The organism is Moraxella macacae 0408225 (assembly GCF_000320365.1).
Lineage (GTDB): Bacteria > Pseudomonadota > Gammaproteobacteria > Pseudomonadales > Moraxellaceae > Faucicola > Faucicola macacae.
The window spans coordinates 749728-807398 of record NZ_ANIN01000002.1; the positions used below are offsets into that span (position 1 = coordinate 749728).

General features: G+C 39.8%; 52 protein-coding genes, 1 tRNA gene and 1 pseudogene (2 of these 54 only partly in view). 9 read left to right on the forward strand and 45 right to left on the reverse strand.

The features are described from left to right. Nucleotides 1-892: the 3' portion of a 3-deoxy-7-phosphoheptulonate synthase gene (locus MOMA_RS08870; protein WP_009502194.1), read on the forward strand. Its footprint begins 206 nt before the window's first position; only the last 892 of its 1098 coding nucleotides appear in the window; the start codon falls outside the window, past its left edge; the stop codon is at nt 890-892. A 140-nt stretch (nt 893-1032) separates the two neighbouring features. Here MOMA_RS08870 and MOMA_RS08875 read toward each other — a convergent pair whose 3' ends face one another. From MOMA_RS08875 to MOMA_RS08910, 8 genes are all read right to left on the reverse strand, one after another. Further along, on the reverse strand, nt 1033-2331 hold the full coding sequence (locus MOMA_RS08875) for an NCS2 family permease (protein ID WP_009502195.1): 1299 nt from the start codon (nt 2329-2331) through the stop codon (nt 1033-1035). A gap of 168 nt (nt 2332-2499) precedes the next feature. After that, a complete protein-coding gene (gspK, locus tag MOMA_RS08880) occupies nt 2500-3597 on the reverse strand; it encodes a type II secretion system minor pseudopilin GspK (protein WP_009502196.1) in 1098 nt (365 codons plus the stop codon). 11 nt (nt 3598-3608) lie between these two features. Continuing rightward, nucleotides 3609-4415, reverse strand: coding sequence for a type II secretion system minor pseudopilin GspJ (gspJ, locus tag MOMA_RS08885; protein ID WP_009502197.1), 807 nt, complete (start codon nt 4413-4415; stop codon nt 3609-3611). A 56-nt stretch (nt 4416-4471) separates the two neighbouring features. Then, nucleotides 4472-4855: a type II secretion system minor pseudopilin GspI gene (gene gspI, locus MOMA_RS08890; RefSeq protein ID WP_009502198.1), complete on the reverse strand. Its 384-nt coding sequence runs from the start codon at nt 4853-4855 to the stop codon at nt 4472-4474. Between the two features lie 3 nt (nt 4856-4858). Next, nucleotides 4859-5461 (reverse strand): prepilin-type N-terminal cleavage/methylation domain-containing protein, encoded by a 603-nt coding sequence (locus MOMA_RS09625; RefSeq protein WP_009502199.1) that lies wholly within the window; start codon nt 5459-5461, stop codon nt 4859-4861. 21 nt (nt 5462-5482) lie between these two features. Beyond that, nucleotides 5483-6124: a TetR/AcrR family transcriptional regulator gene (locus MOMA_RS08900; protein ID WP_009502200.1), complete on the reverse strand. Its 642-nt coding sequence runs from the start codon at nt 6122-6124 to the stop codon at nt 5483-5485. A 141-nt stretch (nt 6125-6265) separates the two neighbouring features. Further along, nucleotides 6266-7087: a TatD family hydrolase gene (locus tag MOMA_RS08905; RefSeq protein ID WP_009502201.1), complete on the reverse strand. Its 822-nt coding sequence runs from the start codon at nt 7085-7087 to the stop codon at nt 6266-6268. 87 nt (nt 7088-7174) lie between these two features. Beyond that, nucleotides 7175-7339: a rubredoxin gene (locus MOMA_RS08910; protein WP_009502202.1), complete on the reverse strand. Its 165-nt coding sequence runs from the start codon at nt 7337-7339 to the stop codon at nt 7175-7177. Nucleotides 7340-7498: 159 nt separating this feature from the next. On the opposite strand from MOMA_RS08910, the gene MOMA_RS08915 reads away from it, so the two are divergent. Further along, nucleotides 7499-8053: an adenine phosphoribosyltransferase gene (locus MOMA_RS08915; protein ID WP_009502203.1), complete on the forward strand. Its 555-nt coding sequence runs from the start codon at nt 7499-7501 to the stop codon at nt 8051-8053. A 7-nt stretch (nt 8054-8060) separates the two neighbouring features. Here the strand turns inward: MOMA_RS08915 and MOMA_RS08920 are convergent, their stop codons facing one another. The 5 genes from MOMA_RS08920 to zapE form a co-directional block, all read right to left on the reverse strand. After that, nucleotides 8061-8867 (reverse strand): TrmH family RNA methyltransferase, encoded by an 807-nt coding sequence (locus tag MOMA_RS08920; RefSeq protein WP_009502204.1) that lies wholly within the window; start codon nt 8865-8867, stop codon nt 8061-8063. A gap of 54 nt (nt 8868-8921) precedes the next feature. Further along, the gene (locus MOMA_RS08925) at nt 8922-9911 is read right to left on the reverse strand and encodes a class 1 fructose-bisphosphatase (RefSeq protein WP_009502205.1); all 990 of its coding nucleotides are present in this window, start codon (nt 9909-9911) and stop codon (nt 8922-8924) included. A gap of 57 nt (nt 9912-9968) precedes the next feature. Further along, a complete protein-coding gene (locus MOMA_RS08930) occupies nt 9969-10334 on the reverse strand; it encodes a DUF3144 domain-containing protein (protein WP_009502206.1) in 366 nt (121 codons plus the stop codon). A 165-nt stretch (nt 10335-10499) separates the two neighbouring features. Next, nucleotides 10500-11666: a methionine adenosyltransferase gene (metK, locus tag MOMA_RS08935; RefSeq protein ID WP_009502207.1), complete on the reverse strand. Its 1167-nt coding sequence runs from the start codon at nt 11664-11666 to the stop codon at nt 10500-10502. Between the two features lie 384 nt (nt 11667-12050). Then, nucleotides 12051-13172 (reverse strand): cell division protein ZapE, encoded by a 1122-nt coding sequence (gene zapE / locus MOMA_RS08940; protein ID WP_009502208.1) that lies wholly within the window; start codon nt 13170-13172, stop codon nt 12051-12053. Between the two features lie 186 nt (nt 13173-13358). Here zapE and MOMA_RS08945 point away from each other — a divergent pair. Continuing rightward, nucleotides 13359-13444, forward strand: a tRNA-Leu gene (locus MOMA_RS08945). A 286-nt stretch (nt 13445-13730) separates the two neighbouring features. On the opposite strand, the gene thrS is transcribed toward MOMA_RS08945, so the two are convergent. The 5 genes and pseudogenes from thrS to pheA form a co-directional block, all read right to left on the reverse strand. Next, nucleotides 13731-15662, reverse strand: coding sequence for a threonine--tRNA ligase (gene thrS, locus MOMA_RS08950; RefSeq protein ID WP_009502209.1), 1932 nt, complete (start codon nt 15660-15662; stop codon nt 13731-13733). 146 nt (nt 15663-15808) lie between these two features. Further along, nucleotides 15809-20569 carry a translocation/assembly module TamB domain-containing protein gene (locus MOMA_RS08955; RefSeq protein ID WP_009502210.1) on the reverse strand — a complete coding sequence of 1587 codons (4761 nt, stop codon included), beginning with the start codon at nt 20567-20569 and terminating at the stop codon, nt 15809-15811. A 103-nt stretch (nt 20570-20672) separates the two neighbouring features. Next, complete coding sequence (gene rarD / locus MOMA_RS08960) at nt 20673-21557, reverse strand: EamA family transporter RarD (protein WP_040625210.1); 885 nt, start codon at nt 21555-21557, stop codon at nt 20673-20675. A 59-nt stretch (nt 21558-21616) separates the two neighbouring features. After that, nucleotides 21617-23936: pseudogene (locus MOMA_RS10100) on the reverse strand (bifunctional prephenate dehydrogenase/3-phosphoshikimate 1-carboxyvinyltransferase). Between the two features lie 6 nt (nt 23937-23942). Then, nucleotides 23943-25082 (reverse strand): prephenate dehydratase, encoded by a 1140-nt coding sequence (gene pheA, locus MOMA_RS08970; RefSeq protein ID WP_009502212.1) that lies wholly within the window; start codon nt 25080-25082, stop codon nt 23943-23945. A gap of 298 nt (nt 25083-25380) precedes the next feature. Here pheA and MOMA_RS08975 point away from each other — a divergent pair, with 298 nt between their 5' ends. Both MOMA_RS08975 and MOMA_RS08980 read left to right on the forward strand, forming a co-directional pair. After that, entirely contained in the window at nt 25381-26331 is a 951-nt protein-coding gene (locus tag MOMA_RS08975) for a transaldolase (RefSeq protein ID WP_009502213.1), read from the forward strand. Nucleotides 26332-26378: 47 nt separating this feature from the next. Then, nucleotides 26379-27035 carry a GDSL-type esterase/lipase family protein gene (locus MOMA_RS08980; protein WP_009502214.1) on the forward strand — a complete coding sequence of 219 codons (657 nt, stop codon included), beginning with the start codon at nt 26379-26381 and terminating at the stop codon, nt 27033-27035. A 29-nt stretch (nt 27036-27064) separates the two neighbouring features. On the opposite strand, the gene MOMA_RS08985 is transcribed toward MOMA_RS08980, so the two are convergent. From MOMA_RS08985 to MOMA_RS09040, 12 genes are all read right to left on the reverse strand, one after another. After that, a complete protein-coding gene (locus MOMA_RS08985; protein ID WP_009502215.1) occupies nt 27065-28921 on the reverse strand; it encodes a sensor histidine kinase in 1857 nt (618 codons plus the stop codon). Between the two features lie 94 nt (nt 28922-29015). Then, entirely contained in the window at nt 29016-30425 is a 1410-nt protein-coding gene (der, locus tag MOMA_RS08990) for a ribosome biogenesis GTPase Der (protein ID WP_040625212.1), read from the reverse strand. An 85-nt stretch (nt 30426-30510) separates the two neighbouring features. Next, entirely contained in the window at nt 30511-31773 is a 1263-nt protein-coding gene (gene bamB, locus MOMA_RS08995; RefSeq protein ID WP_152411824.1) for an outer membrane protein assembly factor BamB, read from the reverse strand. Nucleotides 31774-31848: 75 nt separating this feature from the next. Beyond that, complete coding sequence (locus MOMA_RS09000; protein WP_009502218.1) at nt 31849-32688, reverse strand: YfgM family protein; 840 nt, start codon at nt 32686-32688, stop codon at nt 31849-31851. A 114-nt stretch (nt 32689-32802) separates the two neighbouring features. Then, a complete protein-coding gene (gene hisS / locus MOMA_RS09005; RefSeq protein ID WP_009502219.1) occupies nt 32803-34173 on the reverse strand; it encodes a histidine--tRNA ligase in 1371 nt (456 codons plus the stop codon). Nucleotides 34174-34234: 61 nt separating this feature from the next. After that, nucleotides 34235-35041, reverse strand: a complete 807-nt coding sequence (locus tag MOMA_RS09010; protein ID WP_009502220.1) for a substrate-binding periplasmic protein — start codon at nt 35039-35041, stop codon at nt 34235-34237. 72 nt (nt 35042-35113) lie between these two features. Next, nucleotides 35114-35782 (reverse strand): YceI family protein, encoded by a 669-nt coding sequence (locus tag MOMA_RS09015; RefSeq protein WP_009502221.1) that lies wholly within the window; start codon nt 35780-35782, stop codon nt 35114-35116. A gap of 120 nt (nt 35783-35902) precedes the next feature. Then, nucleotides 35903-37027 (reverse strand): flavodoxin-dependent (E)-4-hydroxy-3-methylbut-2-enyl-diphosphate synthase, encoded by a 1125-nt coding sequence (gene ispG / locus MOMA_RS09020; RefSeq protein ID WP_009502222.1) that lies wholly within the window; start codon nt 37025-37027, stop codon nt 35903-35905. 86 nt (nt 37028-37113) lie between these two features. Further along, complete coding sequence (locus MOMA_RS09025) at nt 37114-37929, reverse strand: RodZ domain-containing protein (protein WP_009502223.1); 816 nt, start codon at nt 37927-37929, stop codon at nt 37114-37116. Nucleotides 37930-38065: 136 nt separating this feature from the next. After that, a complete protein-coding gene (gene pilW, locus MOMA_RS09030; protein WP_009502224.1) occupies nt 38066-38956 on the reverse strand; it encodes a type IV pilus biogenesis/stability protein PilW in 891 nt (296 codons plus the stop codon). A gap of 207 nt (nt 38957-39163) precedes the next feature. Continuing rightward, on the reverse strand, nt 39164-40372 hold the full coding sequence (rlmN, locus tag MOMA_RS09035) for a 23S rRNA (adenine(2503)-C(2))-methyltransferase RlmN (RefSeq protein WP_009502225.1): 1209 nt from the start codon (nt 40370-40372) through the stop codon (nt 39164-39166). Nucleotides 40373-40474: 102 nt separating this feature from the next. Then, complete coding sequence (locus MOMA_RS09040) at nt 40475-41656, reverse strand: enoyl-CoA hydratase/isomerase family protein (protein ID WP_152411825.1); 1182 nt, start codon at nt 41654-41656, stop codon at nt 40475-40477. A gap of 269 nt (nt 41657-41925) precedes the next feature. Here MOMA_RS09040 and MOMA_RS09045 point away from each other — a divergent pair, with 269 nt between their 5' ends. After that, nucleotides 41926-43425 carry an alanine/glycine:cation symporter family protein gene (locus MOMA_RS09045; protein ID WP_040625421.1) on the forward strand — a complete coding sequence of 500 codons (1500 nt, stop codon included), beginning with the start codon at nt 41926-41928 and terminating at the stop codon, nt 43423-43425. A gap of 503 nt (nt 43426-43928) precedes the next feature. Here the strand turns inward: MOMA_RS09045 and MOMA_RS09050 are convergent. Then, entirely contained in the window at nt 43929-45629 is a 1701-nt protein-coding gene (locus tag MOMA_RS09050; RefSeq protein WP_009502228.1) for a cation acetate symporter, read from the reverse strand. A 70-nt stretch (nt 45630-45699) separates the two neighbouring features. Next, nucleotides 45700-46047, reverse strand: coding sequence for a DUF485 domain-containing protein (locus tag MOMA_RS09055; RefSeq protein WP_009502229.1), 348 nt, complete (start codon nt 46045-46047; stop codon nt 45700-45702). 212 nt (nt 46048-46259) lie between these two features. Between MOMA_RS09055 and MOMA_RS09060 the strand changes: the two genes are divergently transcribed. Continuing rightward, nucleotides 46260-47030, forward strand: coding sequence for a radical SAM protein (locus MOMA_RS09060; protein ID WP_009502230.1), 771 nt, complete (start codon nt 46260-46262; stop codon nt 47028-47030). A gap of 99 nt (nt 47031-47129) precedes the next feature. Here MOMA_RS09060 and MOMA_RS09065 read toward each other — a convergent pair whose 3' ends face one another. The 3 genes from MOMA_RS09065 to MOMA_RS09075 all read right to left on the reverse strand — a co-directional run bounded on the left by MOMA_RS09065 (nt 47130) and on the right by MOMA_RS09075 (nt 48958). Further along, nucleotides 47130-47684 carry a superoxide dismutase family protein gene (locus MOMA_RS09065; RefSeq protein WP_009502231.1) on the reverse strand — a complete coding sequence of 185 codons (555 nt, stop codon included), beginning with the start codon at nt 47682-47684 and terminating at the stop codon, nt 47130-47132. Nucleotides 47685-47765: 81 nt separating this feature from the next. Further along, nucleotides 47766-48047, reverse strand: a complete 282-nt coding sequence (locus MOMA_RS09070; protein ID WP_009502232.1) for a hypothetical protein — start codon at nt 48045-48047, stop codon at nt 47766-47768. 74 nt (nt 48048-48121) lie between these two features. Continuing rightward, nucleotides 48122-48958, reverse strand: a complete 837-nt coding sequence (locus MOMA_RS09075; RefSeq protein WP_009502233.1) for a DNA/RNA non-specific endonuclease — start codon at nt 48956-48958, stop codon at nt 48122-48124. Nucleotides 48959-49094: 136 nt separating this feature from the next. Here MOMA_RS09075 and MOMA_RS09080 point away from each other — a divergent pair, with 136 nt between their 5' ends. Next, complete coding sequence (locus MOMA_RS09080; RefSeq protein WP_009502234.1) at nt 49095-49778, forward strand: YoaK family protein; 684 nt, start codon at nt 49095-49097, stop codon at nt 49776-49778. A gap of 214 nt (nt 49779-49992) precedes the next feature. Here the strand turns inward: MOMA_RS09080 and rpsT are convergent, their stop codons facing one another. Then, nucleotides 49993-50259 carry a 30S ribosomal protein S20 gene (gene rpsT / locus MOMA_RS09085; RefSeq protein ID WP_009502235.1) on the reverse strand — a complete coding sequence of 89 codons (267 nt, stop codon included), beginning with the start codon at nt 50257-50259 and terminating at the stop codon, nt 49993-49995. Between the two features lie 218 nt (nt 50260-50477). Next, nucleotides 50478-51149 (reverse strand): alpha/beta hydrolase, encoded by a 672-nt coding sequence (locus MOMA_RS09090; RefSeq protein WP_009502236.1) that lies wholly within the window; start codon nt 51147-51149, stop codon nt 50478-50480. Between the two features lie 224 nt (nt 51150-51373). On the opposite strand from MOMA_RS09090, the gene MOMA_RS09095 reads away from it, so the two are divergent. Further along, complete coding sequence (locus MOMA_RS09095) at nt 51374-51745, forward strand: hypothetical protein (protein ID WP_009502237.1); 372 nt, start codon at nt 51374-51376, stop codon at nt 51743-51745. Nucleotides 51746-51759: 14 nt separating this feature from the next. Here the strand turns inward: MOMA_RS09095 and MOMA_RS09100 are convergent, their stop codons facing one another. From MOMA_RS09100 to glnA, 8 genes are all read right to left on the reverse strand, one after another. Next, nucleotides 51760-52248 carry a hypothetical protein gene (locus MOMA_RS09100; RefSeq protein ID WP_009502238.1) on the reverse strand — a complete coding sequence of 163 codons (489 nt, stop codon included), beginning with the start codon at nt 52246-52248 and terminating at the stop codon, nt 51760-51762. Nucleotides 52249-52313: 65 nt separating this feature from the next. Further along, nucleotides 52314-52502, reverse strand: a complete 189-nt coding sequence (locus MOMA_RS09105) for an NF038104 family lipoprotein (protein ID WP_009502239.1) — start codon at nt 52500-52502, stop codon at nt 52314-52316. A gap of 167 nt (nt 52503-52669) precedes the next feature. After that, nucleotides 52670-53710, reverse strand: coding sequence for a 4-hydroxythreonine-4-phosphate dehydrogenase PdxA (gene pdxA, locus MOMA_RS09110; RefSeq protein ID WP_009502240.1), 1041 nt, complete (start codon nt 53708-53710; stop codon nt 52670-52672). A gap of 126 nt (nt 53711-53836) precedes the next feature. Further along, a complete protein-coding gene (gene bfr, locus MOMA_RS09115; RefSeq protein ID WP_009502241.1) occupies nt 53837-54310 on the reverse strand; it encodes a bacterioferritin in 474 nt (157 codons plus the stop codon). 12 nt (nt 54311-54322) lie between these two features. After that, complete coding sequence (gene bfr / locus MOMA_RS09120; protein WP_009502242.1) at nt 54323-54799, reverse strand: bacterioferritin; 477 nt, start codon at nt 54797-54799, stop codon at nt 54323-54325. 366 nt (nt 54800-55165) lie between these two features. Then, a complete protein-coding gene (locus tag MOMA_RS09125; RefSeq protein ID WP_009502243.1) occupies nt 55166-55372 on the reverse strand; it encodes a (2Fe-2S)-binding protein in 207 nt (68 codons plus the stop codon). Nucleotides 55373-55505: 133 nt separating this feature from the next. Next, nucleotides 55506-56165, reverse strand: coding sequence for a DUF4124 domain-containing protein (locus tag MOMA_RS09130; RefSeq protein ID WP_009502244.1), 660 nt, complete (start codon nt 56163-56165; stop codon nt 55506-55508). 235 nt (nt 56166-56400) lie between these two features. Then, nucleotides 56401-57671: the 3' portion of a type I glutamate--ammonia ligase gene (gene glnA / locus MOMA_RS09135; RefSeq protein ID WP_454786180.1), read on the reverse strand. 145 nt of this gene lie beyond the right edge of the window; only the last 1271 of its 1416 coding nucleotides appear in the window; its start codon lies off the right edge, out of view; the stop codon is at nt 56401-56403.

The following is a 57671-nucleotide window of genomic DNA, read 5'->3' on the forward strand; positions in this document are numbered from 1 at the left end:
CATTCATGACATCAAGGCTGCCCATGAATATGCCGATAAACTAGCCGTACTTGCCAAGGAAGTTGAAGATACGATTTACATTGTGATGCGCGTGTATTTTGAAAAACCCAGAACCACGGTAGGGTGGAAAGGCCTTATCAACGATCCGGATATGAACGACAGTTTTGATATCAATAAAGGTTTGCACATTGCCAGACAATTGTTGATCGATTTAAACGAAAAAGGCTTGCCTTGTGCCACAGAAGCCCTTGATCCCAATACACCTCAATATATCCAAGATTTAATCAGTTGGTCAGCGATCGGAGCCAGAACCACAGAAAGCCAAACGCACCGCGAAATGTCATCGGGTTTATCCTGCCCTGTTGGTTTTAAAAACGGCACGGACGGCGGTATGACGGTTGCTGTCAATGCGATGCAAGCGGTAAAATACGGACACAGTTTTTTAGGATTATCCTCGGACGGAAAAGTATCTATCATCAAATCCAAGGGCAACCCTTGCTCGCATGTGGTATTGCGTGGCGGTAACGGCAAACCAAACTACGACGCCGCCGCTATTGCCAAAGCTGAAAACGAACTGGCAAAAGGCAAAGTATCGGGCAAAATTATGGTAGACTCAAGTCATGCCAATTCCAACAAAGATCCTTATTTGCAACCAATGGTTATCCACAATATCGGTGAACAAATCGTCAATGGCAACCTCTCTATCATTGGCATGATGGTCGAGAGTCATTTAAAAGGTGGCCGTCAGGATTTGACTGCAGATTTATCACAATTGGAATACGGTAAATCCATTACCGATGGTTGTTTGGACTGGGAAAGCACGGTTACATCGTTGCATCAGTTGCGTGAGATGATAAAAGATGTATTGCCAACCCGCCAATTAAATGCTTGATTGTTTTTGATCGTTGTTAAAAAATGATCGTTTTAAAAAATGATCGTTGTTAAAAAATTAAACCAACAAATAACTTTTGTTGGTTTTTTATTTGATTGTCGTTTTAACCACCGTAAACGCTAACCAACTCAAAAAGTCAATTAGCTTAAAAAAATAAATTTTGCCAATAAAATCACCGTCAACACCCATACCGCGACGCTAATTTCACCATGCCTGCCACTTACCAATTTGCCAATCGTATAAGTAATAAAGCCCAGTGCAATGCCATCTGCAATTGAAAACGTTAACGGCGTTAACAACAACACCACAGCCACAGGCGATGCTTCGGTCAAATCCTCCCAATCAACCTCACGCAAGGTAAACAACATCAAAACCGACACATAAAAAATCGCCCCTGATGTTGCATACGCAGGTATCATACCAGCCAGCGGTGCAAAAAATAACGCAAGCAAAAACAACGCCCCAACCACAATCGCCGTAAGCCCAGTACGTCCGCCTGCTGCCACACCCGCCGTACTTTCTACATAACTTGTAACCGATGATGTACCAAGCAATGAACCTGCCACAGCCGCCACTGAATCAGCAAACAATGCCTTGCCCAGATTTGGAATATTGCCGTCATCTTTCATTAAACCTGCTTTTTTGGTAACGCCAATCAGTGTCCCTGATGTGTCAAATAGCACCACAAACAAAAACGCAAAAATCACACTCACCATACCCACGTCTAACGCCCCTGCAATATCCAATTGCATAAATGTCGGTGCAATAGACGGCGGTGCTGACACCAAACCTTGATATTGAGCATGTCCGGTCATTAAACTAATCACAGTAACAATCAAAATCGACAACATCACCGCCGCAGAAATTTTGCGTTGCACAAACACCACAATCAAAAAGAAACTCAAAATTGCCATCGCAGGTGCAAAATCGGTAATTTTACCCATACTGACAAAAGTTGCAGGATTTGCCACGATAATTCCTGCGTTTTTTAGTGCAATAAATGCCAAAAACGCACCAATTCCCGCCACAATGCCTTGTTTTAAGGTATACGGAATGCTATTAATCACCCATTCGCGCAGTTTAAACGCACTGATTAACACAAACAAAAGCCCAGAAACAAACACCGCTCCCAATGCCACTTGCCAACTTTTGCCCATACCCAACACAACACTAAAGGTAAAAAACGCATTTAATCCCATACCAGGAGCAAGCGCCACAGGCAAACGAGCTATCATTCCCATTAAAAAACAGCCAATTGCCGATGCCAAACAAGTGGCGACAAAAACCGCCCCTTTGTCCATGCCTGTTTCAGCAAGCATAGATGGATTGACAAAAATAATGTAAACCATCGTCAAAAACGTGGTGAATCCTGCCAAAATTTCGGTTTTTATCGTGGTGTTCGTACCATCAATGCCAAAATAGCGTTGTATTGCGTTCATAATCAACTCGGTAATGTTGGGAATGGTAAAAATAGGTCAATATTGTGTTAACCAATGGTTAAAAAAATGTAATGGATTGTAAAAATTGCCTATTTTAGCGAAATTTGACAAAATTCACAATGTTTTTATTCACAATGCTTTTATTTCACAATGTTTTTGCCAAAAACGCTATTTAGAAAATGGCAACACTTGGCGGTTAAATATCACGATTTGGTTTTGTTGGCTATTTGGCAGGTTTGGCTTGTCCGGTTGTGGTGGCAATTGAACTTTGGCAAGTTGACTGCGAAAAACACGCTGCTTGTCGTCAATGGTTACCACGGTTGTTAGCACAAACATTCGGCTTTGAACGTCTAATAACGCGGCCATGGTCTGTTTTTGGTGGCTTGCCACACCGAGCATAGCGGGAATTTGCCACAAATTTTCCACGGTATCAAGTGGCATGGCTGTATCGCGACGATTTGCCCAATTGGTTAATGCCAATAAATCAAGGCCTCCTTGCTTGGTTGGCATTGGCGTGTTTTGTGTAGATGCGTTAGGAGGCGTTGGTTGGTTTTTTGCACCGTTTTGAGGATCTTTGATAAAACCAATTGCCGCCAAAAGTTCTGGCTTTAACGTATTGACATTCATTGGCAAAAAAAACGGCGCAGCGGTCAATAAAGGCTGAATTTTTTGCAATTTTTCTTTGTCCATACCGCGCACATACAACAGTTCATTCACAGTAGTAAACGGCTGATTGGCAATGGGTATTGACATGGTTTTGCCTAAACTTTGATAATAATCGGCTTCTGCACCGCCCTCGGTCATATCACTATCAGGATCTTGCCAATCCAACACTGCATAAGCCACTGACGGATCGATGCCGTATGCGGTCAATAATGCCTGAAAATATGCCACGGCTGCTTGATCTGTTGCACCATCGTGGTATAAGTTATTGATATTAAACAAACTGCTTTCGTCGCTTAGCTTGATTTGTAAATTTGCACCGTTATGGGTTTGCTGTGCAATTGGTTTTGTCCAAACATCTTGTAGGCTGTCTGTTTGGTTAATTTCGCTGTCTTTTGCCAACATTTGGATAATCTTAGCTTCGGCAAATTGGCCTGCTTGTTGCATTTGACGCTGTGATTGGGTCAATTGATATTCGCGCAACATAACCTGCTGACTTGCCAACATACTGCCTGCCACTACCACAATTGCCACTACCAACAATAAAATGGTTAACAATGCCACGCCAGATTGACGATAAGATGACTGCGGTGTTGTTTTCATCATGTAACCTTTCACTGTTTGGGTTTTGGGTTTTGGTTGATTGGTTTTACATGACTGGGTGGTTTTGGTGTTAAGGCAAATTGCCACACAATCGGTTCATCATGATACGTAAAACTTAACACAACACCTGCTGGCAATTGCTGATAAGCGGTTAAATCTTGCAAATTGTCATTGGCTTTTTGGGCGGTATTGGATTGGCTGTTGTTTTGATTTTGTGCGTTGCTTTGATGGTTTTTATAAAGATTTGTTCTGTTTTGGGCAAATTCAATGCTCTGATTGTCGGGAAATTGATTGACAATTTCTGGTGTGTCGGTTGCACTCCATGCTGTCCATTTGATGTCTTTAACTTCGGTTAACAGTACGCTTTGGCTGGCATGGTTATTTGCTGTATTTTGGTGAAGATCGTAACTGCGCTGTTTAACCAGTGCGTTATTTTGACTAACATAACGAATTTTTGTCAAGGCTTGTGATACATTAAAACGCGGATCAGGGTTTGCAAAACGGATAAAACTTACCTCTTGGGCGTTTAGGCTAAAAGTCGGTGTGATGGTTTGTGCTTGATTGGCTAAATTTTGGTTGCTCGGTATAGCCACATAGCTTGTAACTTGGGAAAAATCTTGGAAAAGCTGTAAATAAGCATACTGTAATTGGCTTAATTGGTCAACTTGTATTTTGGTGCGTTGCTGAGTTTTGCTTAAGCTATCCATAATCTGCCAACCTGACAAGGCAAGCATTGCAAAAATCAACATTGCCACCAACAACTCAATCAAGGTAAAACCCTGCATCGCTTGATAATTTGGTGTTGGTGAATGTTGCATGTTATTGCCTGCGTTTGGTTGCTTTATTGCTTGGTTGTTTTATTACTTGGTTTGCTTTATTGCTTGGTTGTTGGTTTTAACAACACGCCGTCTACAGTAACGATACTATTTTTTACCACACCATCTGCAACTGGGGCAACACTGATCGTAATTTGACGAAAGGCATTGTCGGTAGTAGATTCAACAGGACTAATCGTTACTTGCCACTCTCGCCCTTGTGCTTGGATTGTTTCGGTTTTTGCGTTGGTTAACCATTGTTGTTTGATTTTAAGTTCAGCCAATGTATTTTGGGCAACAAAATTTGCCAAAGTGCGCGTTTTCATATTGCCAACTGAATTCACATAACTACGCCCAGCGTTGCTTGCTGCAATTGCCACTACCGCCAAAATCGTCAAGGCAACCATCACCTCTAAAAGCGTAAAACCAAGTTGTTTGTTCATGATTTATTCTGCCTGCTTCTCTATCGCCCCTGAAGCATTGATGATAATTGGATTGGCAACGGGATAAATTTTATCGTCATTGGTATTTTGTTTTTGCAATTGAATTTGTACCGCTGTTGCCTCACCTGTGCCAAACCACACAACCGGAGGTGCGTCATTGCCTTGCAAATAAGTTGGCAATTGACCGTCTGTTGCCCTATCTAAAGGCAAAATATCCACACGCACGTCATTTGGTATATCAAGCGGACTGATTGTTTGATCCAACACCCAAGTTGGTGGATTTTTCTCCAAGTTTTTGGTAAAAGCATTTTGTAACTTTACCACAACCAGTTGTGTCGGCTGATCGTCTTTTGCCAAGCGAATTGCCAAACCATACGGCTGCATCTGTTCGGCGGATAATAAACGCACATAACGAACGTTGCTTTGCAAATGTTCATAAAACGCCAAATTTTTACGATTATCACCACTGCCTACCGACAACGTCATCATGCCTGCAAACACTGATAAAATCACAATCACCACCATCACCTCAACCAAGGTAAAACCCATTTGTTTTGTCAAAAGCTGTGTTGTAAGGTTTTGTGTTTTTAAACGGTTGTTTGCCATGTTAAATCATTGTGTTTTCAATCATTGTGTTAAGTCATTGTGTTTTAAAGTATCGTGCTTTAAGTCATACGCTGGATATTGTTTGGGCAAATCCAAAACTTGTTGCACCAAAGTCAAGCGTAAAGTATCACGCCTGCCTAAATAACGCTGATAAAAACTGGAATTTAACAAACCTGCCCCACCCTGTCCTATAACCCAAATCGTCGCCAAATAATCACGCGTCGTCATTAAGCTGTTTTGTGCCTGCAAATACGCACTGGTAATATTAATCAGTTGTTTCATGCGTTCACGCCGAATCGCATACAATTCACCAAACAAGCGGTTAAGCCCTGTGGCTGAATTTGCCAAACGCTGTTCAATTTGGCTTAACAACATCGTCTGCTGTGGATTTAACAAATAATACAAAATCATGCGTGCCACACCTGCCGATGCATCATCACCAATTTGGCTATTGGCAAGCAACAGCTCTTCATTGCGAATGATGATCCTAAGAAACAATTCATCTTTGCTCACAAAATGCTTGTACAGCGTTCCTTTGGCAAGATCCAATTGATCCGCCAAACTGTCTAGCGTAATATCACCTTCGCCTGACTCCAGCAATAACTGTTCAGCGGTGGCTAAAATACGCTCTTCGCGGTGTTTAAATTGTTGTTGACGGTTCATTGATGACATTGATGACACTAATCCACACAAAATTTCAAAAATAACGTCTGTATAATACCTGACTGATAAGTCATTTTCCAGTTATTTTTTGCAAATTTATGGTTATTAATTGGTTGGTTGTTTAATTGGTTTGTTTAATTGTTATGTATATTGATTTAATAAATTGTCAAAATTATCATTGGTGATTTTGGCAAATTTTTCTAATGGAATATCGTATAATTTGGCTAAAAACTCCGCCACATATGGCACAAACGCCGGTTCGTTCGGCTTGCCACGCTTTGGTATGGGAGCAAGATAAGGGCTATCGGTTTCTATCAAAATCCGATCAAGCGGTAATTTTTTGGCAACTTCTTGTAAATTGGTGGCGTTTTTAAAGGTAACAATGCCTGACAATGAAATGTAAAATCCCAAATCCAACGCTTTTTTGGCGGTGGCATAATCTTCGGTAAAACAATGAATAATGCCATGCTCTGCTTTTTCAGCAGCCAACACATCAAGGGTATCACAGCGAGCATCGCGCGTATGCACGATAATGGGTTTTTTTAGGGCTTGACTGACATGAATGTGCGTGGAAAAACTGGATTTTTGTTCGTTAATATGCTCTTTTGACCAATAATAATCAAGCCCTGTTTCACCAATCGCCCAAACATCGCAATCTTTTGCCAAATCCAATAACCGCTCAAAGGTAACTTCATGCAACGTGTCTTGACAAGGGTGAATCCCCACACTCATGCCAAGGGTTAAACCGTCAATGGGCGTTTTAACGATCGATCGGATATCCTCGTATTCATCAAAATCGCACATAATTGCCATAATGCGATGCACCTTAGCGATTTTGGCTGCTTGTAAGGCGTTTTGAGTTGTGGCATGTTTTGCCAAATCCAAACGGTTTAAATGGGCGTGAGTGTCGGTAAACCAAGTGTCGGTAAACCAAGTGTCGGTAAGCATAGTATCAGTAAGCATAGTACTTAATCAATAAATTATGTTAATAAACATAAAATTTTAGCACACATGCAACACACTTGCCACCAATTATCCGCTACATTTTCGCTAAATTTCCATCATTTCAAAATCCGCCTTGCCCACGCCGCAGTCAGGGCACAGCCAATCGTCAGGAATATCCTCCCATTTTGTTCCTGCCACAATGCCATGTTCAGGACTGCCCACCGCTTCATCATAAATCCAACCGCACACGATACACTGGTATTTTTTCATCAAAAACTGCCTACTTTTTTGCCAAAAATAAAAAACAAAGTTTACATTCATTCACTATTTTTAGCAAGAGAAAATATTTAAATTTTATTAAAAAAACCGTATAATAAGCCCTTACTTTTGTATTTTTGTAACAATTTACCAAACCCAATGGGCAACTTCATGATCAAACACAACACCATTAAGCACAACACGCAAAACACAAAAAACCACCCTTTTTGGCAAATTATCCGCACCATAGACAACTTTCCAAAACCTGGCATTGAATTTTATGACATCACCCCCTTACTACAACATCATGTAACCGACGTTACCGATGCGTTATTAACATGCCTACCAAATGGTTTGTTTCATGATATTGACTGCCTTATTGGCGTTGAATCGCGCGGTTTTTTGTTTGCCAGTTTGCTATCGGGGCGTACTGGTAAAGGCATGACTGTTGCACGCAAAGCAGGCAAATTACCGCCGCCTGTGGTGCGTGAAGATTATGCGTTGGAATACGGTACAGACAGCCTAGAAATACTAAAAAACACCGATCCTGCTATCCGTAAGGTATTGATTGTAGATGATATTTTGGCAACAGGTGGCACACTAAAAGCCACTGCAAAACTTTGTCAATCTGCAGGCTATGACGTTGTTGGTGCGTTGGTATTGATTGATTTGGTGGATTTGCACAAAGATTTAGGTCTGCCTGTGTTTAGTGTCTTACAAGCCTAATTCGCCGTTAAGCATAGCTTCGTTGTCTTAAAATCTCATACAAACACACCGATCCTGCCACGCCAACATTTAAACTTTCTTGACCGTTTGGTTGTGGTAGGGCAAGTTTGTGCGACTTATCCAATAAAACCTTATCCACGCCTTGACCTTCATGACCCATTAATAACGCTAAAGACTGCGTTAAATCAGTATGATAAATCACGCTATCACTGTGGCTGCTGGTGGCAAATAGCGGTATTTTAACATGCTGTAAAATCTGTTCAATGCTTGTATTTTCATAAATGGTTAAGCTAAAATTTGCCCCCATACTCGCTCGCAAAGTCTTAGGACTGTATGCTTGAGCTGTCCCTTGGGTACAAATTACCACACTAAATCCTACTGCCGATGCCGTTCGAAACAGCGTACCAAGATTGCCATTATCCTGCACACCATTAACAATCAAGCAATCTGTGTCTATTTTTTGGTTTAGCTTAAGATTTGGCGTATCAATCATTGCCATAATCGGTAAACACTCGCCAAGCGTGCGGATTTGTTTGTACAACCCATCACTGATGGTTAAAATTTTCACCGCATGAACGCATGCCATCTGATGAATACGTCCAATCAATGTATCAATTTCAGCATTGTTTAAACCGCTTTCACTCACAATCACAGTGTTTGGCAATAACTTGGCATTTAAATAAGCGTCCAATAAATGCACCCCTTCAATCACCGTCTGATTTAATTTTTTACGCATTCTGGCTTGAGTCAAAAGTGCGTTGGCGGTTTTGATGCTAGGATTGTCTTTGGAACTGATGATAGGATAAGCGGTCATTGATTTTCTAAATACCTTGATATTTTTTAATACTTTTGTTTAATTTTTGCAAAATTATCCCATTTCTACATGCAATTTTTTTATATATTCAACTTCATTTTTTGCCCCCAATACCACAGGCACGCGCTGATGAATACTGGTGGGTTTAATGTCCAAGATACGGTTTAGCGCATCGCTGCTGGCACCGCCTGCTTGTTCAATGATAAAACTCATCGGATTAGCCTCGTACATAAGGCGCAATTTGCCCGCTTTATTGGCAAATTTGGTATCAAATGGATAACTAAACAGTCCTCCGCGCGTTAAAATACGATGCACATCACCTACCATCGCCGCTATCCATCGCATATTAAAATCTTTGCCACGCACGCCCGCCTCGCCTGCGTTGCACTCATCAATATAGCGCTGCATTGGTGGCAACCAATAACGATAATTAGAAGCATTAATGGCATATTCTTTGGTATCAACTGGCACATTGACACGGTCTTTGATTAGGATAAACTGGCGTAAGTTTGGGTCATAGCTAAACATCACAACCCCATCACCTGTGGTTAAAGCCAATATGGTACTGGTACCATATAAGACATAACCTGCCGCCAATTGCTCTGTGCCTTTTTGTAAAAAATCGTCATCTGTGGCTGTTTGTCCTTGATTGTTGTAGGGCAAAACAGAAAAAATCGTACCTACAGCCATGTTAATGTCAATATTGCTCGAACCATCTAAGGGGTCAAATAGCACCAACACTTCGCCCCCACAATTAGCCGCGGTTGCATGATCAAGCTCTTCACTTGCCACGCCAGCACAGTATTTGTTATTAGCAAGGGCATTTAGCAACAATTCATTGGCAATGACATCGAGTTTTTTTTGTTCTTCACCTTGCACGTTTTGGTTGCCAGCTTCGCCTAAAATATCCGCCAATGCTCCACGTTTAAGCAGTTCGCTAATCTCTTCACAAGTGTGTGTAAGTGTAGCAATGACAGATTTAACCGCAGGTGTGGCATTGTGTTTGGCAAGATAATCACCAAGCGTGGTAACATGAATCAACATGATTTTTCCTTATAGACTGATTAATTTTTTGAAATTTTCATTGAAAGCCAACAATGATTAATCGGGTTTTTTACCAATTTGCAGGTATTGTTGAAAATTTTTTGCATAATCTTCAATATTATCGGATAACATTCGCTCAAAATTTTTGGTAAAATGCTCAATAATATCGTCTTTTTCTTTTAGATAATCACTACCCTTGACAAAACCCATAGCCGCCACCCATGCACTAAAACGCGCGGTTGCATACAGCATCGATGCGTTGATCTTTCCTGCATGTCCGGTCTTATCACGCAGATCGTTTGCCAAATTAATAAACGCATCGGCACGTTCATAAAAAGCGTGCATTTCGTCATCTAACTTATTATCTAACTTATTGTTATCATTGATTTTTTCGGTATTTTTACTGGGTGATTGTTGACTCATAGAGGTACTTTTATTTTGACAATGTTTAATTTTGACAATTGGTTGCTTAAATTAAGTTTTTTAACGCTATGGGCTGACAAACAACCCATGATACATTGATTTAACAACAATAATAATTTAGCAACAATAATTTAACAACAATAATAATGCAGCAAAGCTAAAAAATTATAAACCTGCACAGGCTTTTAACAAATCGGCTTTGTCGGTTTTCTCCCATGTAAAAGCAATGTCTGAACCTGTGCGTCCAAAATGTCCGTAACTTGCGGTTTGTTGGTACATCGGTTGCAACAAGTTTAGCATGCGCGTGATACCATATGGACGCAAATCAAAATGAGTGCGAATAAGCTCAATGATCTTATCATCACTAATTTTGCCTGTACCAAAAGTATTAATCGAAATAGATGTTGGTTTGGCAACACCAATTGCATAGCTCACTTGAATTTCACAACGATCTGCAAGCCCTGATGCCACAATATTTTTTGCCACATAACGCCCTGCATAAGCCGCTGAACGATCGACTTTTGATGGATCTTTTCCTGAAAACGCACCACCGCCATGACGTGCCATACCGCCGTAAGTATCTACGATAATCTTGCGTCCTGTTAATCCTGCATCACCAACAGGCCCTCCAATCACAAACAAACCTGTTGGATTAATGTGAAATTGAGTGTCTTTATGCAACATTTTGGCAGGAATAACCGCTTTAACAATTTCTTCTATGACCGCTTCGTGCAAATCCGCTTGTGAAATATCAGGATCGTGTTGAGTTGACAACACAAGTGCATCAATAAACGCAGGTTTTACACCATCATAACGCACAGTAACTTGGGCTTTGGCATCAGGACGCAACCACGGCAATTTGCCATTTTTACGCAATGTAGCTTGTTTTTCCATTAAACGATGTGATAATTGAATGGGTGCAGGCATTAACACATCGGTTTCATGACTGGCATAACCAAACATTAAACCTTGATCGCCTGCACCTTGTTCTTCAGGTTTGGCACGATCAACACCTTGGGCAATTTCAGGCGATTGTTTGCCAATCATATTAATCACTGCACAAGTTGCCCCATCAAAACCCAAATCCGTGTGATTATAACCTACTTTAAGCACAGTATCACGCACGATTTTTTCAAAATCCACGTTGGCCGTTGTGGTAATTTCACCAGCCAACACAACCGCCCCAGTTTTCACAAGGGTTTCGCACGCCACACGCGCATGCAAGTCTTCTGCCAAAATTGCATCTAAGATCGCATCTGAAATTTGATCAGCAAGTTTATCCGGGTGGCCCTCGCTTACCGATTCAGAAGTAAAAAGTGAATATTCACGCATAATTTTTCCTATTGCCAAAATGATTAATTAACACCGCTTAATCACTTTGCAAACCTATCTCCAATATTAATCGTATTATAAAATAAAGGAAAGTCACTTTTTTGGTTTTTAAACAGATTTGATCAAAAAAGAGCAAGTTTGCAAAATGATTAACAAAATGATTAACAAAATTAGTGATTGGTGATTAATTTGACAAATTTGTTAACTTTTTAAATCACTTAAAAATTAAACCACTTAAAAATTAAACCACTTAAAAATTAAATCACTTAAAAATTAAATCACTTAAAAATTTTAACACTTGTCAAACTTAACCGTTTATTATAAGCCAAATTTCATATATACGCCATTAAATTTATTTCAAGTCGCCTAAAAATTTTTTTAGGTTTAAATTTGTGCATTTGGATTGGCCGTTTGGCAATTTTCATCAAGGCGGTGCGCCTGTGCCAAGTAGTCCTGTGATTGCATTTCTAACAGGCGCGATCGCGTGCGTTCAATCTCAAACGCAAGTTTTTCACCTTGATACAGATCCAAAATAGACTGCTCGGCACGCATTAATAATTTGACGCGGCGGTCATAAAACTCATCTACCAAATAAATTAAACGCCGGGTTGGATCGGAGATGACATCATTTAGAGCAGGCACATTATCCACAAGCACCGTACTAAAATTATTGGCAATTTCAATAAAATCACTGGCGGAACGTGGCTGCATGCACAAAGCTCGAAATTCACAGTATAAAACGGTTTTGGTGGCAGCTTTTATGGCAATTTCACGGCCATTAATCACAATCGGATCATAACTTATCTTCTGATTTTGACTCAAGGCCAAAAAACGCTCCTGCAACCAATCTGCATTATCGACCGTCAAGGGTGAAACGTACAATTGTGCTTGTTGTAATACTCGCAACCGATAATCAACCCCGGTGTCAATATTCATCACAGTGGTGTTTTTTTTCACCTCTTCAATCGCAGGTAAAAATCGGTCGCGGTGAATGCCGTTTTTGTATAAACCATCAGGGGCAATATTGGAAGTTGCTACCAAAGTAATGCCTTTATTAAACAGCATGGTAAACAAATCACCCAAAATCATTGCATCTGACACATTAGAAACAAAAAACTCATCAAAACATATCACATCTGCTTCATCATAAATAATTTTGGCAACCTGCTGCAATGGATCGGCCTTGCCTTTTAGCTGATTTAATTCATGGTGGACTCGCTTCATAAAATGGTGAAAATGTTGGCGCATTTTGCGTTCATTTGGCAAACTGTCAAAAAACATATCCATCATCCATGTTTTACCACGTCCAACACCGCCCCACATATACAAGCCTTTTGGCGCTTGATAACTTTTTAAAAAGCCAAAAAATCCTTTTTGGGCGGTACGGTTTTTGATAATTTGATGATACACATTGTCAAGATAAGTCATTGCTTGGCGCTGCTGATTATCTTCGCTAAAACTGCCTGATTGTAATGCTTGCTCATAACGTTGTAAGGGGCTTGTCATGACAAATCCTATGCTAAAATTGTGCTAAATTGCTAAAAAATAGCCTATAATAACAAAAAACCGTCATTGTTTGGAAAAAATCATACAAAAAATAAAAATCATTTTTTTAAAATCTTTTTTAAAAAAACACTTGCAAAAACCAAAAAATCTGCTAAAATAGCCAACCATAAGCAACAATGCTTTTATGCCAGTGTGGTGAAATTGGTAGACACGTCGGATTCAAAATCCGATGCCTAATAAGCGTGTCGGTTCGAGTCCGACCACTGGTACCAAAAATCCAAAACAAAAAATCCAAAATTTTGGAAGTCTAAAACTTTTGGTTAAGAACATTTGATTAGAAACCCTTGACAAACCTAGCTGTCAAGGGTTTTTTTATTGCTTATCAACAGCCAACCATTAAAAAGACAAACAAGCACACCGCCACCCTAACCGCCTAACCGTTAGCATTAACTTAACATTAACTTAACGGTGCAATTGTTTGTCTTAGATTTATAAAAATATTTGTTAAAAATAGTAAAATATTTGTTAAAAATAACCATAAATCAGTTAAGTTAAACTTCACTCACTGTCTTTTTTTGCCACTCGCCCTTTGAGTGCCACAGCGGTATTCACCAGTTTAATCAACTCATCTACACGCATCACACCCAAGTTTTCTCCCTCACGCGTACGCACATTGACTTGATTGCTCTCAACCTCTTTATCGCCCATAACCACCATAAACGGAATGCGTTGTAGCGTATGTTCACGGATTTTAAAGCCGATTTTTTCGTTACGCAAATCGGTAATTGCACGCAAACCTGCACCATTTAATTGTTTGGCAATGCTATCACAGGCAACAGCTTGCTTATCGGTAATGTTCATCACAACAATTTGAGTCGGAGCAAGCCACGCAGGAAACCAACCGGCGTAATTTTCAATCAAAATACCGATAAAGCGTTCAAACGAACCCAAAATCGCACGGTGAAGCATAACAGGACGTTCACGATCACCCGTCTCATTAATAAACTCAGCGTCCAAACGTTCAGGTAAGTTAAAATCAAGCTGTAGCGTACCACATTGCCATACTCTACCTAAACAATCTTTTAAGCTAAATTCAATTTTTGGCCCATAAAACGCACCCTCGCCTGCTTGCAATTCCCACTCTAAACCAGCATTGTCAAGTGCATCGGCCAAATCTTTTTCAGCCAAATCCCACAACGCATCCGCTCCAACACGTTTTTCTGGGCGGGTTGAAAGTTTCATCTGTACATCGTCAAAACCAAAATCTTTATACACATCAAGGGTGAGTTTGATAAAATCTTGGGCTTCTTTACGGATTTGGGCATTGGAACAAAAAATATGGGCATCGTCTTGCACAAAACCGCGCACACGCATGATACCATGCAATGAACCCGATGGTTCGTTGCGATGACACGAACCAAATTCAGCCAAACGCAAGGGCAAATCACGATACGATTTTAAGCCTTGATTAAACACTTGTACATGACAGGGACAATTCATAGGTTTAATGGCATAATCGCGTTTTTCCGATGCGGTGGTAAACATCATATCGCCATAGTTCTCCCAATGGCCTGATTTTTCCCACAGACTTCTATCAACCACTTGTGGCGTTTTAATCTCTAAATAACCGTTGTTTTTTTGTACATTGCGCATGTATTGTTCAAGCACTTGCCACACTGTCCAACCATTTGGATGCCAAAACACCATGCCCGGAGCTTCTTCTTGCAAATGAAACAAATCCAACGCCTTGCCAATTTTGCGGTGATCACGTTTTTCGGCTTCTTCTATGCGTTTAATGTAGGCTTGTAGCTCTTTTTTGTCCGCCCACGCTGTGCCATAGATGCGCTGCAATTGTTCGTTTTTGGCATCGCCACGCCAATACGCACCACTCATTTTTGTCAAGCGAAATGCTTTTAAAAAACGCGTGTTTGGTACGTGCGGCCCACGACACATATCGATGTATTCTTGATGATAATACAAGCCCATGTGTGTTTCGTCAGGCATATCCTCAATTAAGCGTAATTTATAATCCTCGCCACGATTTTTAAAAATTTCAATCACTTGTGCTCTGGGAGTTATTTTTTTAATCACATCGTAATCTTGATTGATTAATTGCACCATGCGTTCTTCGATTTTTGTCATGTCGTCTTGTGTGAATGGTTTTTCGCTATAAATGTCGTAATAAAAACCCTCTTCAATCACAGGCCCTATGACCATTTTTACCTCGGGGAATAACTGCTTGACAGCATGACCCAATAAGTGGGCACATGAATGACGGATAATTTCAACCCCCTCTGGATCTTTTGCAGTGATGATTTGCACCGTGGCATCGGTTGTAATAACATCGCACGCATCGACCAATTTGCCATTAACGCGACCTGCTATGGTTGCTTTGGCAAGCCCTGCACCGATGGATTGGGCGACTTGCATAACCGTGGTTTCACCGTCAAATTCTTTAATATCACCACTGGGTAAAGTAATTGTTATCATTGGGTTGCTCCTAAAATAGGCGTTGGCAGTGATGTTCGCTACGAGTGAACATTTATCCGCTACCGTTTGGATTAAAAAAATTAAAAAAATAAGTCGTTCATTATAGCAAAATTTATTGATAAAGCATACATTGACAAACTTAAAGATCAATACCGCCAACTATAAATTAAATCCACTGTGTTATTCACCGCCGATTTGCCCTCAATGTACAAGCGTTTTGTCAATTGATAACGCATACTAAGTTCAGGCTGTGCGGTAAATACCCCAACACCATAACGTATCAATAAATCCGGGGTAATGTAACCTGTGATACTAACAAGCGTATCGCTCCCCATACCACTTGCATCTAAAGTTAAACTTTGTAAGCCAAATGCCCGTCCAATCTCATTGGTTAGCTCGCGTGTTGTGCTTAAACCAAAACTTAAACCTGCGGTTGCCAATGTGTTATTTACCTTGGCTCTAAAATCTTGTTCACTGGTATTTTGTCCACTGTTGTTGTTTAGGCTGCCTGTTACCAGTGCGTTCATTGCTTGTTGTTCGGTCAATCCGCCATTGTTAAATACCATGATGTTTGGTTTGCTTACGGTATTGGTAACTTTAACCCCAACTTGTGTGCCTTGAATTTCTTTGGTGGCTTGCATATTTAGTATGGGATTGCTCACTGCACCATTAAAGCGAATTTGAGCAAAATTCAGATCCAAATTTTGTCCAAAAACCTCCACTTTGGAACGTTTGGCAACTTGTACCACGCCACGAGCTTGTAAACTGCCTTGTCCACGCTGCGTTAAATGCAACGCACCTGCCAAAGGCAACCTTGCTCCAAAACCTTGAAACTCCACATCTTTACCCAAATCCACGCCAATATCTGCATCAATTGCCCACGGTGTCGTTACGCGCAGCACTTCGTCAATTTGCCCTGCCAAACGCCGGTCAATAACGTTTACATCGGCTGATTCTGTTACCACATCTTCACTGGCAGCCGGCGGTCGAATCGTCGCTTGTGCAATATCCACAGCACCAACAACCTTAACATAACGGCGGTTTGGACGTACAATCACATCAAAAATCGGATTGACTTTTGCGATCACCAATGGCGGCTGGCTGATTTGTAAATTTTCACCGATGAGTTTTAATTTGGCTTGCATTTCATGCGCCCAATCCAGTGTGCCTGTGATTTTGCCAACCCCATTACCTGCAGTGCTAAAACCCCCATCTATGGTTGCTTGATTGCCCTTAACCGATCCCAACAGGTTCAAATTATCCATACGCATCGGTAAACCTGTAATTGCCAATGAAGCATTTTGAATCTCAATATCACCGACAAATTTTGGCTGATCTAACGTACCGTTGACTTTACCCGCCACCAAACCAATGCCTGTTAAACGTTCAAATGCAGGAAAAAAGGGTTTTAACACTGCCAAATTCACCTGTTGAAACACCAGTGTACCGTCAATTGGTTTTTGATCTTTATACGGATTAATCAGTGCATCAAAATAGCCGTCACCTGCGTTATTGGCGGTTTTTAAATCTGCACGCAATTTTAATCCGTCCGCGGTAGAACGTGCAATTACACTGATACGCTGATACGCCAAAGTCGTTGCCACTTCGTCCGCTGACTGAGGCGCTGTGCCAAATGTACCATTGTCTGAATAAAAACTGGCATTAACACTGGGTTTGTGATTTTTTTGCCAATTTACCAATGCCGATCCGTTTAATTTACCCGTCCAAGCAATGTCGTTTGGCAAAATCACAGTAAAAATTTGGCTGTCAACCTCTTTTAAACTCAAATCAACCTTGCCTTGTTGCTTTGATACGCTTAAATTGTCATTTAAGCATAGCTGTCCTGGTTGGTTTGCCATTTGCCAACAATGCGATGCCAGTTGTAGCTGTGGATTTTGCCAATTTAGGTGCATTTGCGTAGGTTGCACTTGTTGCAATTTGGCATATTTTGTGCCAATTTGTCCATTGCCAAGCACGCCTTTCCAAGTATTTTTTTGCAAATCTACACCGCCTTTTAGCGTGGCTTGCACATTGCTGCGAGTGCTTTCGGTTTTGATGTCAAGGCGATGTTTGGCTTGTGTGCCCTCAAACTGTAACTGTAGTGCTTTTAGTGGCTGATTGGCAATATTTAAACCCGTTGCCTTAAGTTGTAATTGGCTTGGCGTGTGAGCAAGATTGATTAAATTGCCTTTGACACTCATATCCAGCACCTGAAAATCTGTCATGCTGATATTACGCCCGGCCAAATCCACCATAATGTTTGGCAAAGGTTGGTTTGACGGTTGCTTAAGCACAATACCGCCACGCACCATGCCTTGAAATTGCGGTATCAACTGATGTAAAGTACTCATATCCACACTGGCAACCAGTTGTTGTTCGTTGCCTGTTGCACTGATTTTGTTATCGCCCCATTGCACCAATAAATTATCGGCTTTTAAACGCTCAACAACCTGCTTAATCGAATTAACCGATTGATTTTTCACGCTTTTATTAAAAATTTGTTGTAGATTTTCTAAATTCTTTGGTAAATTTAATTGTGCCAATAAAGTTCCTGAGGCGATCAAGGGTTGGTTTTTTAACTTACCTTTAATATTCATATTATTGATATTAATCAATTGTTTGGTATCATGCCAAAAACCATCGCTATCCACTGTGCCTGTTAATTGGCTTGGTAAATTTGGAGCAAAATAACTGGCGTCAAAATTTTGTAATTTGGCGGTAACTTGCCAACCAACACCTTGAGTCAAATCCAATTTACCCATAGCATCAATCCCGCCTGCATTGCCTTGATGAATGAATTTGTTGATCGATAATTGTTTGGTATTGCCCTCAATGTCTAATTGAAGTTTGCCTTTTGGCATATTTGGCATATCCAGTCCGCCGTCAAATTTGGCAACCAAATGGTGCAATTGTGTGTTGCCCTTATCATCGGTTTTTATATCGACCTGTGCATTGCCAAATCCTGTTAGATTTAGGCGTTTTTTGGTAGTGCTGTTGGTAGATTTTGACTGACTGTTTGGTTGGCCGTTTGATGCCAACATATCACCGAGCATATTGACATCGCCAATTTCAATGGTATGCCGTGCGGTATTTTTTGCCAAATTTTGTAAACTGCCCTTGGCGGTTAGTGCGCCTGTCAAACCTGCAAATGGTATGCTATCGATCACGCTGTTGGCATTAAAATCTTTGGTATTGGCCTGAATTTGCCACGTTAATGGCTGTTTGTTTTTGGCAAGATTTAGCCCTCCTTTGGCACTTAATTGCCCAGCTATTCCTTGATAATTTAGCTGATTAAAGGTAATTTTTTCGCCAATTTTATCCAGATTAATTTTATAATCACCTTTTGGTGCAAGGTTTAATTTAACAATATTTGCACTGGCATTGACTTGTAATTTGTCGCTGCTTTGAGTGTTGCTTGTGCCTTGATACGTGATTTTTGCATGGCCACTTGGACTGTCAAGGTCGCCAATATCAGGTAAGTTATGACGCACAAGGTTTTGCCAATTCAGATCAAGGTGATACGGTAAATTTTCACCTTTGGCTTGGTGCACCGCTGCATTGATTATCTCGCCGTTTTTTTGGCGTAGATTGGCACGCACTTGCATCGGATCGCTATCGGTTGCCGCGTTATATACCAATGCCAGTTTACCGCTTAAACTTGTCGGAGCATACGAGGCAATATCCGTTGGCAAAAGTTTACGAATGGCAAACGCATCAGCGGTATTCATGAGTGAAATATTCAGCCTATTTTCCCAATCAATCACACCGCGACTCACAAGCCTACCCTCGGGCAAGGTTGCAATTAATTCATGGATATTTAAACGATTGCCATCGGTATTGGCATGCCCTTGATAATGTCCATTTGGTATGTCCTTGCCGGTCAAATCTGTGTTCAACGCAATATTAATGCTATCGGTTACCCCTTTGGCAACAAGCTCGCCGTTTTTTAGATGAATGCCTTGCTCGGTTGCATAGGGCAACAACATATCTTTCCATGTCAATTTGGCATCAAACGGGGCTTTATCTTCTAAAGGCTTGGCGTTAATCACCCCAGAAATATCCGAATGGTTATAACGGCTTTGCACTTTGGCGGTCAATGACTGTAAACTGCCAGACAACTGTCCATCAATTTTGTCAAAATAAGCATCGGTTAGTGCATGAATGGTAACTGTGGTATTGGCATCGATCGGATAGTTGTTTTGTAAGTCAATCTTACCTGATAATTTATCAATAGTTAATAATTCATTGTAAGCCAATTTGGCAGATTTCACCTTAATCAAACTGTCAAACCAAGTAAAATCTTGGATATTGGCTTGTTTAAAATCGATATTTAAAAAATCTTTTTGGTGTTCTTGTGTGTGTTGTTGATAACGCACCAAATCCGCTTTAACCTCATCTAAGGTTAAATTAATCGGTAAGGCAATGCGTTCGTATTGAAAGGGCTGATCGTCGTTGTCCGGGGCTTTGTGATTGGTGATAATCATTTTGCCAATATTGGCCTGTCTTAAATGCACCTCTTTACTCAATAAAGCACGCCAACCCACTTTGACAAATGCCTTATCCACCTTCACCTCAATTTGACTGGCATTGGCATCAGATGTGTTTTCGTTAGGAATATGAATGTCATGCAACCACAAGCCATCACGCAGGTTGCCCTCACCGACTTTTAGCCGAACCCCCGTCTGCTCGATCGCCGTATTGATTAAAAATTGCGTGCCTTTTGGCGTGCCAACTGCATAATAAATCAACAGCAACATCACCAAAAATCCCACAACCAAAAAGAATATCGTCTTACTCACCAATGACAACCGATACCAACGCGAAAACCAATTGGTCTTATGCTTGGTAGAATCTAAACGGTCTGTGCTGTTGGTATTGTCAGAATTTTGGGAGGTAGGATCGGTCATGTTGATAAATCATCATAAAGAAATCAAAAAAAGTAAAGTACCATTTTAACAAATTTTAGCAACTTTATTTAGGATTTTTTAAAATTTTTTTGCGTGTAACCGGTTAATTTTTGCGATTTTTGAATAAATCATAACTAAAAAACACAAGCCCTGTCCAAATAAACGCAAACGTAATCAATTTACTGACATCAAACGGTTCATGATACAAAAAAATTGCCATAAAAAAGATGATACTCGGCGTTAAATAATTTAGAAAACTTAACAGATTAAACGCCACCATTTTTGTTGCCTTGTTATACATCAGTAGCGGAATAAGGGTAATTGGGCCTGCAAACATGAGTAACAAAATATCACTTGACACCCAAAAATTTGCCTTACTGCTTGCCACATCGTGCATCATAAACCACGCAATAAACACCGGCACAAGCATGCCTGTTTCAATAAACATCGCATTTAACGCTTTCAGCGGATTGTAGCGGTGCATAATCCCATATATCGAAAAACTAAACGCAACCCCCAAGGATACCCACGGTAATTTGCCAAGCATAATAAGCTGTATCAGCACCCCAATTGTCGCAAGCCCAACAGCAAGCCACTGCAAAGGACGCAGCTTTTCTTTTAACACAACAAGTGATAACAAAACACCGACCAACGGCCCTATATAATAACCAAGGCTTGCCTCTAAAATACGATCGTGATTGACCGACCACACATACACAAGCCAGTTTAAGCTAATAATTGCCCCTGAAATAGCCGTAAAAAACAGCCATTTTGGTTGCTTATGAATGATAGTCAGCCACGCCCATTGACGCGTAATGATAAGTATTGCCAAAATGACAACAAACGTCCAAATAATGCGATGACCGATAATCTCAACTGAGTCATACGTTTTTAACAATTTAAAATATAACGGAAAAAACCCCCAAATCATAAAAGCAGATAAGGCAGTGGCAATACCTTTTGGCGTGGTGGTAATCATGTTAGACATGGCTGGTTATTTTCCCAATCTTAATTGTTTCGCTTATCTTCATCATAACAGACACCACTTCAATCCACCACGTCAATGTTTAATCCTGCCTGCCCCACCAATTTGGCAAAATTTGGAAAACTGGTGTTCACCGTTTCTGTGCCAGTAATTTCAATGTCGCCAGACGCTCTTAAACTTGCCACAGCAAAACTCATGGCAATGCGATGATCGTGATGACTGTCAATCACGCCACTACCAAACGCATATTGTTCGCCTTTGCCAATAATCTCAATGCCATCAGTCAGCACAGTGCAATCAACGCCTAAGGTTTTTAGCCCATCTGCCATGACCGCAATGCGATCGGACTCTTTTACCCTAAGCTCCGCTGCCCCACGCAAAACCGTCTTGCCAGTGGCACAGCTTGCCGCCACAAACAACACGGGAAATTCATCAATTGCCAGTGGCACAAGGTGTGGCGGAATGTCAATGCCTTGCAACTTGGCAGATTTTATACAAATATCGGCTACAGGCTCGCCACCCACCATGGTTTGATTAACAAGGGTGATATTTGCCCCCATCAGGGTTAAAATCTCAATCACCCCAGTACGCGTAGGATTGATACCCACTTTTGGCAACACAACATCGCCGTTGTTGGCAATGGTGGCCGCCACCATAAAAAACGCCGCACTTGAAATGTCAGCTGGCACTTCAATGTTACAAGCGGTTAAGTCAGAGCCGCCCGTTAAGCGAATTTCATTGCCTTGCTTAAGTTGTTTGACTGTTACTTGATAGCCAAAAGCCTGTAACATACGTTCGGTATGATCGCGGGTGATTTGTGGTTCAATCACACAAGTTTCGCCATCTGCCCACATGCCTGCCAACAGCAAACAAGATTTGACTTGAGCGGACGCCATAGGCATGTGATAAGTCATGCCCTTTAAGCCTTGATTGCCAGTAATTTTCACAGGGGGTGTGCCTTTTTCGCCCGTGGTTTGCACTTTTGCTCCCATGGCACGCAAAGGTTTGGCAACCCGCTCCATCGGGCGTTTGGATAAACTTTTATCGCCAATCATCACGCTGTCAAATTTTTGAGCGGATAAAATCCCTGCCAAAAGTCGCATGCTTGTGCCAGAATTGCCCATATTCAAAGTATTATTGGGGGCGTTTTTTGGCGGTTTTAATCCATGTAAACCCACGCCTTCAATGGTCACTTTATCGCCGTTTCTGTCTATTTTTACCCCCATATCCACAAAGGCTTGCAAAGTGGATAACGCATCTTCACCTTCCAAAAAATTGCTAATTTGGGTAACCCCATTTGCCAATGAACCGAGCATAATGGAGCGGTGCGAAATGGACTTGTCGGGGGCAACTTTGTGCGTGCCGGTAAACGTGGTGCTTGGGGTGAGTTTGTATTGCATTTTAATATCCTTTATTACATCTACAAAATAATTTTTCCAAAATGACAAACCAAATATCTTAATCTTGTAAATTTTTCAACTTCTCTTTTTCTACCAAAAGCCTGCCAAAATACTCTCGGGCATTTTTAGCGGTATTAAAAGTGTTTAATAATTCATCAGAATTATCATTTTCAATTGCCCGTTTTAGCTCGGTTAAAACGGCTTGATAAGTATCCAGCCCCTTTAACACCGCTTCTTTATTTGCCAAAAATATGTCATGCCACATAATGGGACTGCTTGCTGAAATGCGGCTAAAATCACGAAATCCGCCCGCCGCATAACGAAAAATATTTAAATTTTCATCGTCTTTGGCAAGCTGATAAGTCAACGCATACGACAATAAATGCGGCAAATGACTGGTTAGGCTTAAAATTTCATCGTGCTTTTTAGCACTCATCACGCTGACAATCGCTCCCACGCTTTGCCACAATTGTTTAATTTTATTGACAAATTTTGCTTTGGTATTATTTTGACAAATAATCAATTCATGCTGAACAAACAAATCCGACTTTCTTGCCAATACGCCCGATTTTTCCGCCCCAGCAATTGGGTGAGCGGGCACAAAATTTAACTCAATATTAAAGTCTTTTTCAATCCTTTTACAAGCGTTTATAACATTAACCTTGGTGCTGCACACATCGGTAACAATACAGTCATCAGCCAACACACCGCTTTTTTTGGCAACTGCCAATGTCTGAAAAATCGGCAATACCGCCTGCACGGGCACACAAATCACCACCAAATCGCACCCTGCCAAAACATCAGGCAAATGCGTTGAGCCATACGCAATTAAGCCAATGTTTTCGGCGGTTTTAAGCGTATCGGCATTGTTATCACACGCCACAACCTGCTCGGTAAGTTTGCGATCAAGCATGGCTTGAGCAAGGCTTGCACCCATCAGTCCAAGCCCAATAAAGACAACTTTGTTAAATAAAGGCTGCATATTATTTTACAAAACCGCCTTAGGATACGAGCCAAGCACCCTTAAATCCTTGACATTAGGGCGAATCTCATCAATGGCTTGTTTGACATTTGCATCATGAATATGTCCACTCATGTCAATAAAAAACACATACGCCCATTTGTTCGGACGTTCTGGCCGAGTTTCAATGCTCGTCATAGACACGCCGTATTTGGCAAGTGGCTGTAAAATCTCAATCAACGCCCCTGCTTGATCTTTTGCTGATACCAAAATACTGGTTTTATCCTGACCGCTTGGAGCAATCTGTTCTCGTCCAATCACCAAAAAACGGGTTGTATTGGAGGGGTTATCTTCAATATTTTCACTTAATTTATGCAAATCATATTCCGCTGCCGCCACATCACCTGCGATCGCCGCTGAATGCCACTCGCTTTTAATGCGTCTTGCTGCCTCGCCGTTAGAAGATACCGCCACGCGCTCTACATTGGGGTAATGCGTATCTAGCCACTGACGACACTGGGCTAAGGCTTGTTGATGGGCATAAATCTGCGAAATGGCATTCACCTTGGTATGTTTATCCACCAAAAATTGGTGATGAATGGGCAATTCCACCTCGCCTACAATCTTTAGATCGCTTGCCAAAAAACCATCAAGCGTGTGATTAACCACACCCTCAGATGAATTTTCCACAGGCACAACCCCATACATTGCAGATCCTGCTTCCACTTCACGAAACACGTCCATGATCGTCGCAAGTGGCAAGGTTGTCGCCGCCTTGCCAAAATGCTTTAAAGCAGCAGCATGGGTAAATGTACCAACCGGGCCAAGATACGCCACTTTTTGTGGGGCTTCTAAATCCAAGCACGCCGACATAATCTCACGGAATAAGCGCGCCATTTTATCCGCTGGCATCGCCCCTGCACCATTACGCTCCATGACCGCTTTTAGCACTTGGGCTTCACGCTCTGGCCGGTAAAAAATCGGATTTTGTTCGTGCTGCTGTTTTAAGGCTGCCACTTGTTTGGCAAAACCTGCACGTTCATTAATCAGTGCTTGAATTTGTTTATCCACACTGTCAATCTGTTGACGCAACTGTAGCAATTGTTCTGTGTCAAGCGTTTGTTCTTTATCAGGCGTGTTTACATGTTCCTTGGTTGTTTTAGTCATTTGATACTGCACCTTTTAAAAGGTTAAATTTTAAGATTAAATGGTAAAATAGGCTTATCTTAGCACATTTTGGCAAAAATCGCTAAACACAACGCAACGATTTGTGCAAATTTATACAAAAAATTTGCTTTTATTGTTTAATGCTTTTAGATATTGTTTAATGCTTTTAGAAAAACTACTTTTTAGCGTAACACCGAACCAACAACTTACCAACAAAAATCCACTGGTAACCGTTCATAAAATATGCTAACTTTTGTCAATTTAAATTTAATTAATCAAATTAATCAATGGAATAATCATGGCAAACACGCTAAACCAACTAAGAATGATGACCACGGTTGTTGCAGATACAGGTGATTTAAACACAATTGAACGCTTACGCCCTGTAGATGCAACCACCAACCCAAGTTTAATTACCAAGGCCTTAACCCACTCAAATTTACAGCCTATCTTAATTGACACTTTAGCCAAACATAACAATAATATTGACAACACAATTGACGAATTGACGGTTTATATCGGTCGTGAAATTTTACAGCACATTGATGGGCGTGTGTCTACCGAAGTTGATGCTCGCTTGTCCTTTGATACCGAACAAACCGTTGCCAAGGCATTGGCCTTTCTCCAAATGTATGAACAAATGGGCGTGGATAAACAGCGCGTACTGATTAAAATCGCAGGAACGTGGCAAGGTATTCAGGCCGCCAAAATCCTTGAAGAACAAGGCATTCACTGTAATATCACCTTAATTTTTGGCTTACACCAAGCGATCGCTTGTGCCGATGCCAATGTAACACTTATTTCGCCGTTTGTTGGACGGATTTTAGATTATCAAAAACAACAACAAAACCGCGATAATATTCCAACTAACGAAGACTTAGGCATTTTATCAGTAAAAACAATTTACAGTTATTTTAAACAACACGGTTACCAAACCCAAGTCATGGGTGCAAGTTTTCGCAATGTAGATCAAATTTTAGCCCTGGCCGGCTGTGATTTATTAACAATCTCGCCTGATTTGATTGACAACTTGCGTGCAATGGACAAACAAATTGAACGCCAACTCTTCCCTGACATGGCTTTTGCTACGATTGAAAAACAACAATTTGATGAACAAAGTTTTACCAAGGCTTTAGAACAAGACAGCATGGCAACCAAACTACTCACGACAGGAATCGATGGTTTTATCAATGCTCGTGAAGAATTGGCAAACAAATTACAAAATTTGGTTAATACAAATTCTGGTTAGTACAAATTCTGGTTAGCACAAAATTTGGTTAAAAAATCTCTTTAAAAATGCAAAACAATACCAATCCTACGCGCAGGCGTTTTTTACATTACAGCATGGCAATTGCAGCATTGCCTTTAATAACCGCCTGTAGCGATGATCCAATAGGGATAAAAATTGCTCCTAACAGCACGGTAATTGCCCTAGGCGATTCGTTAACTTACGGCTATGGTGCGGATAAAAACCAAGCCTATCCTGCGGTTTTGGCACAAAAAACAGGTTGGCAAATCCACAATGCAGGCATTAACGGTGATACATCATCAGGCGTATTGACACGGTTAGACAGCATTATTGCACAAAAACCCAGCCTTGTGCTGCTAGGAATTGGTGGCAATGATGTATTACAGCGCATAAATCCAAACACAACCAAACACAACATCACTCAAATTGTACAAACGCTTAAAGCCAAAAACATTGCCGTTGTGCTAATTGCCGAGCCACACTTTAGTGCCAGTGCATTGTTTGGATCAGCAAGTGATAACCCAATTTATCAAGAAATTGCCAAAGCAGAACAAGTCATTTTATTTAAAAAAAGTGATGGCGGTTGGTCGGATATTTTGTCCGATAAAAAACTAAAATCCGATCAAATCCATGCCAATGCAACAGGTTATGCCAAATTTGCCGAAAATTTCTATCAGTTTTTACAAAAGCACAAAATGATTTAGGACAATATCAAGCAATTAATCAAACCAAATCAAGCCAAATAGCGCATTAACCGCTTAATGTGTTTGTCAAGCCCAACATTTTGCACACTGGCATCTTCTAAATAATCCACGCCTGCGGTTTTTAACGCTTCAGCATAAATCGCGTTTAGGTGTTTTGGTAGATAATAATACGCAATTAAAGTGCGAAAATCAGTTTCTTGTTTGCGCAAACTTGTTACCAAACGCATGACATCTTCTTTAGGTATATGATACATAATAATTAGCATATCTACTGAATTATTTTTTAAATAATTCAACAAAAGCTGACTGTCATAAAAGCCTTGAATTCTAGCCCCTGAATTTATCAGATGCTGGGTTTGAGATAAAAGTGCGGTGTCTTTGCACCAAACTACAAAATGTTTGTCTTTGAGCAAGGTTTGTTCTTGGCGGCTGTCCCAATCTTTTAACAAAAACTGCAAGGTAAATTTGCTGCCTTGGTTTGGCGTGCTCGCCACTTCAATATCACCGTTTAACAAATGTACCAATTTTTTTACCAAAAACAACCCAACCGTGGTATTTTTAACCGTGCGCGGTGTGTTTGGATTAATTTGAAAAAATGGGTGAAAAATATTTGTGAAATTTTGTTTGTCAATGCCAATGCCTGTATCTTCAACCACAATCGTCCAACGGATATTTTTTTTCAAATGTTCCAGTTGCGACACAACCGTTACCGAACCATATTCGGTAAATTTGATCGCATTTTCTATCAGTGAAGACACTATCGTATCAATTTTTTTTGCATCGCCTTCTAGCACATAGTCGGCGTGGTAGGTTTTTAATTCCAAACTCAACTGTTTTTGCTGGGCAAGCAACTGTGATTTTTCCACAATACTGTGCAACAGATGCCCGGGATTAAACTGACACAACTCAACCGTGGTTTGTCCTTTGTCAATGCGATTTAAGCGGATAAGCTGACTTAGTTTTGCATTTAAATCGTCCATTCCTGTATCAATCATCTCAATGGCATCTTGTTGTTCATTGCTAATATATTGATTTTTTAGCAGTTTTATTCCCACTTCAATGTGATTTAATGATAACTTAAATTCATGACTTAGACTGTTTTGAAAAATGGAGTGTTGTTCAATTTGTTTAAAACTTTCATCTTTTAGCAGGCAAATCTCTCGGTTTAGTTGAGCCAATTGATTATGCTGGTTTTTTTGTTTGTCTAGCAGGTGAAACAAGGCTTTTTCATACAACCAAACCGCTTGTTTGTCATTAGGCAGATGATAATCTTTTTGCACAACCTCTTCATCATGTAAAATTTTTTGGCTTAATTTTTCTAAAACTGGCAAACGCTTGGTGGCTTTTTTCAAAAACAACAACATAACAATCAAGGTTAACAATGAGACAATTATCATCATGACAAACATTGGCAAATTACGCTTAAACCATTGACTGCGAATGACGGTTAAATTTAACGTGGTGTTGACATAACCAACAAGTTGAGTGGGCTTAACTGGTTCATCATCTGTGACTATATTTGGCATCTGTAAGATTACCGCTTCGCTTAGCCCATAATATTTGCCAAAAAACATGGTGGGTAAGTCTAGTTTTTTGTTGGTTAGTTGCTCTTGAGCACTGCTGACAGGAAAAAAATTAATGCTTTCAATTTGTGGGTTGGTATTTGACAGATATTTGACTTGAGCGGCAATTAAGGTTTGGTTTTGGCTGGTCGCCGTTTGGGTTAATAAATGATTAATGCTGTGAATGTGAGTCGCCTCTTCGCGCATGGTATTGCAGACATCATTAAACAAATACACAAAAAAGCACAGCACCAACACCAAAAAAAAGGGCATAACAACAAAACGTTTTGACAAATATTGGTAATTTAACGATTTGATACCCATAAGTTTACCTAAACTTTTTCATTGGTTTTATTAATTATACAAATATGATGCAAGACACGCTGCAACCACGCCTTTGCCAGCAATAACGATATAATTAACGTTTTTTATCACGTTTTTTAAATTTTTGCACTTCGCGGCGTTTGCGTTCTTTTTGGGCTTCAGTCATGGTGTTTTTGCGATCGGCGTATGGATTGGCGTTTTGTTTAAATTCCACTCTCACAGGCGTGCCCTCAAGTTTAAATACTTTACGAAATTCGTTTTCTAAATAGCGTTTGTAACTGTTTGGTATTTGCCCCGTTTGGTTGCCATGCACAACGATGATCGGCGGATTATGCCCACCCATATGAGCAAAACGCAACTTGATACGACGTCCACTTACCATTGGCGGTTGATGGGCGCTGACTGCATCTTGCAAAATCTGAGTCAAACGACTGGTTGAGATGCTTAACATCGCCGATGCGTAGGCTTTGTGAATAGACGGATAAAGATTGCCTGTGCCTGTGCCGTGCAATGCTGAAATTAAGTGGATTTTGACATACGGAATAAAATTAAAACGCCGCTCCATATCAATTTTTACCCAGTCTTTTTTGTCTTGATCCAAGTTATCCCATTTGTTAATGGCAATGACCATCGCACGCCCTGCATCTAAAGCATAACCCAAAATGTGCAAATCTTGATCGGTAATGCCTTCTTGAGCATCAATCACAAGCACCACCACATTGGCATCTTTAATTGCTTGTAAGGTTTTGATAACGCTAAATTTTTCTACTTTTTCGTCAATGCGGCCACGCCTGCGCACCCCTGCAGTATCAATCAGTACATAGTTTTGCCCCTCGCGTTCAAACGGAATGTAAATACTATCACGCGTTGTCCCTGGCATATCAAACACAACCACACGCTCTTCACCCAACAAACGGTTAACCAACGTAGATTTACCCACATTAGGTCGACCGATAATTGCCAATTTTAAACCATCAGGTGCTTTTTCTTCAACAGCAGTGCTTGGCATATCGGCGGTTAAATGCTCCAATAAATTGGTAATGCCACGTCCATGACTGGCGGTTGTTGCAAAAGGCTTGCCAAATCCTAACGCAAAAAATTCACCAATAGATGCTTCGTGTACGCCGTCAACTTTATTTGCCACCAAAAACACAGGTTTGCCAAGTGTGTGTAACTGTTTGGCAATCACCTCATCGGATCCCACAAGCCCCGCTCGCGCATCCACCACAAACACCAAAATATCCGCTTCATGAATGGCGGTATACGACTGGGTTGCCATATAATCATCAATATTGCCAGAACCGTCATCGTCCTCGCCAATACCGCCTGTATCTACCACAATAAATGCCTTATCTTCAAACAGCGCATCACCATACTGACGATCACGCGTTAAACCTGCCAAATCAGCAACAAGGGCTTGACGGCTTTTGGTAATTTGGTTAAAAATCGTGGATTTACCAACGTTCGGACGCCCAATTAAGGCAACAACAGGCTTCATAATTATTCCAATTTCAAATTCAAAACTTGCTACAAAAACTATACCACAAAACTAAAAATTTCAAGGCAAAAACTCAAGGCAAAATCAAAAACTAACGCACCACTTGCCAAACGCTAAAACCACCGTTCATACTTTGGACAATTAACCGCGAATCTTGATCAATATTTTGCAATGTTAAATGATTAATGTCAACTTTTGTTTGTTTTCTGTCAATGATTTTGCCAGTTGTTTTGTCAAAAACGTGCAAATAACCAAGTTTATCTCCAACAATCACACTGTTTGGTGTGGCAACTGGGTTGCTTAAACCGCGAAATTTTAAACTTTCAGATTGCCAATTTTCATTGCCTGTCAATTTATCCAATGCCAACACTTGACCGTCTAATGTGGTAACGTATAATTGATTGCTGTCCGCCGCCAAGGATTTTAAGCCAGCAAGTTGCTTGGTAAAGGCAATTTCACCACTTGTCATATCAATTGCCAACAATTGTCCACTATAAGCTATCAAATACAGCATGTTGTCCACAAAAATCGGAGTTGCATCCATATCCATTAAGCGTTCGGTTTCACTGACGCCCATACGCATGCCAACAGGTTGCGACCATAAGTCCAAACCATTGTCTGGGTTAAAAGCATGAATCTTACCATCTGCACCGCCAATTAACACAATTTCACTGTACAACAACATTGGCATGGCATTACCACGCACGCTTAAATCTGGGTTTTTAATCCCATTTTCCCACCCAACCTCGCCTGTTTGTAACGATAAACCCTGTATGTTACCGTTATTTGCCAACACAACAATGCGATTATCACGAATTAACACAGGGGCAAGCACATTGCTTGTCATTTGGTGTTGCCACAAGGTTTTGCCGTTACTTCGATCAAGGGCGATCAAATTGGCATGACGATCAGCAACAATGACAACATCAGCGGTTTTAAGATGATTGTCAATTGCCACGCCAGAATACAGCCCTTGCTTAAATTCAACTTGCCACAACTTATGTCCGTCCATATCAAAGGCGGTTACTAACCCATCAGGACTTGCGGTAATGTAGCCTTTAGAATCACTTACGGTTTGAAAAGAAGTTACGCTTTGGCTAAGTGCTTGCTTTTTGTTAAAGCCAAATTTTTTGACAGATTGTTTATCTTGGCTAAAAAGTAGGTTTAGGCTATTTTGAGTTTGGCTTAATGCCACAAGCTCTTTGGGCAAATTTGTGTTTTCGGATTTCTTAAAACTTTGACAAGCGGTGGTACTTAATGCCAATATCGCAAGCATGGCCACGCTAAGTGTTTTTATCGCAGATAGATTGTTGTTTGTCGCGTGTTTTTTAGAATATAAAGAGTGTGTCATCATAATTTTTCAACTTTTGTTTGATAAGTTTTAGTTTAATAAATTTTGGTTTAAGCAATAAAACGATTAAACCAACGATTAATTGGGAGCAGATGCAACCTTTGTTGCGATCTTGGCTATATCATCAACAGATGTATTTGCGGTTTGACTTGCCGTCGCTGTGGTTGGGCTTGCAATGACGCCGTTATCCAAATCAGGCTGTTTTGGAGTTAAGCCCAAATTTTCCATTTTTAAACGTAAAAAAGCACGATCTTGTTTTAGTTCATTGTTTTCATTACGGTTTTCAATGGCTTGCCACGCTTTTTGGTAAAAATCCATGGCTGATTTTTTGTCATTTTTTGTCATGGCCACATCACCAAGCAACTCGTTTTTACTGGCATCAAAAGCAGGTGGCAACACAACTTGTAGTGCTTTTTCGGCTTCATCGGCTTGCTGATTGCCAATCAAGGCTTGGGCGTAACGCAATGTGGCAATTGCCTTTAATCCTTCATCATTCAGATTGAGGGCAACAGCCTGCTGCAATGTGGCAATTACTCCTTTGATATCCCCTGTATCGGTTTGTTGTTTGGCTTTTAACATCAAGGCTTGCCAAGTGTACACTGAATTGGTATGCTTGGTGATAAATGCGTCCAACTCCTTGGCAAAATTCGCCTGTGCATTGGTAAGATCGTCGGTTTTGGCATCGGTTTCATTGGTTGGCGTAAGATCTAAAACCGCCTGTTGACTGGCTTGGATTTTAGCAAATTCGGTCGATGTTGCCTCATCAATGTGGCCGCCGTGGTTTTGCCAATAATTCCAACCAAAATAACCCCCCAATACCAACACAATCGCTAACACAATATAGCCACCGTACTGGCGTAGGGCTTGCATAGACTGCTGTTCATCATTTGGCAGTTTTGGGGTTACATCTTTTACCATTCATTTTACCTTAAAATTATTTTAAAATTGTATTTATTTTAACGCTTAATCCAAAACCGTTCATACATCGCTATAAAAACACATCATTGATATAAAAACACATCGTGCTATAAATCACTCATCATCAATGTTTTCATCATCAAGTGCTTCAAACAAATCTTGTAACGCTTCATAATCAATAAAAAACGTGTCATCTTCTTTATCGGTCTTAAACTGCTCGCCTGTTTGCATGTTTTTGACACTGATCGTACCGTTTTTGACTTCTTCTGCACCGATAATCACGGTAAATTCCGCTCCAGATTTGTCCGCTTTTTTCATTTGGGATTTTAGACTGGTGGCAGATGCCATTTTGACACGCACATACGGATTGCTTTGACGCAAAAAATTGGCATAAACCATGCCATCAAGATAATATTCAGGCTGGGCTACAACAAAAATATCACACACAGAATCCATCTCAAATGGATTAACCGCTTGAATCAACAACAATAAACGCTCAAGCCCCATTGCAAAACCAACCGCAGGCTGACTTTGAGGTGGTTGTTTGTCTTTTTTGTCAATGCCAGTTTTGTTAATGGTGGCAATTTGTCCGATTAAGCCATCATAACGCCCACCGCCACATACAGTTGCCTGACTGCCAAGTTTATTCGTTGTCCATTCAAACACGGTTTTGTTGTAATAATCAAGGCCACGCACCAGTTTGTCATTGATCACAAATTCAATGCCAACAGCGGTCAAATATTGTTTGACTTTGTCAAAATGCTCCAAACTGCCCTTGCCTAAAAAATCCATAAGTTTTGGAGCGTTTTGCAAAATCTTTTGAGTTTTGCTGTCTTTACTGTCCAAAACACGCAATGGGTTGGTGGTTAAGCGTCTTTGACTGTCTTCGTCCAACTCGTCTTTATGGGCGGTCAAATAGGCAATGAGTGCCGTGCGAAATGCTTGGCGTTCATCAGCCTCGCCCAGCGTATTTAATTCAAGCTGAACATGATCACCAATACCCAAATCCTGCCACATCTGATAAGTCATCATAATAAGCTCGGCATCGGCATCGGGCAATTCACTGCCAAAACTTTCTACACCAAGCTGATGGAATTGACGATAGCGGCCTTTTTGGGGTTTTTCATAACGAAACATCGCCCCCATATACCATAGTTTTGGCGTATCACCACGCAATAAATTATGCTCAAGCACCGCCCTTACAGCCCCTGCTGTACCTTCAGGCCTTAGGGTAAGCGGTGTTGGTGGCTCACCTTTATCAACAAATGAGTACATTTCTTTTTCAACAATGTCGGTATTATCACCAATAGCACGGCTAAAAAGCTGGGTTTCTTCTACAATTGGCAAGCGTATTTGCTCAAAACCAAACCGATCAAGCGTCTCAATAAGTTTGGTTTCTAGCAGTCGCCATTCACCACTTGGACGTGTATCACCCGTGGCAATGTGTAAAATATCGTTAAATCCTTTGATGGCTTTTAAGGTCATAGCTTTTCTCTTAATGTCGTTTTTAAAACGCCCAATTGACATGATTTAGATCAAACATTCATCAAAACCATTTCTTAAAAATACTTTGATAAGTGCCATCGGCTTTCATATCCGCCAAGGATTTATTAATATCATCTAACAACTGTTTGTTGTCTTTTTTCAATAAAAATCCATAGCTTTCTTGTGGATAAGCATAGTCTATTGCAAAATGTAATGGCGTTTCTTTGGTGGAATATTTTTCAAAATAATAAGGCATTACCGATGAATTGCCAATCGCTGCCACAGAATCGCCTGACAATACATTTTTTACCGCCAACCAATCACTATTGACATAATGAATGTTGTCTTTTTCTTCGGCTTTTTGGGTGTTAACCACATCATAAAAAGTATCTATCGGACTGTCTTTTATTGCAACACTTTTGTCTTTGAGTTGCTCCATACTTTTTAACTCGGCGTCTTTACTTAAAATGGTAACCGGATACGCATCCAAATACGAATTTGTCATCGCATATTTTGCCACTCGATCTTCGGTGATACTGATATTGCCTGCAACAATCTGCACACCGTCATTTTCAACATCGTCCATCAGTTGTTTTCTGGGTTTATATTCATAAGTAAAGTTATAATTGGCACGTTTTGCAACTTCTTGCAAAATATCATGTTCAAACCCTTCAAACATGCCTTTTTCATCTAAAGAATTTAGCGGGGCGTTGCCTGTTGCCGAGGCAATAAAACCCACTTTTACTTGAGTTAAGCCTGCTTTAGTATCGCTTGGTTGTTGTGCTGATGCCTCGGTTGCTTGTGGTTGTTGTTCAGAAGAGCATGAAGCCATTAACACACAAAAAGGAATATAAAATAATTTTTTCATAACGCCTCGGTATTGTTGATAAAAATAAAATCTTTTAAGGTTTGAATATGCCGATATATTTATTGATACCCATTATAAAGGCCGCGAAAACTCACCTTTAAACGTTACAGGAACGGTTACATTAATGCCTGCCAATGCCATAACATCGCGCAAACGTTCAAGCCCCTCGGTCATATTAAAACTTTCAATATTGATTTCAATTGGTTTTTGGGTTTCTACCACAATTGTATGCGAACCTGTGCGTGTAATGGTTAACTCACCCACCAAATCTGCTTGTTGTCCGTGCATTTCTAGCTTAATTGGCTGGGTTAAAGTTAATGGACTGTTTAATGGCAAATTGTTAATTGTCGCAGGATCAAGATCGGCTGAAATTACCGCCGTGGCAAATTTATCCGTCTCAAACAACCATTCAACCAAACGTTGATCTCTAATTGCAATATCGGTATCAACACTTGCCAAATTAATTTTCATGTTCAAATTACCCTGCTTATCCAATACAGCAGAATAATCGGTAAAACGCCCCGTTTCTGGAATGTTGTTGCCATTTACATCGGTTTTGGTACTGGTAAACACAATATCTGCCGTTTTCAGCGCCCACTCTACAATGTCGGTTGGGATATTGGTATTATCAACTTTTTCAACCGTTTCGGTTTGCACAGCAGGCTGGCTGTCTTTGGTTTCTGGCGTAGGTGTGCAACCAAACATAAGAATGGATAATAAAATCACTAACGTTTTGTTCATAATACAACTCCAAGAGTAAGTGTAACGTAAAAGTAAGTGTAACGTAAAATTTTAACCAATTTAACCAATAAATTGCCAAATAAGTTTTTATGACAAATAAGCCCTTATGACAATGTTCTCTTATGACAATGTTATTGTGTGTATCATTTGACGAGCTCGTTTTTCCTGCAAAACTTTAACATGCTCGCGTACCATCGCTTCAATTTCATCGGCTAATTGCTTAGTATCAATCAAATGACTTTTTTGACCTCCTTTATAAACCAAGCTATTAGGACTTGCTCCCACAACACCAATATCCGCTTCTTTAGCCTCGCCTGGCCCATTGACTTTACAGCCAATAACCGATAAATCAATGGGTTCGCGTATATCCTCAAGACGCGCCTCTAACTCATTCATCACTTTAATCACGTCAAATTCTTGCCGGCTACAACTTGGACAAGCAATAAAGTTTACGCCATTGCTACGAATATTTAATGATTTTAAAATATCAAAACCAATTTTAATTTCTTCTTCAGGCAAACTTGCCAATGAAATTCGCATGGTATCACCAATGCCATCAAGCAACAATCCGCCCAAGGCGATCGCTGATTTTACCGTACCTGTGCGATACACACCCGCTTCGGTAACACCAAGGTGCAAGGGATTGTCAATCTGTGCTGAAATTAGGCGATACGCATCAAGCGTCAAAAACACATTGCTTGCCTTTACCGAGATTTTGTATTCAGCAAAATTGTTACGGTCAAGAATATCAATATGACGCAAGGCGGATTCTAACATAGCCTCGCCTGTCGGTTCACCGTATTTTTTTTGTAAATCTTTTTCAAGCGATCCTGCATTCACACCAATTCGCATGCTAATGCCGTGATGCTTGGCACACGCGATCACCTCGCGCACTTTTTGTTCATTGCCAATATTGCCAGGGTTAATACGCAGACAATCCGCCCCCTGTTCCGCTACCGCCAAAGCAATTTTATAATCAAAATGAATGTCAGCAACCAGTGGCACAGACACGCGTTTTTTAATCTCGCCAAAAGCCTCCACGCTCTCCATCGTAGGCGTAGAAACACGCATAAAATCCGCTCCAGCATCCACACAACGTTCAATTTGGGCAACCGTTGCATCTACATCACAAGTATTGGTATTGGTCATACTTTGCACGCTAATCGGTGCATCGCCACCTATTGCCACATTACCAACGTGGATTTTTTTGGTAGGCTTACGCAGAATAGGGCTGTGGTGCGACATGGTTATTCCTGTTTTTGTGTAACTTTTTATGTAACTTTTTTATGTAACTTACAACTATTTTTAACCAATTTTTTTAATCAAATTCACTATTGTAATGTAAAATTGGCTTGGTTGTTTTGAGCATAATCACTGATTTTAATCGGTTGTTTGTTAAAATCAATGTTGACATTGCTCGCTTTGTCAATTTGCACATTAAACGGTGCTTGCCCTGATAAATTATACCCTCCACGAGCCTGCTTGCCTTGTAACAACACCTTGCCTGTAGCATCGGTGATATTGATCGTTGTTTTATTTTTAACCCAAATCTCAAGCGTAGATAAACCTGTAGTCGATGCTGCACTTGCAGTATGCACATGACTGCCAATTGCTGAACCTGCGTTAGAAAGCGATGCTCCTGTGGCTTGCTCTTGTGGAGTAACTTCTTGCACAATTTCGGCAGGTTGATTTTCGTGATGGGCATTTTTAACCGTTTTAAAAATCATCGTTGCCACAATCAACACAACCAAAATCCCACCAATCAAAAACCAATTAATTTTGATTCCGCCACGACTATCACGCTGTAACGTTCCCATCGGTTGTAGCGGTGCATTGTCAAAACTTTCATATTTCTTACGCAATTCGCTTGGGTATTGAGCGTCAAAACTTTGGCTAATAACCTGCGAATCAAAACCCAAAAACCGCCCATAATTCACCGCAAAACCGCGAGCAAATGTCGGCTGTGGTAACGCCTCAAAATCTGCATTTTCTAACGCCACCAAATGCCGTTTTAAAATATGCGTTTCGTTCACCACATCATCAAGACTTAGCCCTTTTTTTTCACGGGCTTGTTTTAAACGCTGCCCAAGCGGATGCAACATATCCATTGCTTGGGTTGAATTTTTGACTGGTTGTTTCGTTTGCATACATTATCCACAATATCTCAAGGTACAATATTTCAAAGTTAAATCATTCAATCAAGTTTAATTAAATCAAAGTGATAATTACCAAAGCAATAATTACCAAAAAAGCTACCAAAAGTTACCAAAAAAAATTTTAGCCTTATTTCCACACTGCATTTGGTGTGCGTAGCCATTGTTTTAATTGTTTGGCTTCAGAACTTGTTGGAAATTTATCCAACAATTGTTGGCTAAATTTTTGCAATTCGGTGTTGTTGCCTGTGAGTTTTGCAAGCCTTGCTCCTTGTTGCAAGGTACGCGGATCAAGGTATTCCTCCCCCAAAATTGTCATTAAATCAGCGTGCAATTTTTTGGCATTTAAGGTCTGTTTTTCGTTGATAAAAATATCAATCATCTCTGAACGAGCAATCACGCTGTAGCGATTGGCATCTAAGGCTTTACCGAAAGCTTCTTTTGCCTTAGCGGTATCGTTAACTTGCAAATACATACGCCCCAAATTTTCAAGTGCATCTGCTCTACCTTCGTAACCCAGCGTTGATCCTGCAATCTCAAACTGTGCAATGGCTTCAGAATAACGTTTGACTTTTGCCAAATACACGCCGTAATTATTATGGGCTTGAGTAAAATCCGGATCCAATTCAAGGGCTTTTTTAAAATAAGCCTGGGCTTTTTGTAGATTTAACGCACTGCCTTCTTGTTGCAAAAGCACGCCCATCATATCATGAGCTTGCGGTGAGTTTGGATCGGATTTTAATGCTTGCTCTAATTGGCGTTTGGCATCGTCAAGTCTGTGTTCGCGGATAAACTGTGCTGCAATCGCTGTGCGTGAACGGGCTATTTCTTTTGGATCTTTTATCCAACGGCTCGGATCGCTGCTTGTGATTGTTTGACTGCTTATGGTTTGGCTTTGGCTACAACCCATCACAATCACTGACATACCCAACACAACAAGGCTTGCCAAAACATTTTTTTTCCATTTTTTTAATCCAAAATCATCATTGTCAAGCATTAAACCATGATTTAATTGTTTCATTTGTAAAACCTTTGCAAAACCCTGTTTAAAAAATTTAAAAACACTAAAAACTAAAAACTTAGCAAATACTACATACTATAACAAATTTAACTAAAAAAGCACAACAAAAAAAGTGAATTTGGTGTATTTATTATATTTAACGATATTTATTGACAAATGTTAGCAAAATTTCATAAAAACATTTCATAAAAACATTTCATAATTGCCTCAACTTTGCTTTAAGCGGTCGTTTTGAGCAATTTTTTGTTGCCAGTTTTTGGCTCGTCTGGTTTTATCTGCCACTTGTCCAACAAGTTGCCCACACGCTGCATCAATGTCATCACCGCGTGTTTGGCGGATAGTACAGACAAAACCTGCGTTATTTAAAATACCACTAAAAGCATGAATGCGATTATTGCTTGAGCGTTCGTAAGGTGCGTGTGCAAATGGATTAAACGGAATTAGGTTAATCTTACTAGGCAAATCCTGCAGCAAAACAGCCAACTGATGGGCGTGTTCGTCGCTATCATTGACATCTTTTAGCATAACATATTCAATGGTTACATGTTTTTTATGGCGCGGATTTTCATCATACACATAAGCTTTGGCTGCTTTAATGAGTTCTGCCAATGGGTATTTTTTGTTAATTGGCACAAGTTCATTTCTAAGTTTGTCATTTGGTGCGTGCAAGCTGATTGCCAATGCCACATCAATGTCTTTTGCCAAATCATACATTTTTGGCACAACGCCCGATGTAGACAAGGTTACGCGCCGTTTTGACAAACCAAAACCAAAATCATCTAACATCAGCGACATACTGGCAACCACAGGTTCATAGTTTAACAGCGGCTCGCCCATACCCATCATCACCACATTGGTTACGCGATTTTCACGTTTTACAGCAGGAACGCCCTCCATGTAGGATTGATTGGCAACAAACAATTGTCCAATAATTTCACTTTCTGTTAAGTTTCGCTCAAATCCTTGTTTTCCTGTACTACAAAACGAACAATCCAAAGCACAGCCAACTTGACTGGAAATACACAAAGTCTTACGCCCAAATTGCTTGTTATCATCTGCCGGAATTAATACCGTTTCCACAAGCGATCCGCCAGCTACCTCAAATACCCATTTGCGTGTACCGTCCTCGCTAAATTCTTTATATTTGACAGCAGGCGGTATCACACACGCAATGTTTGTTAATTTTTCTTGCAATTTTTTGGATAAATTCGTCATCTCAAAAAAATCAGTTACGCCAAATTGATAAATCCATTTCATCACTTGTGTTGCACGAAAGGGTTTTTCATCTAAATTTTTAAAAAATTCCATGAGTTTGGTTTTACTCATACCAAGCAGGTTGGTTTTTGGTGCAGGATCGTTTTTTTGCGTGGTTAAAGCGACAAATTGGTTCGGATCAATGACGGTGATTTTGTTCATAAAAGTTGTATTAAGCAAGGTTTAATTAAAAAATAGCGAAAAATTGGCTAAACTTCGTATTATACCAATATTTTTCGCTTTATCAAAATTTAGACCGTATTTTTATAAAACCAACAATTCATCGCCTTGGTAAACATCATCAAAATGAGTATTTATATACTCAGGCGTAATCGTTGCCAAAGTTTTATGCCACATTGGATTTTTGTCCTTATCCACCAACAACGCACGCACGCCCTCACGAAAATCAGGAAAATGACAACAATGAATGGCGGTGTTGAGTTCAATTTGTAAAATCTTAGGCAATGACAAGGTTTTTAACCGATGAAACAACGCAAAAGTCAAACTTGCACTGACTGGACAACCGTGTTGATAAGTGTCAATTGCTTGAGCAAGCCATTCATCTTGACAATATTTTGCAATAAACGCACTGTTTCTTAACAAATCATCAATTGCCAACATATCGCCTGCATTCACAATTTTTTGCAAAGTTTGCCAATGTTTTACAACATGACTGTCTGGTAAATGCTCGGTGGTATGAAGCTGGCTTAAGGCTTGACTCACAACAAATTTGGCACAGGTTTTTTGCCAATCGGCTTTTTGCAAGGCTTGTAGTACAGCGGATTTTTGTTCACTACGCACGGAAAATTCTGCCAAATTTGCCAACAACGCATCGCCTGCATTGCCATTTGCCCCTGTTAAGCCAAAAAATAAGCCAGTTTGGGCGGGCATTTTTTGTAAAAACCAACTGCCTGTTGCATCAGGAAATAATCCAATATTGATTTCAGGCATCGCAAAACGCGTCGTTTCGGTAACAATTCTATGACTGCAAGTTGCCACAAGCCCCAAACCACCACCCATCACGATCCCACTTGCCCATGCAATAATAGGCTTGGTATAGCTTGCCATATAGCGGTTTAGGCGGTATTCGTTAACAAAAAACGCCTCGGCATAATCTAACGTTGATAAGTTAATTGGACAAGGTTCGCTAACAGCGGGTTTTTGTATCATACTGTCATAAATTTTGCGGATATTACCACCTGCACAAAACGCCTTTTCGCCTGTTCCTTGTAAAAAAATTGCCACGATTTTGGCTTCATTTTGCCAAATTTGCAATTGTTGCAAAATCTGTTGGCACATGGTTAAATCCAGTGCATTTAATGCCTTTGGAGCATTTAGTGTAATCATGCCTAACAAATTACCGTCATCGGTTGGCAATGTATCAAACAACACAAAATCTGTTTTAACCGTTTGATAAGTCTCATTCATACTCATACTCGTATTCATATTTATCTTCCTTTTTGTCATGTTTATAAGGTTTATTTTGCTGAATTTTTTGTGATTAAGCAAGTAAATTTCGTGAACTATTTAAGTCAAAAACCATGCTCGGTGTTTTTTAGTAATTTTATACAAATAAATATTGCAAAATCTATTTTTTTGTTTAATACTATTTCAACATTATTAGCATTTGCAAGGTTTTGTAACTTAAGATTTTGCAATCAATGGATATCAATGCTAAAAATATTTCATATAAACCAAAGCAAGCAGGAGGGCGTATGACCTTAGAGGAATTGGTTGGAAAAATTAATGATGTAATTTGGAGTCCTGTGTTTATTGCGATTTGCTTGGGCGTAGGATTGTGGTTTTCGTTGCGTGGCCGCTTTTTACAAGTGCGTCATTTTGGCAATATGATCAAACTGCTCATGGACGGCAAAAGCACCGATCAAGGCGTCTCATCGTTTCAAGCACTGGCAATGAGTTTGGCTGGGCGTGTTGGCACGGGGAATATCGCAGGGGTAGCAACTGCGATTACTTTTGGTGGGCCAGGTGCGTTATTTTGGATGTGGATGGTGGCATTTTTAGGGGCAAGTACCGCCTTTGTTGAATCCACTCTAGCACAAATTTACAAAGAAAAAGATGAAAATGGTTTTTTTATCGGTGGCCCTGCCTATTATTTTGAAAAAGGATTGGGGAAAAAATGGTATGGCGTATTGTTTGCCGTTTCTATGTTTGTGTCTGCAGGTTTGTTATTACCGGGCGTACAAGCCAATTCTATTGCCGATGCAATGAATAACTCTCTTGGTATGTCTACCACGGTTACAGCAGCAATTTTGGCAATTTTGGTTGGTTTTGTTATCTTTGGTGGTGTTAAGCGAATTGCATCGGTGGCTGAATTAATCGTACCGTTTATGGCATTGGCATACATTATCGTGGCTGTTGTGATTATCATTATGCACATTAGTCAATTGCCTGATGTGCTAGCCTTGGTGTTTCGCTCTGCCTTTGGTTTAGAGGCAGGATTTGGTGCGGTATTGGGGCTTGCAATTCAATGGGGGGTAAAACGCGGTCTATATTCTAACGAAGCAGGTCAAGGTACTGGTCCGCATCCATCGGCTGCAGCAGATGTGTCGCACCCTGCCAAGCAAGGATTGGTACAAGCATTTTCAGTTTATGTAGATACCCTGTTTGTGTGTTCTGCAACAGGCTTTATGCTGTTAATCACAGGCATGTATAATGTACAAGATCCAACCAATAAAGACGCTTATTTATATCACGGTGTACAGGGTGTATCGGCAGGGCCAGGCTATGTACAAACCGCTATGGAAAATATCATGCCTGGTTTTGGTTCGGTATTTGTGGCAATTGCGTTGTTTTTCTTTGCCTTTACCACAATTATGGCTTACTACTACTATGCCGAAACCAACATTCGGTATTTGCAACGCACACTAAAAATAGACTGGGCTGTACCTGCGTTAAAATTGATTTTCTTGGCAGTGGTGGTATATGGCAGCATCAAAACCGCTGATTTGGCCTGGGCGTTGGGTGATGCAGGCGTAGGCTTAACAGCGTGGCTAAACATCATCGGAATTTTGCTATTGCAAAAACCTGCGTTTAATGCCTTGCGCGACTATGAACGTCAAGCCAAAGAAGGCAAAGATCCAATTTACGATGCCGAAAGCTGTGGCGTTCACAATGCCCCAATTTGGAAAGAAATTGGTGAAAGATATCGTCAAGATGCAATGAAAAACCCCAAGCAATCACATTTTATACCGTAGTTAGGCTTTCATATTTAACCAAACCCATTACACTTGTGATGGGTTTTTTGTGCTTAAACCAAACACTTTTACAATATACATACCCATTTCATACTACAATTTTTTAAACAACTGTTTTTACAACAAGTTTTTAGATCTTATTGATACATGGTTGTTTATCTAAAAACCTAAAAAGTTTATAAAGCATTGTGTTTTCAAAGCACTGTGGTTTCAAAGCATTGTAGTTTCAAACCAACAGTCTAATCATCACAAATTTCAATATACTCAACCAAGCCTACACGCCTGCCAACGCAACGTTTGCCAATTTTAGTTAAACCCTGCTCTTTCTTAAACATACGCCAAACAAGCCACGCAATGATTAACAAAACATGGTTGATAAAACATGATTGATAAAACACAGTACCATACGATGAAAAGATAAAAAGCGTTGATCATTTACAACAACCAATAAAAACCCCAAGCCAACTTGAGTTAACTTGGGGTTTTAACGCTTAATAAAATTATTAATGATCAGATGCTTTTGCCGCACCGATACCTGTCAATGAACGCACATACTGGGCATCAAATCCATCTTTGTCAATGGCTGCTCGTGCAGATTTGTCGCTAACTGACACAATCCAAGCTACAAAAAATGCAATTGGCATACTAAAAATTGCAGGATTTTTGTATGGGAAAATTGCCGATCCGTGATGCAATACATCTACCCAAACCGTTGGACCCAGTACGATTAGAGTCGCTGCTGCAAACAGGCCTGAAAAACCACCAAATACCGCACCTTTTGTTGTTAAGCCGTCCCAGAACATAGACAACAATAAAACCGGGAAGTTTGCTGATGCTGCAACCGCAAATGCAAGACCAACCATGAATGCAATATTTTGTTGTTCAAAAGCAACACCCAAAATCACTGCAATAATGCCTAAAGCTATCACAGTTATGCGTGATACTTTTAACTCATCTTTGTGGCTGGCCTTACCTTTTTTGACAACTTCAGCATAAATATCGTGGCTAATTGCCGATGCACCTGACAAGGTTAAACCTGAAACTACCGCCAAAATCGTCGCAAACGCTACCGCCGAGATAAAACCTAAGAACATGTTACCACCGACAACTTCTGCCAAGTGAATGGCTGTCATGTTGCTGCCACCAATCATTTGCACGACATTTTTGCCATCTTTAACAACCGTTTCAAAAAAGTGCGGATTGTCTTTGGTAACCAATAAAATACCACCAAAACCAATAACAAAGGTTAATAAATAAAAATAGCCGATAAATCCTGTTGCAACCAATACCGATTTACGAGCTTCTGCTGCATCTGGTACGGTAAAAAAACGCATCAAAATGTGTGGCAAACCCGCTGTACCAAACATCAAAGCAAGACCTAATGACACAGCATCGATTGGATTTGATGCAAGGCTACCAGGCGCCATGATTTTTACGCCTTTTTCATGTACTGCGGTTGCTTGGCGAAACATTTCTTCAGGGCTAAAACCAACATGGTATAGCACTGCAATTGCCATAAATGACGCACCTGACAACAACAATACCGCCTTAATAATTTGCACCCAAGTAGTCGCAAGCATACCACCAAACAGCACATAAGCCATCATAAGCACACCGACGATAATCACCGCCCAAATATAACTTAATCCAAACAACAATTGAATGAGTTTACCAGCACCCACCATTTGAGCAATTAGGTATAGCAACACAACAATCATTGTACCGGAGGCTGCAAAAATTCGCACAGGCTTTTGAGCAAAACGATAAGATGCCACATCTGCAAAAGTAAATTTACCCAAATTGCGCAAGCGTTCAGCAATTAAAAACAGCACCAAAGGCCAACCAATCAAAAAGCCCGTTGAGTATAACAATCCATCATAGCCATTGGTAAACACCATCGCTGAAATACCCAAAAACGATGCCGCGGACATAAAGTCGCCTGCAATAGCAAGACCGTTTTTAAAGCCTGAAATTCCGCCACCTGCGGTATAAAAATCACTGGCAGTTTGGTTTTGTTTTGAAGCCCAGTAGGTGATTCCAAGCGTAGCCAACACAAACAGCACGAACATACCGATCGCCGCCACATTTAACGGTTGCTTTTCAACCTCACCGCCAATTGCATCAGCAAAAGCCATATGAGAAGCTGACAACATTGCCATCATTGGCAAAAATTTGCTCAGCATAAATCTTGTGTATTTTTTCATAAAATTTCCTTATTTTAAAATTTAGCTCATCTAATAAAATACCACTTTACAAATCCGTGTTTGCTAAATTTTAGTGGGCATTGCTAACCACAGGGGGTTTTTCTTGGGTTAAATTCAAATCACTGATGACTTTTTTGGTTAAATCATCGAACTCACCGTTGGCTTTATACACATAAATCGCGGTAATGATGATTGAAAAGAAAATGACGAACACACCCCAATAAATGCCAATCGTAGTAACTCTACCAGCTGCCACAGGCGTTGCAAATAATTGTGGATTTGTTCCTATCATTAAAATGTAGCTAAAATACACCACCAAGGTCAATACCGTAAAGGCAATCCCAAGTTTAGATTTTTTGCTTTGCATTTGTTTAAAAGAAGGGTGGTTTTTGATTTGTTCCAGTTGATTTTCGTTCATAAGTAGCTCCTTGCAGAAACGAAATACAAAAAAAATTCCTTAAAGCAACAATCATGTTACCGAATTTCTTCTAAATTGACAAGCGTTTTTAGTGTTTTTTAACAAAAATCGCAAAATCTTGGTGAAATTTTTACAAAATTTGTCAAATACACCAAAAAGTTCTGCCAAATATTGTAAAATTTGTTAAAATAGTTAATTTTTAAGCACATTTCATGAACAATCCATTACGCACTCCGCTCATTCCCACCACCGATCCTAGTGCAGGATTAAAGGTTAGCGAAATTTTTTATTCTCTACAAGGCGAGGCATTAACCGCAGGTTTGCCAACGATTTTTATCCGTTTAACAGGCTGTCCACTTCGCTGTGTATATTGTGATACCACTTATGCTTTTAGTGGCGGTGAAAGATTTTCTTTAACTGACATTTTAGCAAAAGTAAAAAGTTTTAACTGCAAACGCATCTGTTTGACAGGAGGTGAGCCACTTGCTCAACCCAACGCCCTTGCATTGATGAATTTATTATTGGAACACAGCTATGAAATTTCGTTGGAAACTGCAGGAGCGTTGTCGGTAAAAAATGTGCCCATAGCCGTGTCAAAAGTGATGGATTTAAAAACCCCAAGTTCAGGCGAGGCAAATAAAAACCTGTGGGAAAATTTGGCTTATTTAACCACACATGATCAATTAAAACTGGTGATTATGAACCGCGATGATTATGATTGGGCGGTGCAAAAATTGTTTCAATATGATTTACATAAAAAAGTTGGCACGGTTTGGTTTTCGCCAATGTTTAACATTCATGACGCTTTTAACCACAACAATGCTCTTAACCACAACAACACGCTTAACAGTAGTAACGCCTTTAATAGTATTATACCAAGCCTTGCAACCGAGCTTGCTGAATGGATTTTAGCGGATAATTTGCCTGTGCGTTTCCAATTACAGTTGCATAAAATCATTTGGGCAGATGCCAAAGGCAAATAAACCAAAAGCAATCTAAGCATACAGACTGATTTAAAATTTCTGCTTTAAAATTTCTGCTTTAAAATTTGGCAAAATGCATTTAAACCAATTAATCAACAACTATTTAATCACCCCACAAACCACGCGATCGCCTGCGTTGCCTGCAGGTTGACTGACATAATCGTCGGATTTGGCATGAATAATAATCGCACGGTTGTGTATGTCGTTCATTGCTGTTTGGTTGGTGCTGATTTTTTTATTGACAAAATTCACTAATGCTATGCCTGTGATATCCGCGGTAATATTTGGCATATCGCCTGCATGACTATCGATTGCGTAAGGGTGTCCGTGTTTGGTGTTGTATGGATTAAAATGCCCACCTGAATCTTCACCATTATTGCCACACTTGCCTTTTTCATGAATGTGCATGGCATAGGTATGATTTGGCATTAATTTTGTTACCTCGCCGTAGGCTTGTACGCCCTGATCCGTATTGTAAAAATTCACCGAACCGTGAGGCGTCATATTGCCGTCTGTGCTATACAACATTGCAGTTAGCACAGGGGGTTTGCCAAGATCCTTAGGTTTGTGATGAGCGTTCTCAAAAGTACCAACAAAAGTTTGGCAACCTGTCAAGGCGGTTAACAATACCACCATACTCAATACTTTTTTCATCAAAACTCCAGTGTTAACTTAAATGTTAACTTGATATCCTAGGTTTAAGCAATCTATGTTGTTATAAAACAATCTATGTTGTTATAAAAACGGATTTGCCACTTGGGTTACATTGGTTTGTTGTTCAGTAATAATCTGCGAATGCTCGGTATTTTGGACGTTTTGTTGCTTTAAATATGCCACAATATTGGCAAATTGTTGCTGTAATTGTGTTGCCAATTCAAGACTTTGCCGATCAAAATAAAACGTTGCATTGCCATAAAAATTTACCTGTTCGCCTTGATTTTCAAAGGTTAACTCGCCTGTTTCGCCTTGCACACTCACACTTTGACTGTCATTTGCAAACGGTTGAAAATTTTTCATTATTTTACCTATGTTTTCAATATATGTCTTAAATATATGTCTTAAATAAATGATTAAAATTATTTAACAATTTTTCAAAAATTTATTGCCATTTTTACATTTTTAACTGTATATGGTAAATTTGGAAACGCATCTACGCCTGTAACTTGTTGCAACTGTTGCAAGCTAACAACATCGGTTTGTTGGCTGGCATCGTTGGGTGTAATAAAGGCAACCGCTTGATTGTTGCTTGGAAAATACACCGCCTTAAAAAAATGCGTTGGCACAAGCACACGATTGTTGAGTTTTTTCAATTGTGGCGACAAATACGCAACCCCTGTTATCACATAGCTTGAACCATAGCGATTGGTTAAAGTGCGTGTTAATTGTTCAACTTTTAGCCAATTTTTTTGATTGTTATCAGGGTGTTGTGGGGCAATATTAGCCAAGCTAAAACTGTCGTACTGGGAGGTTTTATTGGACATATCGGCATTTGGAGCAAGATGTCCGCGATCGTAGCCTGATTTTTTATAATCATAAATTTCACTTCGAACACTGCTTGGCAAACGACTTTCAGCATGAAAATTATCTTCGCGTTTTAATTTTTTGGCATAACTCAAACGCTGACGCGTTAAATACTCTCCCACCCAAATCGGCGTGCGAGAAACGCCTGAATACAACACAGCAAAACCATTAAAGCACAGCGGATAACTGTCTTTTACCATGTTGATAGCAACCGTAGGCGGTTGTTGGTAAATTTGCTCACTACAATTGGCAAAATCGGTGTTGTTTGACCAATCATTGTTTGGTTTATTCAGAGTTGGCGGGGTATTTTGCTTGTTGGCATTGGCATTAGAATTTGAACCACCACAAGCTGATAACAAAAGTGCAAGGCTGATACCAAAAAGACAAAGAATAGGATTTTTTTGCATGCTTTTCTCAAAAATGTCATTGAAAACAATGACTATATTATATATGATGTTATCATGTTTTTATACCTTTATTATTTTATAATTATAAAAGAATAAACTATGACTAAAAGAATAAACCAGACTAAAAGAATAAACCATGCTTGAAAAACTTCCGTTATGGATACGCATCGGTGGCGGTGTGTTGGCGTTTAGTGCCGGCTGTGTCAATAGCACTGCATTGGTGGGTTTTACGCATTTGGCGGCATCGCACGTTACGGGCAACGTGTCGCTGTTTGCAACAGCAATTGCCAATAGCGACTATAAAATGTTGTTTATGGTGTGTGCGGTATTGTTGTCATTTTTGGCAGGATCGGTGATTAGTGGGTTTGTGGTTGGCAATACCGATCTAAAAGAGGGGCGACGCTACGGCTTAACTCTGTGCATTGAAACCGTTTTGTTAATTGTTAGCCTGATTTTATTTTACCGACATTCGTTTTTGGGGCATTTTTTTGCAACCATGGCGTGCGGTTTACAAAACTCAATGGTGGCAACCTATAAAGGCACAGGCATTCGCACCACGCACTTAACTGGTTTAACATCAGATATGGGAGCATCTATTGGCAATTGGTTAGCCAAACGCAAAACCGATAAAAAAATGGTCATGTTTCAGGCAATGATTTGGTATTGCTTTTGTGGTGGTGGCGTGATTGGGGCAATTTTGTATGTAAAAATTGGCTATTTGGCATTGATTTTGCCAATTATCATTGTCATGTTATCGGCAATTTTATACCACTGGGTGTTTTTACATTGGGATAATCATGGAAAATCAGTAACAGATTAGCTGATTTTCTTGTTTATCATTAAGTTTTAATCATTGAATTTTAATCATTAAACTTGCATCTTGAATTAAAAAAACTCAAGTTAAAAAACTTAAATTAAAAAACTTAAATTAAAAAACTTAAATTAAAAAACTTAAATTAAAAACCTCTACAAAAATTGCAGAGGTTTTTAACAATTGTTTTGACAATCTTTTAACAATCTTTTGACAATTAAAATTAGGCTTTTAATGCTTTGATTGCTTTGTTTAGGCGACTTTTGTGGCGAGCCGCTTTGTTTTTGTGGATAACGCCTTTGTCAGCAATACGATCAATAACTGGCACAGCCAATTTGTAGGCTTCGGTTGCCAATTCATAGTTTTTTTCTTCGATCGCTTTTACCACACGTTTTAGGTAGGTACGCACCATAGAACGTTGTGATGCTTTTAGTTGACGACGTTTAACGTTTTGACGAGCACGTTTGCGAGCTTGTGCAGAGTTTGCCATAGCAAAAAATCCTTAAATTAACAATGTATGATTAACAACCCGATCAGGCAGCCACCGATTTTTGGGTTATTTGGTCATTTATAGCTGTGTTTGGTGTTAGTTTGCTTGTATCACGAGACACGAAAAACGAGAACAAGCCAATTAAAGCCACATATTTTAACAAATAAATGTCAAAATAACAATCCTTATTGGCAAAATCCTCAAAATTTTTGCCCGCTTTAGCTGCTATAATTTGCCAATAAATCCTTTAATTCCGTCAATTTACCATGAAAAAAATGCGAGGCATCTGCCACTACTGTGTAACGAATGCCAAACTGTTTGGCAAAATCTGCCATCGAACTTGGGGAAACAAATTCATCATGATCACCATAAATCATAAAGGTTTTAGCTGTTGGCAAACGAATAACGGCGGTGTCGTGTTTTTCAATAGATGGGGCAATTAATGCCAAATCGGTCAATTCAAACTCATCGATTCCCAGATTTTTACCCTGCTCTACAAGCATCTGGGCCAATGACATCGCCACATAACCGCCAAACGAAAAACCGCCAAGCCATAATTGGCGAGCCTTGGTTTGGGTCATAAGCCACTGTAACACAGTCAGTGCATCTTCAATTTCACCCATCATATGCCCATATTGCCCCGTGGATTTACCCACACCGCGATAATTAAAACGCACAACGTGCATTTTTGCATCACGTGCAAAACGGTACATGGTTGTTACAATTTTATTCATCATCGTCCCCTGTCCAAGCGGATTTGGATGACAAAGCAATGCCACACGATCAGTGTTTGGATCGTGCGGATTGTTATTTTGCCACAATACATCTATCTCAAGCTTTCCATTAGGGCTGTCAATTAAAAAACTGGTTGGAGGACTGGGGTTTAGCATACAATTTTCCTATCTGTCTATTTTTAAACAATTTTAAAAAAATGATAATATTGTCAATGTTTATCAAAATCAATGTTGTGAAAATCAATATTATCAGAAATATTTGCCAAATTACAAAAAATTTGTCAAACTATATTTTTGGTTAGAACCTTTTTGGTTAAGTTTATGCAAAAACCTCTATCAAACAAAAGATTATGAAACAAAAGATCAAGAAACAAAAGATTATGAAACAATCAATTATCAATACTTATTTTGGTTTAACCGCTTTGCTAAGCACCTGTCTGCTAAGTGCCTGCCAAAACATGCCTACCGCCCCTGTTATCCAGCGTCCCAATCAGATTTTTGAAACCACAGGGTTTGGAAAAAATAAAGCCCTTGCTCAAAAACATGCACTTGACAGTGCCAATGCCAAATGCGGACGTTTACAAAACCCTGTGGTTATCAGTGATAAAATCAGTTATAACGGCGTGCTTGACGAAAACCTAGGACGCGTGGTAGATAAAGCAACAACAGTTCTTACAGGGCTTTTGGGTAATAAAACCAGTATTGCCCGTGATGACGATTATGAATATTACATTCGATTTCGTTGTAAATAAGAAAGTTGTTAAGTTTAGGCTTCATAATTTGCCAAATAAGCGTTTAATTGGGCAATAATTTGGCGGTTTTGGGATTGTTGAATGTGGGTGATAATTTGATTAACAGGTTTTGCATTTAGTGGTTGATTGTAAAATAATTTTAACAACCGAAATGCCAACGCAATATCACCGTGCTGCTGAATAATTGCAATCATTGCAGGCACATCAAACGGCAAATCCGAGGTGGTCTGTGCCATAGCAATTGCATGGTATGCACCGTATGCATCGTTATCTGCTATAATCCGTTCGTTAATCGCGGCGTAAGTTTTTTCAGTTGCACCGCCCAGTACGTTGATTTTATGTAGACAAGTTAAGGCGGTATTTGGCAATTGTGCCATTTTGATAATCACACTGCCTTGCTGTTGTAGATACGCACGTTTTTTGGCAAGTTTTGCAAGTTGCTCATCGCTAAGTTCTAATGCATTGCTCGGTTTTAAATTTGGATTAAATTGAATTTCACTCATTAAAATAGTCTTGCCAATTGGTTTTTTAAATTTTGCTTTTTAAATTTTGCTTTTTAAATTTTGGTTTAATCTTTTTGGTTGTTATTCTTGTCGTTATCACCCGGCACCACAACTTTTACCACTTTTACCGTGCCTTTTACAGCCCCTTTGGTTACCTTATACGCCACTTTAACAGGTATGGTTACCACTTTATGCACACAGCCTTGTAATGAAAAAGCCAATAGCAACAAGCCCATCATGCCTAATTTTTGCATACTCAACACCCTTTAAGCCATCAAATTTGAACAAATTGTTAAAATTTGTATAGCCTACACGTTTTTGACAAACAACACAATACTTAATTGCTTATTGTTTCATATTTTCTTGTTGTTTCATAGATTTTATCAACATAAAAACAACCATACAAAACAACCACTCAAAATTAAGACGACATTTGACACGCATAATGTATCGCTTGAGCTAAACTTTCGCAACTTGCTCGCCCCGTCCCCGCCAAATCCAATGCCGTACCATGATCAACCGAGGTGCGCACATAAGGCAACCCCAAGGTGATATTGACCGTTTCACCAAAACCGTGTGATTTTAATGGGGCTAAACCTTGATCGTGATACATCGCAATCACCACATCACAATCGTCCAAATATTTGGGGGTAAATAACGTATCTGCAGGCATAGCAAGGCTAATATTAATGCCTTGCTGTTGAAAATTAGTTAAGACAGGGTTAATAATCTCAATTTCCTCACGCCCTAAATAACCATTTTCCCCTGCGTGCGGATTTAGCCCACAGACTAAGATTTTTGGCATAGCAATACCAAATTTTTGTTTAAAATCAGTTAAAACAATGTTAATCGTATCAGCAACTGCCGTCATACTAATTGCATCAGCAACCGCCCGTAATGGCAAATGCGTGGTAACCAACACAACTTTCATGCGATGATTGGCAAGCATCATCACCACTTTATCCAAGCCACTTTTTGCCATAAAAAATTCGGTATGCCCCATAAAATCAGGCTGTTCACGCATAATTACCGATTTTTGTAGCGGAGCGGTTACAATTGCCGATATTTGTTGGTTAATTGCCAATTCGTGTGCAAGCTGTAATTGAGCCAATACCATAGATCCATTGGCATTGTTTAACTCACCTGCCACCACAGATTCTGCAATTGGCATGTCTATCAGATACAGTGCGGTTTTTTGATAAATATTACTTAATTGATTGTTTAATAAATTGGTTAAATCCCCCAATGCAATCACGTTAAATTTTGGCATATCACGCAATGCCTTTACCGCCACCAACATTTTGGCACGTTGTTGCCATGCCTCAAAATTTGCCAACACCAAGATCGACTGTCCCGTCTTAGCGATCACTTGCTCAAGCCTGCCTTGATCCGCCAATAACAGCACAATATCCATACCAATACCAGCAGGCTCACCCGTCGTAATTAACAGCGGCTTTTTCATTATCCACCTATTTTTAAAAAAATTTTAAACCGCTTTAAACAATTTTACCAATCGTTTTCCAAAAAACATTTTCCAAAAAAAACCCACTCATTTGAATGGGCTATTATAAAACATTTTTGGCTAAAATTAATCATCTTCTAACTGGCTTTGGATATAATTTTCAATTCCCACATTGTTAATCAATTCTTGTTGAGTTTCTAGCCAGTCAATGTGTTCTTCACTGCCGTCTTTTAATTTCACCAACAATTTACGCGATACATAATCTTCATGCGTTTCACAAACTGCAATCGCGTGTTGCAAAATCGTGGTTTTTTGATATTCTAATTTTAAATCACAGGCCAAAATTTCTGCAACATTTTCGCCAATAAGCAATTTACCCAACTCTTGTAAATTTGGCAAACCGCCCAACATTAAAATCCTCTCAATCAGATCGTCCGCCCATTTCATTTCATGAATGGATTGTTTGTACAGATGTTCATTGAGTTCGTCAATGCCCCAATTTTTTACCACACGGGCGTGCAAAAAGTATTGATTAATGGCAATTAACGCTTGTCCGAGGGCTTGATTTAAAACGCGAATGACTTGTTTTTCTACTTGCATAACAACCTCTTTTTATGCCACATCACCAAGCTGTGATTGTAAATAATTTTGTAAGCCCATAAGATCAATCAGTCCAAGCTGTTGCTCCAACCAGTGTGCGTGATCTTCTTCGGTATCTACCAGTTGTGCCACCAAAATTTCACGCGTAACATAATCTTGCTCCAATTCGCACAGTTTAATGCCGTCTTTTAAGTGTTGGCGTACGCTATATTCTAGTTCAAGGTCGGATTTTAGCATGGAGGGTACATCGTTACCGATATTAATGTCTGCCACTTTCATGTTTGGCACACCCTCAAGCATTAGCACACGATTAATCAGTGCACGTGCGTGGTCGGTTTCTTCTTGCATTTCGTGGTAAATACGACTATAAAGTTTGCCATAATGCCACTCATGGTACATTTGAGAATGGATAAAATACTGATCGCGAGCACCAAGCTCACCACCGATTAAGAAATTTAGATAATCAATAACCTTTTGACTGCCTTTCATAAGTCGCTCCAAAAAATAATTATTTAAATAAATTTAACAAAATAAATTTAACACAAGAAAAAATTTATTTAAACAACAGATATTTAAATAACAAAACAGCTTGGCAAAACCAAAACTTAGTAAAACTAAAACTTAGTAAAACCACAATTTGGCAAAACTGTTTTTCGTTAAAAGATATGACTATGATAAGGCTTTTTTTTGACAAAAACAAGACATTTGATTAAAAATATTTTATTTAATCAATTAAAATAGAGACTACGTTTTAAAAAATAAATAAAAATTATTCTCATTACTTTTTATTTTACCCAAAAAAAGAATAATTTTTTAAGTTGTTTTTTAAGTTGTTTTTTAAATCATGGTGATTGTTTAAGCAACCTCTTTGTATAATTTTGGATTAAAACGCACAAGATTACCGCCAAGCTCGCTTAGATAATCTTCAATTATCGGCTGACAACCGCCACAACAAGTCGCCACGTCAAGCTCATTTTGCAACGCTTCTAGGGTATCACAACCATCAATGATGGCTTGTTTAATTTGTGCTTCTTTCACTGCATTACAAATACATACAAACATGACGAACTCCACTGCATTACTAATATTACTAACTTTGGTTATAATAATGATAATTATTCTTGTTTTCAAGTGGTTTTTTGTCGCGGTTACATTTTTACACAATTATTGTTTTAACAACAACGATTTACAACAACTATTTTTTAACAGCGGTTGGTTTTGGTTTGGTTTTGTCTTTCGCTTTGTCTTTGTCTTTGGTTTTAGCTTTAGCTTCGGCTTCGGCTTTGCGTTTTTTTTGTATGGCAATGTTATTAACAAGCAACTGAAAATCACGGCTTTGACTGGCAATAACCGATCCTTTGGCATTTTCAATTTCTACGCTTAATGTATAACGATCGGGCGTATAATCCAATGAGCTTATGTTGTAACTGGTGGACTGGGTGGTGGCAATGTGATTGCCATTGATGCGATACACAATGCGATCGCCTGCCTGTAAGTTTGGGCGTGTGTGCACTTCCACGATAATATCATTAGGACGGCGGTATACCATATTTATTTCAGGTTTAACAATATTCAACTGATAGCTTGTGCTAATGGGTATTGGATCGGTTGAAACATTGCTTGGACTGGCTGCGGCCGGTTGGTTGACAACTGGATCTGGTGTTTGACTATGTAAGTCTAAAATTTGAATTTGAGTGGGATCAGCTTGGTATTGATGGGCTTTGGTGGCATCATCAGTATAAACAACCTTGCCATCTGGCGTAACCGCTCTATAAACTTCAGCATGGGCTAAATTGCCAAAACCTAAGACAATAAGGCTTGCTGTTAAAAACATTGGTGTTGCAATTTTTTTCATATTTTTTCCAATTTTTATCCAGTTTACTTTAGTTTAACAAATTTTAGACAAAGATTTAACCGGTTTTTATAAAAGTTTATAAAAGTTTATAAAAGTTTTATCAATATTTTATAAAAATAAGCAAAACAACCACACCGTTTGGCATGGTTGTTTTTACATGGTTGTTTTTTAAACTACTTTTAAATTGCTTTTAAATTTGTTTTTACCAAAAGTTACAAAAATTGGTTAAAACAAATTATACGCTATAGTACATATCAAATTCAATTGGGTGAACCGATACATTGTAGCGTTGCACTTCTTCGCGTTTTAGTTCGATATAAGCCTGCAACATTTCCTTGGTAAACACACCGCCTTTTAACAAAAATTCATGATCGTCCTCTAAGGCTTTTAATGCCACTTCCAGATTTTCTGCTACCGTTGGAATGAGTGCTTCTTCTTCTGGTGGCAAGTCGTATAAATTTTTGTCGGCTGCATCGCCTGGGTGGATTTTGTTTTGAATGCCATCAAGGCCTGCCATTAATAGTGCTGCAAAGCACAAATAAGGATTGGCCGCAGGATCTGGAAAACGCACTTCAATGCGTTTGGCTTTTGGGCTAGAAACGTATGGAATGCGAATGGACGCTGAACGATTTGAGGCTGAATAGGCTAATTTAATTGGGGCTTCATAATGTGGCACAAGGCGTTTGTAACTGTTGGTTGATGGATTGGTGATTGCATTTAACGCACGAGCATGTTTAATCACGCCACCAACAAAAAACAACGCCGTTTCTGATAAACCTGCATATTCATCACCTGCAAAGGTATTTTTACCCTCTTTTGCAATGGAAATATGCACATGCATGCCCGATCCATTATCACCAACCATAGGTTTTGGCATAAAAGTGGCGGTTTTGCCATATTCATGGGCAACATTATGCACTGCGTATTTAAATTGTTGCACCTCGTCGGCTTTACGAACCAAAGTGTTAAACGATACGCCGATCTCTAATTGACAAGAGGCAACTTCATGGTGATGCACTTCCACACGACCCTCGCCCATAATGTGTTCAATCGCTTGACACATATCAGCGCGCATATCCTGCGAACTGTCTACAGGAGGCACGGGAAAATAACCGCCTTTTACACGTGGACGATGACCATAGTTGCCACCTTCTATTTGTTTGTCGGTTGACCAAGCGGCTTCATCAGCAGAGATTGTGTGTCTCGCCCCTGACATATCAATAGACCATTTTACATCGTCAAACACAAAAAATTCAGGTTCTGGGCCAAAAAATGCAGTATCACCAATGCCTGTTGATTTTAAGTATTCTTCAGCACGGCGTGCAATAGAACGCGGATCGCGATCATAACCTTGTAGCGTTGCAGGTTCAATGACATCACAAGTTACCACAACCGTTGGTTCACGAAAAAATGGATCTAAAAACGCAGTATCGGCATCTGGACGCAAAATCATATCCGACGATTCAATACCACGCCAGCCTGCAATTGATGAACCATCAAACATTT

Bases quoted from the DNA above. Each gene is read 5' to 3' on its own strand.
- rarD (WP_040625210.1), bottom strand. From the start codon at position 21,557: ATGTCTAACATGATTACCACCACGCCAAAAGGTATTGCCACTGCCTTA.
- MOMA_RS09040 (WP_152411825.1), bottom strand. From the start codon at position 41,656: ATGAATACGAGTATGAGTATGAATGAGACTTATCAAACGGTTAAAACA.
- MOMA_RS09080 (WP_009502234.1), top strand. From the start codon at position 49,095: ATGCTTGAAAAACTTCCGTTATGGATACGCATCGGTGGCGGTGTGTTG.
- zapE (WP_009502208.1), bottom strand. From the start codon at position 13,172: ATGACAAGCCCCTTACAACGTTATGAGCAAGCATTACAATCAGGCAGT.
- MOMA_RS09010 (WP_009502220.1), bottom strand. From the start codon at position 35,041: ATGAAAAAATTATTTTATATTCCTTTTTGTGTGTTAATGGCTTCATGC.
- MOMA_RS09100 (WP_009502238.1), bottom strand. From the start codon at position 52,248: ATGAGTGAAATTCAATTTAATCCAAATTTAAAACCGAGCAATGCATTA.
- gspK (WP_009502196.1), bottom strand. From the start codon at position 3,597: ATGAAAACAACACCGCAGTCATCTTATCGTCAATCTGGCGTGGCATTG.
- MOMA_RS08925 (WP_009502205.1), bottom strand. From the start codon at position 9,911: ATGTTGATTCATGTTACCACGCTTGGTGATTATCTTGCCAAACACAAT.
- MOMA_RS08900 (WP_009502200.1), bottom strand. From the start codon at position 6,124: ATGAACCGTCAACAACAATTTAAACACCGCGAAGAGCGTATTTTAGCC.
- MOMA_RS08980 (WP_009502214.1), top strand. From the start codon at position 26,379: ATGCAAAACAATACCAATCCTACGCGCAGGCGTTTTTTACATTACAGC.
- MOMA_RS09065 (WP_009502231.1), bottom strand. From the start codon at position 47,684: ATGAAAAAAGTATTGAGTATGGTGGTATTGTTAACCGCCTTGACAGGT.
- MOMA_RS08905 (WP_009502201.1), bottom strand. From the start codon at position 7,087: ATGCTTACTGATACTATGCTTACCGACACTTGGTTTACCGACACTTGG.
- MOMA_RS08985 (WP_009502215.1), bottom strand. From the start codon at position 28,921: ATGGGTATCAAATCGTTAAATTACCAATATTTGTCAAAACGTTTTGTT.
- MOMA_RS09070 (WP_009502232.1), bottom strand. From the start codon at position 48,047: ATGAAAAATTTTCAACCGTTTGCAAATGACAGTCAAAGTGTGAGTGTG.
- gspI (WP_009502198.1), bottom strand. From the start codon at position 4,855: ATGAACAAACAACTTGGTTTTACGCTTTTAGAGGTGATGGTTGCCTTG.
- MOMA_RS09025 (WP_009502223.1), bottom strand. From the start codon at position 37,929: ATGCAAACGAAACAACCAGTCAAAAATTCAACCCAAGCAATGGATATG.
- bfr (WP_009502241.1), bottom strand. From the start codon at position 54,310: ATGCAAGTAGAAAAACAAGTCATTCGCGTTTTAAATCAAGCCCTCGGA.
- pheA (WP_009502212.1), bottom strand. From the start codon at position 25,082: ATGACTAAAACAACCAAGGAACATGTAAACACGCCTGATAAAGAACAA.
- MOMA_RS09015 (WP_009502221.1), bottom strand. From the start codon at position 35,782: ATGAACAAAACGTTAGTGATTTTATTATCCATTCTTATGTTTGGTTGC.
- gspJ (WP_009502197.1), bottom strand. From the start codon at position 4,415: ATGCAACATTCACCAACACCAAATTATCAAGCGATGCAGGGTTTTACC.
- MOMA_RS09090 (WP_009502236.1), bottom strand. From the start codon at position 51,149: ATGCTAAACCCCAGTCCTCCAACCAGTTTTTTAATTGACAGCCCTAAT.
- rlmN (WP_009502225.1), bottom strand. From the start codon at position 40,372: ATGAACAAAATCACCGTCATTGATCCGAACCAATTTGTCGCTTTAACC.
- MOMA_RS08975 (WP_009502213.1), top strand. From the start codon at position 25,381: ATGGCAAACACGCTAAACCAACTAAGAATGATGACCACGGTTGTTGCA.
- MOMA_RS09625 (WP_009502199.1), bottom strand. From the start codon at position 5,461: ATGGCAAACAACCGTTTAAAAACACAAAACCTTACAACACAGCTTTTG.
- MOMA_RS09095 (WP_009502237.1), top strand. From the start codon at position 51,374: ATGAAACAATCAATTATCAATACTTATTTTGGTTTAACCGCTTTGCTA.
- MOMA_RS09105 (WP_009502239.1), bottom strand. From the start codon at position 52,502: ATGCAAAAATTAGGCATGATGGGCTTGTTGCTATTGGCTTTTTCATTA.
- MOMA_RS09045 (WP_040625421.1), top strand. From the start codon at position 41,926: ATGACCTTAGAGGAATTGGTTGGAAAAATTAATGATGTAATTTGGAGT.
- MOMA_RS09125 (WP_009502243.1), bottom strand. From the start codon at position 55,372: ATGTTTGTATGTATTTGTAATGCAGTGAAAGAAGCACAAATTAAACAA.
- MOMA_RS08910 (WP_009502202.1), bottom strand. From the start codon at position 7,339: ATGAAAAAATACCAGTGTATCGTGTGCGGTTGGATTTATGATGAAGCG.
- bfr (WP_009502242.1), bottom strand. From the start codon at position 54,799: ATGAAAGGCAGTCAAAAGGTTATTGATTATCTAAATTTCTTAATCGGT.
- MOMA_RS09130 (WP_009502244.1), bottom strand. From the start codon at position 56,165: ATGAAAAAAATTGCAACACCAATGTTTTTAACAGCAAGCCTTATTGTC.
- MOMA_RS08930 (WP_009502206.1), bottom strand. From the start codon at position 10,334: ATGAGTCAACAATCACCCAGTAAAAATACCGAAAAAATCAATGATAAC.
- ispG (WP_009502222.1), bottom strand. From the start codon at position 37,027: ATGTCGCACCACAGCCCTATTCTGCGTAAGCCTACCAAAAAAATCCAC.
- MOMA_RS08875 (WP_009502195.1), bottom strand. From the start codon at position 2,331: ATGAACGCAATACAACGCTATTTTGGCATTGATGGTACGAACACCACG.
- thrS (WP_009502209.1), bottom strand. From the start codon at position 15,662: ATGATAACAATTACTTTACCCAGTGGTGATATTAAAGAATTTGACGGT.
- MOMA_RS08955 (WP_009502210.1), bottom strand. From the start codon at position 20,569: ATGACCGATCCTACCTCCCAAAATTCTGACAATACCAACAGCACAGAC.
- MOMA_RS08915 (WP_009502203.1), top strand. From the start codon at position 7,499: ATGATCAAACACAACACCATTAAGCACAACACGCAAAACACAAAAAAC.
- MOMA_RS09055 (WP_009502229.1), bottom strand. From the start codon at position 46,047: ATGAACGAAAATCAACTGGAACAAATCAAAAACCACCCTTCTTTTAAA.
- MOMA_RS09000 (WP_009502218.1), bottom strand. From the start codon at position 32,688: ATGGTAAAAGATGTAACCCCAAAACTGCCAAATGATGAACAGCAGTCT.
- pdxA (WP_009502240.1), bottom strand. From the start codon at position 53,710: ATGAAAAAGCCGCTGTTAATTACGACGGGTGAGCCTGCTGGTATTGGT.
- MOMA_RS08920 (WP_009502204.1), bottom strand. From the start codon at position 8,867: ATGACCGCTTATCCTATCATCAGTTCCAAAGACAATCCTAGCATCAAA.
- pilW (WP_009502224.1), bottom strand. From the start codon at position 38,956: ATGAAACAATTAAATCATGGTTTAATGCTTGACAATGATGATTTTGGA.
- bamB (WP_152411824.1), bottom strand. From the start codon at position 31,773: ATGATGACACACTCTTTATATTCTAAAAAACACGCGACAAACAACAAT.
- rpsT (WP_009502235.1), bottom strand. From the start codon at position 50,259: ATGGCAAACTCTGCACAAGCTCGCAAACGTGCTCGTCAAAACGTTAAA.
- MOMA_RS09060 (WP_009502230.1), top strand. From the start codon at position 46,260: ATGAACAATCCATTACGCACTCCGCTCATTCCCACCACCGATCCTAGT.
- hisS (WP_009502219.1), bottom strand. From the start codon at position 34,173: ATGACCTTAAAAGCCATCAAAGGATTTAACGATATTTTACACATTGCC.
- MOMA_RS09050 (WP_009502228.1), bottom strand. From the start codon at position 45,629: ATGAAAAAATACACAAGATTTATGCTGAGCAAATTTTTGCCAATGATG.
- metK (WP_009502207.1), bottom strand. From the start codon at position 11,666: ATGCGTGAATATTCACTTTTTACTTCTGAATCGGTAAGCGAGGGCCAC.
- MOMA_RS09075 (WP_009502233.1), bottom strand. From the start codon at position 48,958: ATGCAAAAAAATCCTATTCTTTGTCTTTTTGGTATCAGCCTTGCACTT.